The organism is Methylobacterium nonmethylotrophicum (assembly GCF_004745635.1).
Taxonomy (GTDB): domain Bacteria; phylum Pseudomonadota; class Alphaproteobacteria; order Rhizobiales; family Beijerinckiaceae; genus Methylobacterium; species Methylobacterium nonmethylotrophicum.
Genome location: NZ_SRLB01000032.1, coordinates 1 through 56,921, shown reverse-complemented (window position 1 = coordinate 56,921; position 56,921 = coordinate 1). Strand labels below are relative to the sequence as shown.

Annotated in this window: 52 protein-coding genes and 4 pseudogenes (1 of these 56 running past the window's edge); 26 read left to right on the top strand and 30 right to left on the bottom strand. The window is 66.7% G+C overall.

Annotated features, from left to right (window positions below):
* Nucleotides 1–1,811, top strand: partial view of a TonB-dependent siderophore receptor gene (locus EU555_RS29300; protein WP_135418880.1) — the 3' portion only. The gene continues 463 nt to the left of window position 1, outside the view; 1,811 of the gene's 2,274 nt are visible here — the last part of the coding sequence; its start codon lies off the left edge, out of view; its stop codon occupies nucleotides 1,809–1,811.
* Between the two features lie 114 nt (nucleotides 1,812–1,925).
* Here EU555_RS29300 and EU555_RS37755 read toward each other — a convergent pair whose 3' ends face one another.
* From EU555_RS37755 to EU555_RS29265, 4 genes are all read right to left on the bottom strand, one after another.
* Nucleotides 1,926–2,327: a transposase gene (locus EU555_RS37755; RefSeq protein WP_135418885.1), complete on the bottom strand. Its 402-nt coding sequence runs from the start codon at nucleotides 2,325–2,327 to the stop codon at nucleotides 1,926–1,928.
* Nucleotides 2,328–2,535: 208 nt separating this feature from the next.
* A complete protein-coding gene (locus tag EU555_RS29290) occupies nucleotides 2,536–3,018 on the bottom strand; it encodes a hypothetical protein (protein ID WP_091890543.1) in 483 nt (160 codons plus the stop codon).
* A gap of 277 nt (nucleotides 3,019–3,295) precedes the next feature.
* A complete protein-coding gene (locus tag EU555_RS29285) occupies nucleotides 3,296–4,516 on the bottom strand; it encodes an IS256 family transposase (protein WP_091890541.1) in 1,221 nt (406 codons plus the stop codon).
* A gap of 1,037 nt (nucleotides 4,517–5,553) precedes the next feature.
* On the bottom strand, nucleotides 5,554–8,736 hold the full coding sequence (locus EU555_RS29265; RefSeq protein ID WP_167858698.1) for an acetoacetate--CoA ligase: 3,183 nt from the start codon (nucleotides 8,734–8,736) through the stop codon (nucleotides 5,554–5,556).
* A 560-nt stretch (nucleotides 8,737–9,296) separates the two neighbouring features.
* Here EU555_RS29265 and EU555_RS29260 point away from each other — a divergent pair.
* Together EU555_RS29260 and EU555_RS29255 are read left to right on the top strand one after the other, a co-directional pair.
* The gene (locus EU555_RS29260; RefSeq protein ID WP_091890535.1) at nucleotides 9,297–9,830 is read left to right on the top strand and encodes a threonyl-trna synthetase; all 534 of its coding nucleotides are present in this window, start codon (nucleotides 9,297–9,299) and stop codon (nucleotides 9,828–9,830) included.
* 869 nt (nucleotides 9,831–10,699) lie between these two features.
* Nucleotides 10,700–12,838 carry a carbohydrate porin gene (locus tag EU555_RS29255; protein ID WP_135418878.1) on the top strand — a complete coding sequence of 713 codons (2,139 nt, stop codon included), beginning with the start codon at nucleotides 10,700–10,702 and terminating at the stop codon, nucleotides 12,836–12,838.
* Nucleotides 12,839–13,108: 270 nt separating this feature from the next.
* On the opposite strand, the gene tnpC is transcribed toward EU555_RS29255, so the two are convergent.
* Together tnpC and EU555_RS29245 are read right to left on the bottom strand one after the other, a co-directional pair.
* Nucleotides 13,109–14,389, bottom strand: a complete 1,281-nt coding sequence (gene tnpC, locus EU555_RS29250) for an IS66 family transposase (protein ID WP_135418877.1) — start codon at nucleotides 14,387–14,389, stop codon at nucleotides 13,109–13,111.
* Between the two features lie 202 nt (nucleotides 14,390–14,591).
* Complete coding sequence (locus EU555_RS29245; protein WP_244537693.1) at nucleotides 14,592–14,894, bottom strand: metal-sensitive transcriptional regulator; 303 nt, start codon at nucleotides 14,892–14,894, stop codon at nucleotides 14,592–14,594.
* Nucleotides 14,895–15,082: 188 nt separating this feature from the next.
* Here EU555_RS29245 and EU555_RS37300 point away from each other — a divergent pair, with 188 nt between their 5' ends.
* From EU555_RS37300 to EU555_RS37290, 10 genes are all read left to right on the top strand, one after another.
* Nucleotides 15,083–15,370 (top strand): four-helix bundle copper-binding protein, encoded by a 288-nt coding sequence (locus tag EU555_RS37300; protein ID WP_476703421.1) that lies wholly within the window; start codon nucleotides 15,083–15,085, stop codon nucleotides 15,368–15,370.
* Nucleotides 15,371–15,626: 256 nt separating this feature from the next.
* Nucleotides 15,627–15,962 carry an NADH-quinone oxidoreductase subunit A gene (locus EU555_RS29235; protein ID WP_244537695.1) on the top strand — a complete coding sequence of 112 codons (336 nt, stop codon included), beginning with the start codon at nucleotides 15,627–15,629 and terminating at the stop codon, nucleotides 15,960–15,962.
* On the top strand, nucleotides 15,953–16,858 hold the full coding sequence (locus EU555_RS29230; protein ID WP_091891757.1) for an NADH-quinone oxidoreductase subunit H: 906 nt from the start codon (nucleotides 15,953–15,955) through the stop codon (nucleotides 16,856–16,858). Before EU555_RS29235 ends, EU555_RS29230 begins: the two co-directional genes overlap by 10 nt.
* Nucleotides 16,855–17,850: an NADH-quinone oxidoreductase subunit J family protein gene (locus EU555_RS29225; protein ID WP_135418876.1), complete on the top strand. Its 996-nt coding sequence runs from the start codon at nucleotides 16,855–16,857 to the stop codon at nucleotides 17,848–17,850. The genes EU555_RS29230 and EU555_RS29225 overlap by 4 nt, the downstream gene beginning before the upstream one ends.
* The gene (nuoK, locus tag EU555_RS29220; protein WP_091891762.1) at nucleotides 17,847–18,158 is read left to right on the top strand and encodes an NADH-quinone oxidoreductase subunit NuoK; all 312 of its coding nucleotides are present in this window, start codon (nucleotides 17,847–17,849) and stop codon (nucleotides 18,156–18,158) included. Before EU555_RS29225 ends, nuoK begins: the two co-directional genes overlap by 4 nt.
* Complete coding sequence (locus EU555_RS29215; RefSeq protein WP_091891765.1) at nucleotides 18,155–20,011, top strand: NADH-quinone oxidoreductase subunit 5 family protein; 1,857 nt, start codon at nucleotides 18,155–18,157, stop codon at nucleotides 20,009–20,011. Before nuoK ends, EU555_RS29215 begins: the two co-directional genes overlap by 4 nt.
* A 13-nt stretch (nucleotides 20,012–20,024) precedes the next feature.
* Nucleotides 20,025–21,503 (top strand): complex I subunit 4 family protein, encoded by a 1,479-nt coding sequence (locus EU555_RS29210; RefSeq protein ID WP_091891768.1) that lies wholly within the window; start codon nucleotides 20,025–20,027, stop codon nucleotides 21,501–21,503.
* Nucleotides 21,500–22,954, top strand: a complete 1,455-nt coding sequence (locus EU555_RS29205) for an NADH-quinone oxidoreductase subunit N (protein WP_135418875.1) — start codon at nucleotides 21,500–21,502, stop codon at nucleotides 22,952–22,954. Before EU555_RS29210 ends, EU555_RS29205 begins: the two co-directional genes overlap by 4 nt.
* Nucleotides 22,955–23,218: 264 nt before the next feature.
* Entirely contained in the window at nucleotides 23,219–23,671 is a 453-nt protein-coding gene (locus EU555_RS37295; RefSeq protein WP_244537696.1) for a recombinase family protein, read from the top strand.
* A 39-nt stretch (nucleotides 23,672–23,710) separates the two neighbouring features.
* Entirely contained in the window at nucleotides 23,711–24,724 is a 1,014-nt protein-coding gene (locus tag EU555_RS37290; RefSeq protein WP_244936680.1) for a hypothetical protein, read from the top strand.
* Between the two features lie 23 nt (nucleotides 24,725–24,747).
* Here EU555_RS37290 and EU555_RS29195 read toward each other — a convergent pair.
* The 12 genes and pseudogenes from EU555_RS29195 to EU555_RS29135 all read right to left on the bottom strand — a co-directional run.
* Nucleotides 24,748–24,870, bottom strand: a pseudogene (locus EU555_RS29195) (integrase core domain-containing protein); the annotation flags it as partial.
* A gap of 103 nt (nucleotides 24,871–24,973) precedes the next feature.
* Entirely contained in the window at nucleotides 24,974–25,237 is a 264-nt protein-coding gene (locus EU555_RS29190) for a hypothetical protein (protein ID WP_091891500.1), read from the bottom strand.
* Between the two features lie 47 nt (nucleotides 25,238–25,284).
* Complete coding sequence (locus EU555_RS29185; RefSeq protein ID WP_091891497.1) at nucleotides 25,285–25,722, bottom strand: DUF411 domain-containing protein; 438 nt, start codon at nucleotides 25,720–25,722, stop codon at nucleotides 25,285–25,287.
* 25 nt (nucleotides 25,723–25,747) lie between these two features.
* Complete coding sequence (locus tag EU555_RS29180; protein ID WP_091891494.1) at nucleotides 25,748–26,125, bottom strand: copper-binding protein; 378 nt, start codon at nucleotides 26,123–26,125, stop codon at nucleotides 25,748–25,750.
* A gap of 756 nt (nucleotides 26,126–26,881) precedes the next feature.
* Nucleotides 26,882–27,877 carry an NAD(P)/FAD-dependent oxidoreductase gene (locus EU555_RS29175; RefSeq protein WP_091891490.1) on the bottom strand — a complete coding sequence of 332 codons (996 nt, stop codon included), beginning with the start codon at nucleotides 27,875–27,877 and terminating at the stop codon, nucleotides 26,882–26,884.
* 69 nt (nucleotides 27,878–27,946) lie between these two features.
* On the bottom strand, nucleotides 27,947–31,141 hold the full coding sequence (locus EU555_RS29170) for an efflux RND transporter permease subunit (RefSeq protein WP_091891487.1): 3,195 nt from the start codon (nucleotides 31,139–31,141) through the stop codon (nucleotides 27,947–27,949).
* Complete coding sequence (locus EU555_RS29165) at nucleotides 31,138–32,658, bottom strand: efflux RND transporter periplasmic adaptor subunit (protein ID WP_091891484.1); 1,521 nt, start codon at nucleotides 32,656–32,658, stop codon at nucleotides 31,138–31,140. The genes EU555_RS29170 and EU555_RS29165 overlap by 4 nt, the downstream gene beginning before the upstream one ends.
* A complete protein-coding gene (locus EU555_RS29160) occupies nucleotides 32,658–33,221 on the bottom strand; it encodes a FixH family protein (protein WP_091891481.1) in 564 nt (187 codons plus the stop codon). The genes EU555_RS29165 and EU555_RS29160 overlap by 1 nt, the downstream gene beginning before the upstream one ends.
* Nucleotides 33,221–33,604, bottom strand: coding sequence for a FixH family protein (locus EU555_RS29155; RefSeq protein ID WP_244537685.1), 384 nt, complete (start codon nucleotides 33,602–33,604; stop codon nucleotides 33,221–33,223). Before EU555_RS29155 ends, EU555_RS29160 begins: the two co-directional genes overlap by 1 nt.
* Before the next feature lie 86 nt (nucleotides 33,605–33,690).
* Entirely contained in the window at nucleotides 33,691–33,990 is a 300-nt protein-coding gene (locus tag EU555_RS29150; protein WP_091891478.1) for a hypothetical protein, read from the bottom strand.
* A 709-nt stretch (nucleotides 33,991–34,699) separates the two neighbouring features.
* Nucleotides 34,700–35,047 (bottom strand): annotated as a pseudogene (locus EU555_RS29140) (sigma factor-like helix-turn-helix DNA-binding protein); the annotation flags it as partial.
* A 434-nt stretch (nucleotides 35,048–35,481) separates the two neighbouring features.
* On the bottom strand, nucleotides 35,482–35,820 hold the full coding sequence (locus EU555_RS29135; protein ID WP_123834580.1) for a hypothetical protein: 339 nt from the start codon (nucleotides 35,818–35,820) through the stop codon (nucleotides 35,482–35,484).
* Nucleotides 35,821–36,765: 945 nt separating this feature from the next.
* On the opposite strand from EU555_RS29135, the gene EU555_RS29130 reads away from it, so the two are divergent.
* From EU555_RS29130 to EU555_RS37285, 3 genes and pseudogenes are all read left to right on the top strand, one after another.
* On the top strand, nucleotides 36,766–37,323 hold the full coding sequence (locus EU555_RS29130; RefSeq protein ID WP_091891468.1) for a sigma-70 family RNA polymerase sigma factor: 558 nt from the start codon (nucleotides 36,766–36,768) through the stop codon (nucleotides 37,321–37,323).
* Complete coding sequence (locus tag EU555_RS29125; RefSeq protein ID WP_091891465.1) at nucleotides 37,320–37,964, top strand: NrsF family protein; 645 nt, start codon at nucleotides 37,320–37,322, stop codon at nucleotides 37,962–37,964. The genes EU555_RS29130 and EU555_RS29125 overlap by 4 nt, the downstream gene beginning before the upstream one ends.
* Nucleotides 37,965–38,201: 237 nt before the next feature.
* Nucleotides 38,202–38,306, top strand: a pseudogene (locus EU555_RS37285) (ATP-binding protein); the annotation flags it as partial.
* Nucleotides 38,307–38,887: 581 nt separating this feature from the next.
* Here the strand turns inward: EU555_RS37285 and flgB are convergent.
* Nucleotides 38,888–39,274 carry a flagellar basal body rod protein FlgB gene (gene flgB / locus EU555_RS29115; RefSeq protein WP_135418874.1) on the bottom strand — a complete coding sequence of 129 codons (387 nt, stop codon included), beginning with the start codon at nucleotides 39,272–39,274 and terminating at the stop codon, nucleotides 38,888–38,890.
* A gap of 206 nt (nucleotides 39,275–39,480) precedes the next feature.
* Between flgB and EU555_RS29110 the strand changes: the two are divergent.
* Nucleotides 39,481–40,749: pseudogene (locus EU555_RS29110) on the top strand (IS256 family transposase).
* Nucleotides 40,750–40,954: 205 nt separating this feature from the next.
* On the opposite strand, the gene EU555_RS36690 reads toward EU555_RS29110, so the two are convergent.
* Entirely contained in the window at nucleotides 40,955–41,224 is a 270-nt protein-coding gene (locus EU555_RS36690) for a hypothetical protein (protein ID WP_091890636.1), read from the bottom strand.
* A gap of 97 nt (nucleotides 41,225–41,321) precedes the next feature.
* Between EU555_RS36690 and EU555_RS29100 the strand changes: the two genes are divergently transcribed.
* Entirely contained in the window at nucleotides 41,322–41,579 is a 258-nt protein-coding gene (locus tag EU555_RS29100; RefSeq protein WP_123834576.1) for a hypothetical protein, read from the top strand.
* A 117-nt stretch (nucleotides 41,580–41,696) separates the two neighbouring features.
* On the opposite strand, the gene EU555_RS29095 is transcribed toward EU555_RS29100, so the two are convergent.
* The 6 genes from EU555_RS29095 to EU555_RS29070 form a co-directional block, all read right to left on the bottom strand.
* Nucleotides 41,697–41,909 carry a hypothetical protein gene (locus tag EU555_RS29095; protein WP_205821019.1) on the bottom strand — a complete coding sequence of 71 codons (213 nt, stop codon included), beginning with the start codon at nucleotides 41,907–41,909 and terminating at the stop codon, nucleotides 41,697–41,699.
* 56 nt (nucleotides 41,910–41,965) lie between these two features.
* On the bottom strand, nucleotides 41,966–42,430 hold the full coding sequence (locus EU555_RS29090; protein WP_091890654.1) for a Ros/MucR family transcriptional regulator: 465 nt from the start codon (nucleotides 42,428–42,430) through the stop codon (nucleotides 41,966–41,968).
* Between the two features lie 193 nt (nucleotides 42,431–42,623).
* Complete coding sequence (locus EU555_RS29085) at nucleotides 42,624–43,160, bottom strand: Ros/MucR family transcriptional regulator (RefSeq protein WP_135418873.1); 537 nt, start codon at nucleotides 43,158–43,160, stop codon at nucleotides 42,624–42,626.
* A gap of 217 nt (nucleotides 43,161–43,377) precedes the next feature.
* Entirely contained in the window at nucleotides 43,378–43,707 is a 330-nt protein-coding gene (locus EU555_RS29080; RefSeq protein WP_135418872.1) for a helix-turn-helix domain-containing protein, read from the bottom strand.
* Between the two features lie 33 nt (nucleotides 43,708–43,740).
* Nucleotides 43,741–45,009: an IS256 family transposase gene (locus EU555_RS29075; RefSeq protein ID WP_135418871.1), complete on the bottom strand. Its 1,269-nt coding sequence runs from the start codon at nucleotides 45,007–45,009 to the stop codon at nucleotides 43,741–43,743.
* 60 nt (nucleotides 45,010–45,069) lie between these two features.
* The gene (locus tag EU555_RS29070; protein WP_135418870.1) at nucleotides 45,070–45,885 is read right to left on the bottom strand and encodes an RHE_PE00001 family protein; all 816 of its coding nucleotides are present in this window, start codon (nucleotides 45,883–45,885) and stop codon (nucleotides 45,070–45,072) included.
* Between the two features lie 409 nt (nucleotides 45,886–46,294).
* Between EU555_RS29070 and EU555_RS29060 the strand changes: the two genes are divergently transcribed.
* Entirely contained in the window at nucleotides 46,295–47,047 is a 753-nt protein-coding gene (locus EU555_RS29060; RefSeq protein WP_091890552.1) for an IS6 family transposase, read from the top strand.
* Nucleotides 47,048–47,250: 203 nt separating this feature from the next.
* Nucleotides 47,251–47,670 carry a hypothetical protein gene (locus EU555_RS29055; protein ID WP_135418869.1) on the top strand — a complete coding sequence of 140 codons (420 nt, stop codon included), beginning with the start codon at nucleotides 47,251–47,253 and terminating at the stop codon, nucleotides 47,668–47,670.
* Nucleotides 47,671–47,729: 59 nt separating this feature from the next.
* Here EU555_RS29055 and mobF read toward each other — a convergent pair whose 3' ends face one another.
* Nucleotides 47,730–50,627 (bottom strand): MobF family relaxase, encoded by a 2,898-nt coding sequence (gene mobF / locus EU555_RS29050; protein WP_135418868.1) that lies wholly within the window; start codon nucleotides 50,625–50,627, stop codon nucleotides 47,730–47,732.
* Nucleotides 50,624–50,917: a hypothetical protein gene (locus tag EU555_RS36405; RefSeq protein WP_167858697.1), complete on the bottom strand. Its 294-nt coding sequence runs from the start codon at nucleotides 50,915–50,917 to the stop codon at nucleotides 50,624–50,626. Before EU555_RS36405 ends, mobF begins: the two co-directional genes overlap by 4 nt.
* Nucleotides 50,918–51,178: 261 nt before the next feature.
* On the opposite strand from EU555_RS36405, the gene EU555_RS29045 reads away from it, so the two are divergent.
* Genes EU555_RS29045 through EU555_RS29035 form a run of 3 tightly spaced genes read left to right on the top strand, consistent with a single transcriptional unit; the run spans nucleotide 51,179 to nucleotide 53,038 of the window.
* The gene (locus tag EU555_RS29045) at nucleotides 51,179–51,691 is read left to right on the top strand and encodes a hypothetical protein (protein ID WP_135418867.1); all 513 of its coding nucleotides are present in this window, start codon (nucleotides 51,179–51,181) and stop codon (nucleotides 51,689–51,691) included.
* Nucleotides 51,688–52,479: a chromosome partitioning protein gene (locus tag EU555_RS29040; RefSeq protein ID WP_135418866.1), complete on the top strand. Its 792-nt coding sequence runs from the start codon at nucleotides 51,688–51,690 to the stop codon at nucleotides 52,477–52,479. The genes EU555_RS29045 and EU555_RS29040 overlap by 4 nt, the downstream gene beginning before the upstream one ends.
* Nucleotides 52,480–52,495: 16 nt before the next feature.
* Entirely contained in the window at nucleotides 52,496–53,038 is a 543-nt protein-coding gene (locus tag EU555_RS29035; protein ID WP_135418865.1) for a hypothetical protein, read from the top strand.
* Nucleotides 53,039–53,071: 33 nt separating this feature from the next.
* Here EU555_RS29035 and EU555_RS29030 read toward each other — a convergent pair whose 3' ends face one another.
* A complete protein-coding gene (locus EU555_RS29030; RefSeq protein WP_135418864.1) occupies nucleotides 53,072–54,763 on the bottom strand; it encodes a type IV secretory system conjugative DNA transfer family protein in 1,692 nt (563 codons plus the stop codon).
* Nucleotides 54,760–54,987, bottom strand: coding sequence for a hypothetical protein (locus EU555_RS29025; protein WP_135418863.1), 228 nt, complete (start codon nucleotides 54,985–54,987; stop codon nucleotides 54,760–54,762). Before EU555_RS29025 ends, EU555_RS29030 begins: the two co-directional genes overlap by 4 nt.
* Before the next feature lie 281 nt (nucleotides 54,988–55,268).
* On the opposite strand from EU555_RS29025, the gene EU555_RS29020 reads away from it, so the two are divergent.
* The 3 genes from EU555_RS29020 (at nucleotide 55,269) to EU555_RS29010 (ending at nucleotide 56,583) form a co-directional block, all read left to right on the top strand.
* A complete protein-coding gene (locus EU555_RS29020; protein WP_135418862.1) occupies nucleotides 55,269–55,733 on the top strand; it encodes a hypothetical protein in 465 nt (154 codons plus the stop codon).
* Nucleotides 55,734–55,879: 146 nt separating this feature from the next.
* Complete coding sequence (locus EU555_RS29015; protein ID WP_135418861.1) at nucleotides 55,880–56,305, top strand: putative toxin-antitoxin system toxin component, PIN family; 426 nt, start codon at nucleotides 55,880–55,882, stop codon at nucleotides 56,303–56,305.
* Nucleotides 56,302–56,583, top strand: a complete 282-nt coding sequence (locus EU555_RS29010; protein WP_135418860.1) for a toxin-antitoxin system HicB family antitoxin — start codon at nucleotides 56,302–56,304, stop codon at nucleotides 56,581–56,583. Before EU555_RS29015 ends, EU555_RS29010 begins: the two co-directional genes overlap by 4 nt.
* Nucleotides 56,584–56,921 lie beyond the last annotated feature (338 nt).

The window sequence follows — 56,921 nt, the reverse complement described above, 5'->3', positions numbered from 1 at the left end:
TGCGTGGCTTCGTGGCGAGCGACTATGGTCTCTACCGTGACGGCCTGCAGCTCCTGAACTACGGTTTTGCCTATTTCCGTACCGACACCTTTGGCCTGGAGCGTATTGAGGTGCTGCGCGGCCCGGCTGCGGTGCTGTTCGGCGCTGGCACCCCCGGTGGCTTGATCAACCAGGTCACCAAGCGTCCTCCGCTCGACCCGCTGCGCTACATCGAGGTTGGCGGTGGCGCTTTCGGGCAGGGCGGCTTCGGCTACACCGCGTTCGACCTCGGCGGTCCGGCGGGTCCTGACGGGCATTGGTTCTATCGCCTGACCGGCAGCGGGCGCGTCGGTGGCAACCAAGTCGAGGGCGCGCCGGAGGACCGCGGCTATATCGCGCCAGCCTTCACCTACAAGCCGGATGGGGCGACGAAGTTCACCTTTCTGTCGAGCGTTCAGTACGACAACGCTGCGGTGACGGCGAACTTCCTGCCGTATTCGGGAACCGTGCGGCCGAACCTCTCAGGTCTGCGCATCCCGCGCTCGCTCAACGTCGGCGACGTCGGCCTCAACACCTTCCGGCGCGAGCAAGCCTATATCGGCTACGAGTTCGAGCACGCCTTCAACGAGACCTGGACCTTCCGACAGAACCTGCGCTACTCTTACGTCGATAGCTTCCAGAACTCTTATATCGGTCAGCTCGGATACAGCGACGCCGCCGAGACGCGACTGGGCCGCTATCAGTTCCGGGACAGCTCGCGGGCTGCCCTGTTCCAGGTCGACAATCAGGCCGAGGCACGCTTCTCCGACGGCTTTTTCCGCCACAACCTGCTGCTCGGTCTCGATTACAAGAACTACAATCTGCACGACAATCAAGCATCGACATTCCCGGGCCCAGATCTCAGCATTCTGTTCCCGGTCTACGGTCAACGCGTCGCCTCGCCGACGCCCTACCTCATCAACGCGAACAGCTTCAACCAACTCGGCCTGTACGCGCAGGACCAAATCAAACTCACTGACCAGCTGAGCTTAGTGCTCGGCCTGCGTCAGGACTTCGCCGACAACCGCATCCGCAACTTGCTCACGCCATCATCGCCCACCGGCGGGCGCAGTGACAATGCACTGACCTACCGGACGGCCCTGATCTACAACTTTGACTTTGGGCTTGCGCCCTATGTCAGCTACTCGACTTCGTTCCAGCCGCAGATCGGCACCGCCTTCAGTGGCGCGGGCTTCCGCCCCGAAACCGGCAACCAGATCGAGGGCGGCGTGAAGTTCGAGCCGCCGGGCCAGGGCTATTTCCTGACGCTCGCCGGCTTCGAGATTAATCGCCAGGGCGTGCTGGTGCCGGATCCGGCCAACGCCTTCTTCAGCATCCAGTCCGGCTCACAGCGCTCCACCGGCTTCGAAGCTCAGCTCAACGTCACCCTGGCTGAAGGGCTCAACGCGGTAGCGGCTTTCACGACCTACGATCTCGTCACCACGAAGGACGCGGATCCGGCCCGGATTGGGCGTACCCCAGTCAACATTCCCGAGACCTTCGCTTCGGCCTTCTTCGACTACACGATCCCCGTGGGCGAGTTGCGCGGCTTCGGTTTTGGTGGCGGCGTGCGTTATGTTGGGCGTTCCTTTGCTGACGTGCCCAATACGCTAAAAGTCTCCGACTACGTTCTGTTTGACGCGCAGGTGCACTACAACATTGACAATTGGCGCCTTGCATTGAACGCTACAAACATCGCCGATCGGCGCTTCGTTTCGTCCTGCCAGTCAGCCGTATCCTGCTTCTATGGCGATGCTCGCCGTGTCGTCGCAAGTGTCAGCTATAAGTGGTGATATAATGATAGATATATAGTTTTTACAGGGCGGCGCAAAGCCGCCCTGTATTTTTGATAAACACGAATTTATGATATTTTATATTATAGATACATTTTTAAATATATAAAAAATCTAGGTAGTCTTTGTTGAGTTGACTTGTTGCATTTGGGTCATTCGCTCCGCCAGCCATCGATCGCGATCCGGACGCCAAGCCCTATCAATCCGCTGTCCCTTCTGCACTGGACGAGATTGCGAAAGTGCAAGAGGATCAAGTGCGCTTGCTTCCTGAGTCCATCCTGCTTGGGATAAAGCTTGCAGCATTCGCGTCCAGAACGATCGGTGTCGCCAACGTCGAAAGCGTTGATAGACTGTGCTTGGAGACCCATATTCCTTTGGAAAGTCTGGCCATCGACAACTACTCAGTGAAACCTGGATTATTCCTGATAAAGCTCGGCGATCGTCGCTTCTGTTGGCGCCACTTGCAGGTAAAAATGGGGAAATTACGTCCCATTGTGTATCACTAGGCCAAAATATTTCTGCGTTTTTTTAATTTTATTGGTATTTGTGTTCTGATGCATGGATTGCCTCTTAATTAATATCGAGAAATTCCTGCCAAGATACCTCTTCTGTCACATCATAATACATTTATCACTCGATGTATGCAAATTCCCAGAACAGAATGTAGATGATCGGGAGATCATGCTTAGAGCACGAGATGCCGCTGGTTGGGCCAGCAGTACCATTAGTTATACAGTCCTTCTGCCCGTAGGCAGGCCAGCAGCTGTCGGGCCTGTTCCTGAGCCGCTGCATCCCGCTTCTGCTCGTCGAAGCCGTGGGCGAACATCGGTAGGAGCCGGCTCGTCGCCCGCTCCATCGCAGAGCCCTCCCACAGGATCAGTACCTCGCGGTCGGTCAGGTCCTTCAGGAAGTACCAGAGCGTCAGCATCACGCTCAGCGCGGGCCGGTTGCCCCATCCGGTGATCACACCCTTCCCGATGCGCTCGACCCGGCGCAGGAGGGCGTGCTGCTTCTTCGGGACGAGGTCGCTGAAGGGTTCGAGGAGAGCGGCCTGCAGGTCGGCGCGGAGTGCGGTGATGTCCGCCTCCGCTCGCGCTGCCAGGTCCGGGTCGGCCGGGACGAACACGCCAGGTGCGGCGGTGAGCGCATAGAGGAGGTAGGCTGGGATCGCGAGTTCGACGCGCTGGCGATCGGATAAGGTGGGCATTACGCGATCATGAGCTGAAGGAGATGTGTAGGTGGTGCCGATCGGGCGGCGCTTGTGTAGCCGTTCGGTGCGACTGCATCGAGACCCGTCGCGACGCTGCGCTGCCCGAATTGACACAGCGGCACGCCCTGGCTCGACTGGGGTCCGATGCGACGAGTCGGATGCTGGCTGACCTGGTCCCCTCGCAATGGAGCCCCGATGCAGACTGGACGTGAGCCAAGCCGAGGATCTACCCTGGGACTGTCAGGAATTCCGTGTAGGGGCGGCGGGTTGAACATCAGGCCGCCATGGCCCGGGTGAAGCGCTCGCCGAAGATGACGGCGAACTGCGCCTTGGCCATGACCCACTCACGCGGACCCATCGTCCACGCCTTCTCGGAGCGGTTCAAGACCAGGTAGAGCAGCTTCAGCGAGGCCTCGTCGGTCGGGAAGTGGCCGCGGGCGCGCACAGCCCGGCGCAGCGTAGCGTTCAGAGCCTCGATGGCGTTCGTGGTGTAGAGGATCCGGCGCACCTCGCCGGGGAACGCGTAGAACGGGACGACCTCGCTCCAGGCTCGTCGCCAGCTCTGGGCGATGGCCGGGTACTTCCGGCCCCACTCGCCCGCTTCGAAGGCGGACAGCGCCGCCTCGCCAGCGGCGGCATCGAGCGCGCGGTAGATGTCCTTCAGCGCGGCCGCCACGAGCTTGCGGTCCTTGTAGGAGACGAAGTCGAGGCTGTGGCGAAGCAGGTGGACGATGCAGGTCTGGACCAGCGCCTCGGGAAACACCGCCCGGATCGCGTCGGGGAAGCCCTTCAAGCCGTCGACCACCGCCAGGAGTACATCCTCGACGCCGCGGTTCCTGAGCTCGTTCATGACCCGCAACCAGAACTTGGCGCCCTCGTTCTGCTCGAGCCACAAGCCGAGGATCTCCTTGGATCCGTCGGCGCGCACGCCGAGCGCGATGTGGACGGCCTTGTTGCGGACCACCCCCTCGTCACGCACCTTGATCCGCAGGGCGTCGAAGAACACGATCGGGTAGACCGGTTCTAGCGGCCGGGCCTGCCAGGCGGCGACCTCGTCGAGCACCGCGTCGGTCACCGCGCTGATCAGGTCGGGCGAGACCTCGATCCCGTAGAGCTCGCGCAGGTGGGAGACGATCTCCCGGGTGCTCATGCCGCGGGCGTACATCGACACGATCTTGTCGTCGAAGCCGAGAAAGCGGCGCTGGTAGCGGGCGATCAGCTGCGGGTCGAACGTCGCCTGCCGGTCGCGCGGGATCGACAGTTCGATCCGGCCGGTCTCGGTCGTGACTGTCTTACGACCGTAGCCATTGCGCTTGTTGCCGGCCTCCTCGCTCGCCAGATGATGGTCCATCTCGGCGTTGAGGGCGCGCTCGGCCAAGGCCTTCTTCAGCTCGTCCAGCAGGCCGTCAGCCTCGAACGCCGACTTCGGATCAGCGCCGGCCAGCAGCTGGTCTAGGATCGCGTCAGGGATGCTGGGTGCTTTGCGTCTTGCCATCGGGAACCTCCGTGGGGTCCACTATGGCCGCCCCTACACGAAATTTCCGACAGTCCCGACGGGATCGAGCATCCGGACCTGGATCTCCTGCAAGCGCGCCATGGGCGCATCCGCCAGCGTGCAGCGCGCTGCCGTCCCGGTTGCCCGCTCGATCACGTCATGGACACGGACCGCGCGCCCGGCCCACGGATGCCATCCATAGACGACGACGCCATCGTCGCCTGCGCCGGTACTATGGGTCTTGTGGTGAGAGGTTGTACAACCCGGTGCGGCGGCACTCCGCTATGGAGTGGCGGACGCCCCAGGAGTTTGCCTTGGCGGCGGCCCGAGAGGCCGCCGAATGAGATCCGGGGGCTCACCCTTCGGCCAGACCAAGATCCGGGGAACCATCAACGCCGTTACCCAACCCTCACATTGCCCCTTGACAACAACATGTTGGCATTTGATTGTATGGTCGTGGAGGATCTGCGATGCGATGGGCATGTTTGATCTGCACGGCGGTGATTATGCTCGCACCGGCTGCCGGCTATGCATCGGACGCGAGATCAAGGCCAAACACTATTGATAAATTTCGAGCGATACAACATTCAGGTTTGAGTGTTGGAAGTGTGTTCAAATTTGTGCACTATAGGCCAAAATTTATAGGCTGTGTCTACTCATATCATCAGTGCGAGCACCGCGCCCATGCGCGTGGCTTCTATAATCACTTCACCGAGCACGACCATAGCACATGCCATCACGGCCCATCATACGCTTGCTACGCTCGATGAGGCTTGCCCGTCAGTTTTTCGCCGTCATCCCCCCAGGATCTTTTAGGCTGGCTTTCTCGTGTGGAGGGAGCCTGATGGTGGGACCGGAGGCGACGTTGGAGATCCAGGTCTTTCATCGACATGAAAAAGGGCGTGCGTGAGATCGCCCGCGAGCTCGGGCTGTCGCGCAACACGGTGCGGTGCTACCTGCGCGAGGAGCAAGCCGTGCGCTATGCCCCTCCAACAGGAAGATCGCCGACGAGGCACTCTACGATGGTTCGTCGCGCGTCAGATTGGCAGAAGGACGAGCTCCGAATAGAGGAGGTCCAGCTCGGGCGCCGTGCCGGCCAATGAGTTCCGATAGCGGTTGCCGCGCGCCTTCCGAGCGGCTCGGATCGTCGCGGGAACGAAACCCTCATCCGCCGCGAAGACCACCGCTCGCTGGCGCATGAGGATGGCCAGCTTGATACGCTCGAAGTGACGGACGAGGAGGCCGGGATTGCTGCAGTAGAGCAACTCGGAACCTGGTACAAGAACCGACCACACAGCCCGAACCCGCCGTCGTTTCAAGATCAAGTAGGTCTGTTCGCCATTCTCCCGTACGACAAGGTGCAGCAGGTCGTAAGCAGCATGATCGTCGAAGATGCGCTGGTCAACCTCGCTGAGGAGACTCCGGATGGTCCGGGGGTCGTCGTCGAAGCGGAGCGAACCGGCCCGGAGCGTCCCCAGGTTGAGCCCGGGAAGGAAGAACCGCCGCATCTTCAGAGGTAGGAAGTTTAAGGCTTCCACCATGGCCGTGGTCTCGGGACCGGGCGTCAGGGTCGTGTAAGTGACGGATTTGTCCCTCGTCGCGGCCGCGAGCAGGAGCGAGCCCTGGCCTCGGTAACCCGGTCGCACGTACCACGAGGTGAGATTGCAGACGCAGGCTCCCTCCTCGTCGAGGGGACGCTGTGAGTAGAGCGTTCCCAGGAACCCCACGATCTCTGATCCCATGGTAAGAACAAACCCCGTCGTCGGAACGGAGCTAGCCCAAGGACGCTCGAACAGCCGCCGCCAATCCCCGGGGCCGACATTCCCGCTCCCGAAGCCTTCCTGCAGCAGGCGGCAGATGGCCTCAACATCCTCATCCCGCACGGGTCGGACCTCCGGCCGCTCTTCCGGATGCGTTGAGCTGTGCCCCCTCTCGCCCCTTATCAATCGGCTGAGGCCTCTCACACTTGGGTCAGAGAGGAACGCGTCGAAGGCAACCTCGCAGCCGGCCATCTCCTCGATCTCCATCAGCAGCTTGAGGAGCGTGAGGGAGTCGGCCCCGATCTCCAACAGGCTCTCGTCGGGGCTGACCGGGACGCCGACCCGACGGGACGTGATGTCCTTGAGGAGCCTCTCCAGGTCGCCCTCTACCTGGATGTTGGCGCGCGACTCGACCACGTCGGTCGGGCGCTCGTGCTCCACCGCGCCATTCCGTCTGATGGCGTCGCGGATGGCGTCAGTCGATGCAGGATTGGCCAGCGCATCAAGGTTGCGTATCGCGTGGCCATTCACGGCGTCCCGGGCCGCCGCTTCGGAGCGCTTGCCGTTGAACGTCGTCGGCAACTCGCTGACCTGTACACATCGCGCCGGAATCATTGCCGTCGACCCATCTGCAGCCAGGCGCGAACGGATGCGCTTGGTCAGTCCGGGGGTCAGCGTCGCGCCCTCCCGCAGCACGACGAGGAGGACCAGTTGCGTGCCGCCCGGAGCGGCCTCCGCCCGCTGCTCGACCGCCATCGCCTCCACGATCTCGTCCATCGCGCGCAAGATATCGTGGATCTCGGCGGGTCCGACCCGGACGCCGCGGATGTTGAGCACGCCGTCCGAGCGCCCGTGCAGCCGGGCTCCGCCGGCCGGGGTGAAGGCAATCAAGTCGCCGTGCGTCCAGAGTGGTGGATTTTGGCTGAAGTAGCTGGCGTGGAAGCGGCTCCCGTCCGTGTCCCCAAGGAACCCCAAGGGCCGGGATGGGAACGGGCTAGCGCAGACGAGCTCGCCGATGCCGGCGCTGTCCTCCGCGAGGGCCCGCACGTCGAGACCGAGGCTCCGACACTGCGCCTCGCCGCGTTGGACCGGAAGTAGCGGGTTGCCGAGAACGAAGCAGCCGATGATGTCGGTTCCGCCGGAGATAGACTGAAGCGGGACGGCTTTCACGTGCTCACAGACCCAATCGAACTGGCGATCGTGCAGGATTGATCCCGTGGACAAGATGGCGCGCAGCGCCGTGAAGTCGAACGCGGCACGCGGCGAGAACGACGCGCCCTCGCAAAGCTCAAGATAGGCCGGGCTGGTGCCGAACACGGCGACAGCCCGCCGCTCGACCAGCGCCCAAAGGGTGTCCGGGCCCTGGACTGGGCCATCGAAGAGAACGAGTTCCGCGCCGCTCGCGAGGGCGGAGAGTTGCCAGTTCCACATCATCCACGCGCAGCTGGTGTGGAAGTAGATCGTCTCCGCGGGCCGGATGTCGCAGTGGAGCCGATGCTCCTTGATGTGCTCGATCAGGGTGCCGCCGGCCCCGTGCACGATGCACTTGGGCGCTCCGGTCGTGCCCGATGAGAACATGATGAACAGGGGGTGGTTGAAGGGGAACCGCTCCCAGGTGAACTCGGCCTCGTCCCCCTGCGAGATCAGGTCGGCATAGCGCAGGACCGGCACCCCGATCCCGGACGCGGGTTCGCCCGCATCCAGCGCGATCAGGTGGGTCAGGGAGCTGAGCCCTCCGGCCACCTCTGCCACCCGGGCGGCGATCGGGACGCCCGTATCCCAGGGCTCCGGCCGCAGATGGGCGAGGAGCAGCCTGGGCGCGACGGGGCCGAGCCGGGACAGCATGGCGTGCGCGCCCATGTCGGGAGCACAGCTCGAGAACACGGCCCCGATCGCCGCCGCGGCCAGGGCAGCCACCACCGCCTCGACGTTATTGCGCGCGACCGCCGCAACCCTGTCGCCCGGCCGGATGCCGAGCCGACGCAGCGCGCCCGCAAGAGCGGTGACGCGACGGCACAGCTCGGACCGGTTTAGCTCCTCGTCCGGCCGGTGCGGATGGCAGGCCGTGAGCGCGGGCCCATGGCCGTCCCGGCCAGTGAGCAAGGCCTCGGCGTAATTCAGCCGGAGGTCGGGGAAGAAGCGGGCTCGCTCGCATAGCTCGCCGTCACAGACGGGGCTGGTGCTGCCTGAGACCGGCAGCCGGCTCCAGCGGAGGAACAGGGACCAGAACGCGCGAAACTCCTCGACCGCATAGGCTTCGAAGTCCCGATACTCCGGGAACGTTCGGCCCGTCCGGTGCTCACAGAAGTGTATGAACTCCGCCAGCTGGGGCGGCGCAGGGCAGGCTCCATCCCAGCCTGGGACCGTGCTGGCGCCCGTTCTGTTGCGCCAGGGGAAAGAAGTGTCTCGATCCGTCACAGCGGCGCCCTCGATAGCCCTCAACTTGGCTTGGTAGGGCAAGATCCGCTCCATTCGGGGTGTGATGGTGTGGACGGCCCCTAGGAGCTATGCGGGAGATTGGGTGATGCGAGCGGCGTGAAGGCGGCGTATCGAGGCGGGGGTGTAAAATCCTGAACTTGATTAGACAGACAGTGTCAGCTTCCCTTCCCTTCAGCCCGACCGAGAATGGCTTGGCGTGCGGTCACGCCGTCAAGCCCTGCGCCTGCGGCGCACCGCTTCGCGGCTTCGGGGCCTGACCGCCTGACCGAACCAAGCCAGAGGTTTTCAGGCCGAAAATGGCTTGCTGCAGGGGCACTACTCTCCCCTTGATCGCGCCTCAACCTGACATTGTCCGACAGATCAAATCCTGACTTCTACAGGGGATAGCGACGAGAGAACCAGCGCTGCAAGGAATGGTTGCGCGCGGTCGTGCGCGAGTCCAACATCGATGATCTCTGGGTATTCCCGCGGGGGTCTCGTGCTCGGTCCGGAAGCGGCGCTCGAGATCGCAATCCATAGTTCAGTCGCGCGCCAGCGACGACGTGCAGGGACGTCGCGTATCAACGTAGGGAGAGACGACGATGAGACGCCGCGCCCTGTCAGCACTGCTTTGGCTCGGCTGCCTGCACGGAGCCCATGCTCAGGAAGCCCCGTTTGGCCTGTCCTGGGGACCGGTCGAGACCGTCCCCCGGCCTTCGATGGTCGACCGCGAGGCGAATATCACCGCCCTGACCTACTTCCACGACCGCCCGCTGGCCGCGGGCATTGATACGGACGAGGTCATCCTCGAAGTCTGCCGGGATGAGGGCCTGCAGCAGGTCATCTGGCTCAGCCGTCCACTTTCGGAAGCCGAACTGCCGTCGCGCTACGAGGCCATATACCGGGAGGGCGTGCGGCGGTATGGTCAGCCGCAAACCGAGCCGGGTGCCGAGACCGTGTCGTGGCTGTCCGGACGCGCACTTCTGGCCATCAGGAAGGCCGTTCCTGGTGAGCGGCGCTTGACTATGCTCGCTAGGGGCGACCACTACGAGGCGTGCTCGATCGCCCACCAAGCGGCCACAGGCCACCCGGCCTCTCGACACGCGTCGGACCTGATCCTTGGGCAGACCCCGTGAAGCAGGTCGCAGTCATCTGCACCGGGCCTACGATGGCGGCCGATCCTTAAACCGCCGAGATTATCAAGGCTCGGCGCAACGCCATATGCGGCCCTGATCGAACATCGCCACCTTGGCCGCCGGGCATGACGATGCGGCCCGAGCCCGGAGCTTCATGAGCGGTGCATCGCAGCGGGCTTCGTCAGCGGACGACCTGCGGGCACCTCCTCGTCTCGCGAGCAAGCCGCTTCCCCGCAAACCTGTCCCGCCTGGATCATCTCGAACGGGACGACATGGACGCCACGCATGCCCTCCACCGCAGGCTTCGAGGCCGGGGGTTGGAGCCCGTACCGTTCACACCGCGCCAGCCGTGCTGCGCAGCCGAGAAGCTCGCGCGTGGCATCAAACCGTCATCGGCCGTCGATAAACAGGCGCGCTCGGAGATCGCCGCCTGTTTCGGCGGTGATGCCCCCAATCGAACCCGCCGCATTCGGGGAACGATCGCGCGCACGACCCCACGATGTGTTCCGAATGCCGCCCCATCTCGCCCGCACGCGGGTTTGCAGTCGTGATCACGGCCGATAGGAAGAGCGGCATGCCTGCCATCGCTGCGAGCAACCCACACGCTGTGCCGCCTGAATTCTGCAAGTTCGGCCTCTCTCCTACCCGCTCCATAAGCGTGGCAAGGGACGTGAGGGCGGTGCCTACCTTGGTGGTATGCGTGGCTATCTCATCGGCCTTTCGTCAGCTCAACACGAACCCAGCGGTGGGCTTGCACGAAGCCGCTCGTCTATGGTTAGCGGAACGGCCAAGTTTGGGCGGATGCCGCATCGTGTCATGGTCACCGCAACGCTGGTGCAGCTTCAGTTCATGCATGTGGAGATGGCACGATGAGTCGGTGGAGACGGGCCACAGGACGCCTCGGCCCGGGTGCAGGGGTTGCGACGTTGCTCGCCGGCCTGTCCACCGGCGCCCACGGGGCCGATTTCGCCCCGCCGACGCCACACGACGCGACGCACCTGCCCTCCTTCGGTACGTGGGCAGGCGGTTATGCCGGATGGCAGGGCAGTGCCGGTGACGCCTTCGGCGGCTTCGGCTTCGGTTCCGGTATGATCAGCCGCCGTTCGGTGCCGGAATTCCGCACCGGGGATGCCACGGGCCGCAACGATGCCGGGCGCAATGCGATCACCGCGCTCGGCGGCCTGTTCGGCGGGTATGCCTGGCAGACCGGTCCGTTCGTATATGGCCTTGAAGCCGACGTTGACGCCTCGAACCTGAAGCGGCCCGTGTCCTCGACCACGCCTGGGTTCGGCTTCGAGGGGCTGGATCCCGCCTTTCCTCTGATCCGGGCCAAGGCCGACGTTTTCGGGACAGCCCGGGCCCGCATTGGCTACGCGTTCGAGCACTATCTCGTCTATGCCACCTTCGGCCTTGCGGGCGCGCAGGTCCGGTTCCACACCAACTCCCCCGATCCAGAGACTGAGTCAGCCCCGGCCCTTCGGCGGGGCCGCGCCTTCCTCGGGCTCTCGCTCGGTGCCGGCATCGAGTATGCCATTACCGAGAAGTTCGCGCTGGGACTGGAATACCGCTACCTCGACCTCGGCCGGAGCGGACGGCTCGATCTCGGGACCATTCCAGGCGTCACCGGTGGCCCCTTCTCCGCGCGGGCCTCCTTTACCTCTAACCAAGTCCTCGCGCGCCTGTCCTGGTATCCGGGTGGTCTCGTCTTGCCGCCCGAGCCCGGCGAGGTAGCCCCCCACGATCCCGACACGGCAATTAGCGACCGTGTCTCGCTGCACGGCCAAACGACCTTCGTGGACCAAGGCGTATCCGGCTTCCGCTCGCCCTATCTCGGACCGCAGAGCCTCGTGCCGCGCCAAGCACGCGCGACGCTGACGGCGACCGCCTTCCTCGGCCTTAAGCTAACGGACAACACGGAACTCTACTACAACCCCGAATTCGACCAGGGTTTCGGTCTGAGCCGGACGCTCGGCGTCGCTGGCTTCGTCAACGGTGAGGCACAGAAGGCCGGCGCGCCCTTCCCGAAGCTGCGCTCGCAACGTTACTTCGTCCGCCAAACCTTCGGCCTGGGCGGCGAGACCGAGGATGTGCCGGACGGCCCAAACCAGGTCGCGACGCGCCGCGACATCGAGCGGGTCACCGTGGTGGCCGGCAAGTTCGCGCTCGGCGACTTCTTCGACGGCAACGCCTACGCGCACGACCCCCGCGTCGATTTCCTGAACTGGTCCCTCTGGGCATCCGGGGCCTATGATTTCCCCGCGAACCTGCCCGGTTTCACGCAAGGTGTGATGGTCGAGTACACCCGCAAGGAGTTCGCGATCCGGGCAGCCTACACGCAGGTGCCGAAGGAACCGAGCAGCAACGTTCTCGATCCTCGCATTGCCCAGAAGGGGGGCGCCACGGTCGAGTTCGAGGAGCGCCACGTTCTGCCGGGGCTTGATCAGCCCGGAAAGATCCGCCTCGGCCTGTTCACGAACGTCGCACGCACGGCGAATTATCGCGAGGTGGTCGATCTCGCACAGGCCGGACTCTTCGCCGACATCAACGATGCGGCCACAGCCAGCCGGCGAGACCGACGCAAGAGCGGTCTCTACCTCAACCTCGAACAGGCAGTGGCGTCGCAGGTCGGCGTGTTCGCGCGTGCCAGTCTGAATGACGGACGCAACGAGAGCCTCTCCTTCGCGGACATCGACCGCAGTGTCTCGGGCGGTGTCTCACTGAAGGGCGGCGCCTGGGGTCGGCCCGACGACACGGTCGGCATTGGCGCTGCCATCAACACGCTATCCCGCTCCCACCGGGATTTCTTCGCCAACGGCGGCCTCGGCCTTGTAATCGGCGACGGTCGTCTGAGCTATCGCGCGGAGCGGGCGACTGAAGCCTATTATGCGCTCAGCCTCACGAAGGCCGTGACGGTCTCCGCCGATTACCAGTTCGTGGCGAACCCGGCCTACAACCGCGACCGTGGCCCAGCACACTTTTTCGCAGTCCGCCTCCATACGGACTTCTGACGGTCGGCCGGAGTCTCACCGTCGATCATGTTGGAGTTGCCCCCGTCAGACCGGACACGGGGCAAGCTGCGGTTTGTGGTCGAGTAGCTCGGCCATTCGGCTTTGCCCTCACAGATCCGAGCGTGCAGCTTTCCCGCACCGGGCTCTTCGCGGAAGTCACCCGCATCAGGCCCTCTTTTGATCCTCCCCCGCTTTCGGGTAATTACCCACGGGGTTCGGTGCGGTGCACGAGCCGCCTGACCTTGTCGATGAGGTGAATGCTGGAAGCGATCAGGCGCGGATGGTCTTGAGGATGATGTCGAAGGTGTCGGCGCCCGAGAGGCGAGCGGTGTCGACGACCGTGCGCACATCCGCCTCGCCTGCGGCCGCCCACATGGCCCGGTAGCCGTTCGTCACCTTCCGCTGCATCACCGCCGGGCGAAGCGCGCGCTCACACCCGTTGTTCGTGACCGCCACGCGGCCGGGATGGTCGAGGAAGACCAGGAGCTGATCGCGGGCCCGCCCGATCTTGGCTTGCAGCGCGCGGGTCAGATCGCACCGGCTCGGGGCGGACAGGATGTCGGACAGCTGCCGCTCCAGCGCCCGGCGCTTGGCCGAGAGCGTCGAGGCGGCCAAGTTGCTGACGCGCTCGGCCAGGCTGAACACGGACCCGAGCCACAGCTGCAGGCGCAGCGGCACGGGATCGTCGCTGACCTCCACCGCATAGGCGACGTCGCGCGCCAGATGCGCCAGGCAGGTCTGGTGACGTTCGCCGTGGCCCTGTTGGGCGGTGTAGCGGTCCGACAGCCATACCGCGGGCCGGTGCCCGTCCATCATCGCGTGCACCACCGCGGCGGCCCGCGTCGGGGCGGCGTGATGCACCACCGCCTCGTCCGAGCAGAACACCCAATGGTACGAATTGCTGCCCTCGATCCGGACGCCGGTCTCATCCGAGGCGACCACTGCGGCCCGGCGCAGCGCCGACACCGGGGCTTCGCGACCGGCACGGAACTGCTTCTGGGCTCGACGAAGCAGGTTCATCAGCCCGCCCTGGCTGAGGGTGAGCCCGAACAGGTCCGCCAGCGCAGCTTGCAGCCGCTCGTAGGAGAGGGCCTGGAAGGTCTTCAGGTAGGTCGCCACCGCGTGCAGCCGCGGTCCGAACGGCGTGCCGCACGCCTCCCGCGGCACCGGGGCAACGACGCGGGTGCCACACGACGGGCAACGCACCGCGAGCCGCTGATGCTGGGTGATGAGCGGCGTCACCGCGGGCAGCTCGATCTGCTCGCACACGCTGACGATCTCGGCCGGCAGATCCGCCGCCAGGGCGCCGCCGCAGCAGGGGCACTGACCCGGGCGGTGGGCGACGATCTCGTCAGGATCGGAGCTGAGCGTGCGGCTGTGCCCCTCGTGGCCCGGCTTGGCGCCGCCGGGCTTGGCCTGCTCGCGTCGCTCCTTGCGATCGGTCGAGGGCGGTTTGGACGAGGTGCGCGAGGTCTTGTCTGGCCGCTGCAGCCGCAGCACCAGCTCGATCAGCTCCTGCTTGCTCAAACGCTCAAGATCGCTGCGGCTCATCTCACGAGGGAATCAGCGAAATCAGCTCCAGGCAAGAGGCCCCGCGAGCACCCCGCATCGGCGCCTCGACAGCCTCGCGCAGTGACCGAGCTCACCCCCTGGGTAATTACTGTGGCGGGTCAGTCACATCAAATTTCCATTGTGGAGAGCATCAGAATTTTGACCTCGCGAAACGGGTGCATCGTACAATCGAAGAATAAATTCAAACAACCCGTATCATCAGAGTTGCGATTTCATCGACGCAGGCCAAGCGCTCGGTCTCAGTAATTTCTTGCGCCGTAATTCTCTGGGTCAATGCCTCCAAATGGACCCGAATTATATCTGATTGGACTCTGCGGAGCGCCCCTATCGCCGCGTCGATCTGATAGACAACATCGATGCAATTATTCTCTGTCTCGATCATTTTCTGCAACCCGCGGATCTGCCCCTCGATACGGCGCAGCCGCGGAATTTGATGCCGGTGATCCTCGCCAATAGAGACCGGCGACGCGTTTTTGATTGTCACCGGCTCAAACGACTCCGTCCATGGCCGAGCCGTTAGGCTCCTAGGCCTCGGAACCATACGCCCACCCCGTACTTAGGGAAAGGGATAGCCTTGGCCGACCACGGGTCAGGCCCCGGCGATTTCACAGGAACAAGGATTCTCCCATGCAAAACATCCCTTCCGAGATGCAGACCTGCATCGACGCGTGACTGCGCTGTTACCAGACCTGCCTTGGTATGGCGATGAACCACTGCCTCGAAGCAGGCGGCGAACATGTGGAGCCGAAGCACTTCAAAATCATGCTGTCGTGCGCTGAGATTTGCCGAACCAGCGCGCATTTTATGCTTATCGACTCGGAGCATCACAAGCACGTCTGCCGTGAATGCGCCGAGATCTGTGAAGATTGTTCCAGAAGCTGCGAACACGTCAGCGGTATGCAGGATTGTGTGGATGCGTGCCGCCAATGTGCCGAGAGTTGCCTAAAGATGACTGCCTGATCAATCAGGATAGATCCACAGCCTCAGGCAAAGACCCTTTTCGGTGGCGGCAGCAATGCTCTCGGATCCGGCGAAGCCGGTCAAGGATCGCGTGAGGGGTGCTCAAGAAGGATTGACGCAAGAGGTTCGTTCGCCAACGGCACGAGTTGGACGGTGACACCGGCGTTTCGTCATTCACACTCGGCGTGCTGCTACATGGGCGATCGAGGTCACATCATGCCGGGCGAGCGAACAAGGAAACCGAGTGAGGTGTGGCGTGCAGGCACCGTCACCAATTGCAGGCGATTACGGGTTCGTGGCGCTCGTGCTGCTCATGGCAGCCGGTCTCGCCTTGCTGGCCCTCGCAGCCTTCGCGCGGACACCCAGACGAGCCATCGGCGCTCCCCCGGCCTGGGCGCAGCTCCGCTTCGGCTACGCGGTCTACGCTCTGATCTTCCTCGCCTTCGATATGGAGATGATCTTCATGTACCCGTGGGCGGTCGTCTTCGCCGATGTCGGCGTGAGCGCCTTCCTCGACATGCTGGTCTTCATCGCGCTCCTCTCGGCGGGCATAGCCTATGCCTGGGGCATGGGTGGCCTGCGGTGGGAGTGATCGCCAGCGCCGCTGCCGTCGTGACCGCCCTGCTCCTCGGCGCCGGCCTGACCTGGGCCGTCGAGCGCCTCTTCGCCCGTTCGGGCTGGGACGCCGGCCCGACGCGCGGCGCCGAGCTCCGCGGCGGCCTCGACCTGCCCAACGCCGACCGGTGGCTGCTGCCGGCCGGCCCGGTTGTGGCGCTCGCCGGGGTCGCGCTCGCCACGGTGGTCGTGCCGTTCGGGCCCGGGCTGATCGGCCGGGATCTCGGCATCGGCCTGTTCTACGTCATCGTGGTCGTCGATTTCGTCGTGCTCGGCCTGGCGCTCGCCGGCTGGGGCGCGAACACGCCTGACAGCGTGGAGGCCTTCTATCGCATCGTCGCCCAACTCGTCGCCTACGTCGTTCCGCTCGGGCTGGCCTATGTCGGCGTGGTCATGATGGCCCGTTCGCTATCGACCGTCACGGTTGTCGAGGCGCAGCGGGACCTGTGGTTCGTCGTCCTGCAACCCCTAGGCTTCCTGCTCTACCTCGTCACAGGGCTGATGCAGTCCTACCGCGCCCCGTTCCTGGAGCCGTTCGCGGACTCCATCGGCGGTGGCGTGCTCGGCGTGACCGGCGGTTGGTCCGCCCTCCTGTGGCGGGTCGCGCTCGCCGGGGTGCTCTTCGTCGTCGCGGCGATCGGAGCGGTGCTCTACCTCGGCGGCCCCTCGGGGTCATGGCTGCCGGGCTGGGCCTGGATGCTGGCGAAGACCTACGCCCTGATGGCGCTGATGCTGGGGCTCGGGCGCTGTGTCCGGCCGCTCTCGACGGCCGGGATGCTGGCGCTGTCCTGGAAGGTCCTGATCCCGGCGGGTCTCGTCAACGTGCTCCTCGTCGGCGGGCTGATCCTCCTCGGCGTGGGACCGCGGGCATGACCGCGGCCTTCGAGCTGACCGCCTTCGGGGTGTGCGCCTCTATCGCCGTCGCGGGCGCGCTCGGCATGACCACGACCATGAGCATGTTCCGCTCGGGCATCTTCCTGATGGCCTCGTTCATCGGCGTCGCCGGTCTGTTCATCCTCTTGTCCGCCGACCTGATCGGGCTGCTTCAGGTCATGATGTACATCGGCGGATTTCTGGTCATGATCCTGTTCATGGTGCTGGTCATGCACGACCCCGGCGGGGCGATGATGGCCGGCATGGACATGGCCCCGCTGGAACGCTGGTCCAGCTTGGGGCTCGTCCCGCGCCAGCCCTCGGAGGCCGGACAGGACGGCCACCGACAGGGCGAAGCCGGCGACCAGGCCACCGCCACGGGTCACGGGGGCCACGCCGAGCCGGACGAGCCCCGGCAGGGCAGCGAGGCGCACGGCGAGCAGGCCCCCGCGCACGACGGCGCGGCGAACGCCATGCCGCACGAGGCCCATGGCGGACATGGCGAGCACGCGGCCCGTCAGCACGGGCACGCCTCTCACGAGCACGAGCATGGAGGCGGCCACGGCGGCATGGACATGGGTGAGATGGACATGTCGATGGTGACGCCCGTGCGCCCGCTCGCGGCCTGGCTCGCCCTCGGGGTCGGGATCGTGCTCGTGGGCATGCTAGTCCTGCGTCCGGCCTGGTCGGTGTCCGACGCCCTACCGGACCCGGACTCGGCGCGCCGGGTCGGACATCTCCTCATGGACAAGTACATGGTCGCCTTCGAGGGCGCCGGGTTCCTGATCCTGATCGGCGTCTTCGGCGCGGTGCTGCTCGCCCGGCCCTCGGCCTACCCGGACGACGCCTCGCGCGGCGCCCGGGTCGCGGTCGACGCCAAGCCGGAACCGATCCGGGGCGACCGTCTCGCGCCGCAGGCAGGAGCGGACCGGACAGCCGGCCACGCGAGCGGGCACGACACCCACCACCAGCACGGGGGAGATGCGGGATGACCGTACCGCTGACCGCCTACCTCGTCGTCGGCGCGCTCCTGTTCGCCATCGGCCTCTACACCGTGGTCGCCCAGCGTTCGGCGGTCATGATCCTGATGGGTGTCGAGGTGCTCCTCAACGCCATCGGCCTGAACGTCGTCGCGTTCTGGCGCTTCACCGCACCGGGCGACTACGCCGCGCAGATCTTCGCCATCTTGGTCGTCACGGTCGGCGCCGTCGAGATGGCCATCGGGCTCGCCCTCGTCCTACTGCTCTATCGGCAGCGGCGGACGGCCGAGGTCGACGCCTACGCCGACCTCAAGCGATGATCCCGCTTCTCGCCGTCCCCGTCCTGCCGCTGCTCGCGGCCCTCGCCGCCCTCGGGCTCGGCCGGCGCCTGCCCTGGGGCGGGGGCGAACTCGTGGTCGGCGCCGTCACCCTGTCCATGGCTGGCCTCGCGTTGATGCCGCCCGGTGCCGCCTTGTCGGCGACCTGGTTCGAGAGCGGCAGCTATCGGCTCACCGTCGGTCTCGCGGCGACGCCGCTCACGTGGTTCGTCGCGATGACCGTCGCCGGTGTCGCGCTGTGCGTCGGCCTCTACAGCCTCGGGTACATGGCCGGGAGGGATGATCGGCCACGCTTCTTCGCCGAGATGGGCCTGTTCGTCGGCGCCATGCTGACCCTCGTGCTGTCGAGCTCCCTCGCGCTCCTGTTCGCGGCCTGGGAGCTGGTCGGGTTGGCTTCGTTCCTCCTGATCGGCTTCGACCATGCCGCGCCCGGTGCAGCGGGTGCCGCCGCCAAGGCGTTCCTGATGACCCGGACCGGCGACGTCGGCCTCCTGCTCGGCTGGCTCCTGGCGCTCGGCCTCGTCGGGAGCAGCGACATCGAGGCCCTCGTCGGCACCATCGAGGGCGGTGGGATCGCCCCCGGCGCGTCCACCCTGATCGCGCTCCTCATGCTCGCTGGGGCCATCGGCAAGAGCGCTCAGTTGCCGCTCTCCGCCTGGTTGCCCGACGCGATGGTCGGGCCGACCCCTGTCTCGGCCCTGCTGCACTCCGCCACGATGGTCGCCGCCGGCGTGTTCCTCGTGCTGCGCCTGTACCCGGTCTTCGCGGCGGCGCCCTTCGCGCTCGACGCGCTGTTCTGGATCGGGGCCGTCACGGCCCTGGCCGCCGGCCTCATCGCCACCGCCGAGACGGACCTGAAGCGGGTGCTCGCCTGGTCCACCTGCTCACAGCTCGGCGAGATGATGGTGGCGCTCGGCCTGGGCGGGCCGCGCGCGGCTACGCTCCACCTCGCGGCGCACGCGGCCTTCAAGTCGACCCTGTTCCTCGCCGCCGGCGTCGTGCAGGAGCGGATGGGCTCGCGAGCCCTCGACCGGCTCGGCGGCCTCGTCCGCCCTTTGCCCCTGACCGGGGCCGCTTTCCTCGTCGCGGCTCTGGCGCTGGCCGGTGTGCCGCCCCTGTCAGGGTACTGGAGCGAGGACGCGGTCCTCGCCGTCGCGTCGCGGCACGGGCCGGGGACGGGGACCCTGGTCGTGTTGCTCGTCTTCCTCGGGGGCGCCTACATCGGCCGCGCGGGGGCCGCGACCTTCCTCGGCCAGGGCAGGGGCCGCGCCCCTGCCGCCGCCGGCACAAGCGGCTGGGCGATGGGCGCTGGCATGGGCGGGCTGGCGCTGGCCGCCGCGGGTCTCGGCTGGCTGCTGGCCGGCCAGCTCGGTGCCGTTCTGCCCTTCGCCGCCGGGCCTGAAGCGGAGGCGGGATGGCGAAATCTCGGCATCGCCGCCGGGATCCTCGGCCTCGGCATCGGTGCGGCCCGGGGATGGGGCGGAGCGCCCGCGCTCGGCACATTCCCGACACGGCTGGCTGCCGGGCTGGCAGCGGCCACCGAGGCCCCGGCACGCTGGACCATGCGACTCGCCCGGACGATCCCGACGGTCGAAGGCGCGCTCGACGCGGGCGCTCGCGGCATCGCCGAGGGGGCTCGGCGCGCCGCCCGGACGACGGGGCGCGTCGAGTCGCGAGGCTTCGGGCGCGGCGGCGACCGTCTCGCCGCCGGGCTCGCCAGCGGCGGCGAGCGGCTCCGCGCCCTGCAGGCCGGCCGCCTCTATCTCTACACGCTCGGCCTGTTCGCCTGGACCGCGGCGGCGCTCGCCACCGGCGCGCTCATGCTCTGGCCCTGAGGGAACCGACCCGATGCTGACGGTGACCATCTTCCTGCCGCTCCTTACCGGACTCGCCGTGCTGGCGCTGCCGCGCGGCCGGCCGGACCTCGTCCGCCGGGCCGCGCTGGCGGGGGCTGCGCTGACGCTGGCCGCCGCCGTCATCCTCTGGGCCGGCTTCGACCCGGCCGTCGGCGGCCTGCAGTGGCGGCTGACGCTCCCGTGGATCCCCTCGGTCGGGGCGAGCTACGACGTCGGCGTCGGCGGCCTCTCCCTGGCGCTGATCCTGCTCACCGCGGTCCTGCTCACCGTGGTGATGGCTTACGTGTTCCCAGAGCACGACCGGGCGCACGCCCACGCCTTCCTCTTCCTCCTGCTCGCGACCGGGTTGATCGGCCTGTTCGCGGCCCAGGACCTGCTGCTGTTCTACCTGTTCTTCGAGGTCGGCCTGGTGCCGATGTACTTCATCGTCGGCATCTGGGGCGGGGAGCGGCGGCGTTACGCGGCGCTCAAGTTCTTCCTCTACACCCGCGCCGGCAGCCTCGCCATGCTGCTCGGCTTCCTCGCCCTCTACCTCGCCATGGAGCCACACAGCTTCTCGCTGCCGGCCATCGTCCAGGCGCGGCCGCTGGACGGAGCGCCGCTCACGGGCGGCCTCGTCTTCCTGGCGCTCCTCCTCGGGTTCGGGGTCAAGCTCCCGGTCGTGCCGCTGCACAACTGGCTGCCCGACGCCCACGTCGAGGCCCCGACCGAGGGCAGCGTCGTGCTCGCCGGCCTTCAGCTCAAGATGGGCGGCTACGGCATGCTCGCCGTCCTGCTGCCCGCCCTGCCGGAGACCGTCGCCCGGTTCGGGTGGGTCTTGGTCGCCGTGGCCCTGGTGTCGCTCCTCTACGGGGCCCTGGCGGCGCTGGCGCAGTCCGACATGAAGCGGCTCGTCGCCTACACCTCGGTCAACCACATGGGCTTCGTCACGCTCGGCGTCGCGGTGGCGGCGCTGTCCGGGGACGAGGGAGTGCGCCGTCTCGCGCTCAACGGCGCCGCCGTCCAGATGGTCAGCCACGGCTTCCTGACCGGAGGCATGTTCCTGCTGGTGGGCATGCTTCAGCACCGCGCGGGCACGCGGGATCTCGACCGCTTCGGCGGCCTGATCGGCTCGATGCCGGTCTTCAGCGGCCTGTTCGGCCTGCTCGCCTTCGGCTCCCTCGGGCTCCCGGGCCTGTCCGGCTTTATCGCCGAGTTCCAGGCCGTCGGCGCCGCCCTGCAGCTCTCCGCCTGGGTCGCCGGGTTGGCCGTCCTCGCGCTCGTCGTCACGACCGCGGTCTACCTCCGGCTGGTGACCGGCCTGCTGATGGGGCGGGCGCCGGCGGATGCACCGGCCCTGCCACCCCTGACTGCGGGCGAGGTCTGGTCGGCGGCCGCGCTCGCGGCCCTGTCGGTCGCGGTCGGGATCCTGCCCGCTACCCTGGTCGCGTTGCTCGACGGCACGACCGCCGCCCTGGCGCACCTCCCGTGACCGGCGGGGTGGCGATGGGCGGCTGCATGGATCTCGGGGCGGTCGCGCCCGAGATGGTCCTGGCCGGAACCGCCCTGGCCCTGGTCCCGGCCGCCGGCTGGGCCCGCGGCCGGTGGCGCCGCCTACCCGCCGCGCTCGCGCTCCTCGCCCTCCTCGCCGCGATGGGCCTGACCGTGCCGATGCTGACGGCCACGCCGCGGGAGGCCTTCTGCGGCACCTACGCCGTCGACCCGTTCCGGGCCTTCTACCAACTCGTCATCGAGGCCGGCGCCGTGGTGAGCTTGCTGTCGCTCGCCTCCCACTTCCGGGCGAGCGAGCAGGAGCCGCACCATCCGGTCGCACTGCTCATGGCGACCGTCGGGGGCATGGGGCTCGCGGCGGCCACCGACCTTGGCCTGATCGTCCTGTTCTTGCAGATGGTGAGCTTCCCCTCCTACCTGCTCGTGCTGCTCGTCCGGAGCGACGGGCCCGCCCAGGAGGCGACGCTCAAATATTTCCTCTACGGTGCCGCCGCGCTGGCGGTGATGGCCTACGGGCTCACGTTCCTGTTCGGCCTCACCGGCAGCCTGAACCTGCGGGCCATTGGTGCCGGCCTCGCCGGCGCCGACCGGGCCTGGGTCGCGCTGGCCTTTGGCCTGGTCGTCGTCGGCTACGGCTTCGAGATGACGCTGGTGCCGTTCCACGTCTGGGCCCCCGACGTGTTCCAGGGCGGCACGGCCCCGATCTCCGGTTTCGTCTCGGTCGTGCCGAAGGCGGCCGCCTTCGCCGGTCTCCTCCGCCTTCTGCTGGAGGCGATGCCGGGGGCTCTAGCTGCTTGGCCCTCCGTGCTCGCCCTCATGGCGGCCGCGACGATGACCTTCGGCAATCTGGTGGCGCTCCGCCAAGCAAGCCTGAAGCGGCTGCTGGCCTATTCCAGCATCGCCCAGGCCGGCTATATGCTGATGGCGGTCGCGGTCGCCGGTCGCGTCCCCCAGGCGCTGCCGGCCATCGGGTACTATGTCGTGGCCTATCTCCTGATGAACCTCGCGGCGTTCACGGTGGTCGCGCAAGTCGAGCGCATGTCCGGCAGCGACGGCCTCGCGACGGTGCGCGGCCTCGGTCGGCGCGCGCCGTGGTCGGCGGCGGCGCTGACCCTCGCCCTCCTGTCGCTGGCCGGCGTCCCGCCGCTGGCGGGCTTCGCCGGCAAGGTGTTCCTGCTGTTGGCCGCCATCGACGGCGACCTCGCCTGGCTCGCCGTGCTCGCGGCCGCCAACATGGCGGTGGCGCTCTCCTACTATGTCGCCGTCATCGCCGAGATGTACTTCCGGGAGCCCGAGCGCCCCGAGGGGATGGCGCCCGGCGTCGGGTACGCCTTCGCGCTCGGCCTGTGCTCGGCGGCGACGCTGGCCTTCGGCATCGCACCGAGCGTGCTGCGCGGCGTGGCGCAGCTCGGCGCGACGCTGCTGCGATAGCCGAACGCGATGCGGGCCGGTACGCTCTAGCGGCATGGTCGTGAATCCACCGGCCCAGGATCTCCGATCCGGCCCGGTCTCGGTCGGCCTTCGATCCGCGCTCACCCGGCAGCCCCAGGGCCATGCACCGACGCGCGGCCGCCCTGCCGGGTGTCGCGGGCGCGCGGACGGCTCGGATTGATCGAGGTCCGAAAGATGCCGTTCAGGCAAGGGGAGGTAGCGCGATGTGCATCGGATCGGCTCGAGATCGATCCCGATCGACGCGTGCAGGCCGCGATCCGCCTCGGCATCGACAAGGTGGCCGAGCTGGGCAGCGTGCGCCAGGCCCTGCTCTGGTTCCTGGAGCACGGGCTCGATCTGCCGACACGTGTCAACGCCGGCCCGGTCGTCTGGCGCCGCCCCCGCTACTCGACGCTTCGCGAGTTCATCGCCAACCCGGCCTATGGCGGCGCCTACGCCTACGGCCGCAGCCGCGTCACGGCCAGCTACGACGCGGCCGGCGCCAAGGCGCGGGCCAGGCGCACGCCGCGCTCGGAGTGGCTGGCGCTGAAGCCGGGCTCGCATGAAGGTTACGTGGAGTGGGAACGGGCGGAGGCGATCCGGGCGATGGTGAGCGAGAACGTTCCGACCAGTTCCCGCGGCGCGCCCAAGCTCGGTGCGGCGCTGCTCGCAGGGTTGCTGCGGTGCTGGCGCTGCGGGCGCAAGCTCAGCGTGTAGTACACTGGAGCCAAGGGACAGATCCCGCGCTACGCCTGCGTGCGCGGGCGGATCGACTATGGAGAGCCGAACTGCATCGCCTTCGGCGGTCTGCGCGTCGACGATGTGGTCGAGGCCGCGCTCCTAGCGGTCATGCAGCCGGGCGCGATCGAGGCGGCGCGGGCAGCCGAGGCGCAGGCGAGCACGCGACGCGACGAAGCGCGCGAGGCGATGGTGCGAGACCTGGAGGCGGCGCGCTACGCGGCCGACCGGGCCTTCTGGCAGTACGATGCGGCCGACCCCGAGAACCGTTTGGTGACCGGCGAACTCGAAGCGCGCTGGAACCGAGCTCTGTCCCGGGTCGGCGCCTGCGAGACGCGCATCGGCGCGCACGACGCGCTCGCCCCTCGGCCCGCCCTTCCTCCGGTCGCGCTGGAGACGCTCGCCGCGGACCTGCAAGGCGTCTGGGCAGCGCCGACGACGGATGCACGGCTCAAGAAGCGGATCGTGCGCACCCTGATCCACGAAGCGGTCGCGGACCTCGACGAGGCGCGGGCCGAGATCGTGCTCACCCTGCACTGGATCGGCGGTGCTCACACCGAGCATCGCCTCCCGCGTCGGCGACGCGGCCAGCGGACCAGTACGCCTGCCGATGTGGTGGAGGCCGTGCGCGCGCTGGCGCTGATCGCGCGTGACGACGTGATTGCGGGCGTGCTCAACCGCAACGGCGTCAGGACGGGGCACGGCAACCGCTTCACGCGCGAGCGCGTCACGGCGTTGCGCTCGCAATACCGCATCCCGGTGTTCCGCGAGGCCGCGGCGGGCGACGAGCCCTGGCTGACCCTGACCCAAGCCGCCGCTCGTGTCGGCGTCGCCGCGCGCACGCTTCGTCTGGCGGCGGAACGGGGCGAGGTCGATGCCATGCATCCGCTCGCCGACGGACCTTGGGTGTTCAGCCGCGCCGCTCTCGACGGCCCGGGCGCCAAAGCCCTCGCGCAGGAGGCATCGAACCGCGGCAAACACCGCGCGGTACCGCATCCGGCGCAACAATCCCTCTTCGCCTCAATAACATAGCGAGATGTGCGTTCTGATGAGCAGTTGTAATCGTCCCGCCACGCGCTCAGCACGGCCCGTGCGTGGCCGAGGCTGCGGAACAGGGTCTCGTTCAAGCACTCGTCCCGGAGCCTGCCGTTGAACGACTCCACGAAGGCGTTGGGAAGCTTAGCTACAATTGGAGCTCGCCCACCGACGGCCCGGCCACCACCGCGGGAGGTCCGACTGCGCGCGGCCCTCGCGGTCAGCGGGTCAGCGCGCGTCTCCGGCTCAGCCGCGCTTGTCTGGGTTCTGCTGGCCGGACCCGCCCTGGTTCTGCCGGTCCATCATGGTCTGCATCATCTTGTTGCAGTTACCCATCATCTTCGACATCTCCTGCATCATCGGCATTATGCCGTCACCCTGCATCATGCCGCCCATCACCCCCTTGTCCGAGGGTGCGGGGTTCGTGGCAGTTTCGGCCGAGGCAGCGGCGATGCCGGCGAACAGAGCAAAGCCGAGAGCGGCGGGTGCGAGCTGCGAGATCTTGGACATAAATTTCTCCTGTCGTCCGTGCGTTTCGAAGTAGTCCTGCCTTCGCGCTACTCGCGTGCGAAGACCTTCGGGGCGCCGTCGCTGATCTCGTAGACCGTGAACGGCGCCGTCTTCTCCCCGTCCATGCCCGGCGAGCCCGCCGGCATGCCCGGCAGCGATATGCCCCTGATGGCGGGCCGCTCAGCCAGCAGCCTCTTGACCGCGGCGACCGGCACGTGTGCCTCGACGACGTAGCCGTCGATGAGCAGCGTATGGCAGCCCTGGAGCGGCTCGGGCACGCCGTGCTCGCGCTTGAGTGCCGCGAGCGCGGGAGTCTCCTCGACGGTAACCGCAATCCCGTTGCGCTGGAGCACCTTCGCGTAGGCGTCGCAGCACTGGCATTGCGGGTTCTTGTAGAGAATGGCGGTTTGGGCGCCCTGCGCCGCGGCCATGGACGGCACGGTCACCGCAAGAAGAACGCCGACGAGTGCACGGCGGTGGATCATGGCATGCCCTTCCGGCCCGTCTGCCCTACTGGGCCGGGGTGATCGACTGAACGGTGTAGGAGCCCTTGCTCCCACTCAGAGTAAACTTGACCTTCTCGCCCGGCTTGACCTTCGAGAGATCGACCGAGGAGGCCGCCGGGAACTCCATGTGCATGGCGGGCCAGTTGATCGCCGGGATCGGCTCGTGGTCGAAGGTCACCTTGTGCTGGCCCGTGTTCACGGCCGCGACGGTCCCAGTGGTGCTGGCCGTCTGCTGCTTTCCGCTCTCCGCGCCAGCCTTGCCGCTCATACCAGTCATGTCGCCCATCGGCGCGGCCTGCGCCTGCACGCCACCCGCGAGCAACAGCGCGGCGACAGCCGCAGTGAGCGCGCTCTTTCGGCTCGATTGGCCAAGATCAGACATCGGTGGTCCTTCTTTCTGATCCGGCTGGCCGGGACGGCTTAGGCGCCGCCCTGGCGAGAGCCCGGACGCTCCTTCGAGGCGGAGGGCGCGCGCGTTGCGGCCCCTTCACATCGAACATTCGGACCCGGCGCAGGAAAGGTTACAATTCGCCGCCGGCTGCCACAGAATACAAGCCGCGGCACCGACGTCGTCCTACGGCTTCCCGGCCCGACCCGACCGGGGGGGACGCCTGGAGCGGGCAGGTGTCTTGTCGACCGAGCCGATCACCAGGACGCCATCGGTCGGTTCCGATGTCCGGGGCGGGTTCCGGTTCGCGCCCAGACGGAAACAGTCCGGGACGTTATCCATTCAACCCGCAGAGGCGTAGCGCGCCGTAGTCGAATTCACAAAAACTCCGGGGAGCAGCACAGAAAAGCTGCGTCACATGACAAGATATTCTCCGGATTTGACTGGATCTTGGTGCGTCTTGTATAAACTCGGAATGGCAGGCGAACGATTATAGTGGGAATGTCTTTCGAGTGAGCGGCAGGGCGGCCAAGCGGATCAGACCGAGCTGACGCGGGTGGCCGACGCGGAGGGCCTCTTGACGAGAGCGTGCGCGGTCGCAAGGGCCCACTCGGAAAGCGTTCAGCATGCGAGGACAAGTCCCGAGGTCAAGAGCGGACGCCCAGCCGAGTGTGCCGCCGCCGCGGGATCGCGGACGCTGCGGGATTTCGCGTCCGGCCGGTCGCATCGCAACGTCGCCGGTGCCGGGGCTCAGTGCCGTCTTGCGTCAGGCGGCGAACAGCAGGTGCACAGGTCCTGGGGTGAGAACGACAGCGTGTCGTCCGGAGCTCCCCTCGGCGACGGCACCCCGCGCAGGCGGTTGTGGATCGCCGTCGCGGCGATGGCGGCCTGGCCCATCGCGACGCTGATCTGGTCGAGGCTGCGCACCACGTCGCCGGCGGCGAACAGGCCGTCGGTCGAACTGCGCTGGTGCTCGTCTGTCACCACGCAGCCCTTGTCATCCAGACGGGTGCCCAGACCGTGCACAAGGTCGGACCGGGCGTCGCTGCCCAGCGCCGCGTAGAGCACATCGAACGACCGGCACGCCCCGCCGAGCATGTCGAGCGCACGGACCTGATCCCCCTCGACGACCACGCGCCTGACCGGCTCCTCGACGATCACGATCTCGGCCTGTGCCGCTTGCCGACGCTCCTCCTTCGTCAGCACCAGGGACCGACCCAGCGACAGCAGAGTGATGTCGGCGGTGTAGGTCCGCAGAAACAGCGCTTCGTGCAGCCCGCTGCTGCCGTGCCCGATCACCGCGACCCGCTTGCCCATAGCCTCGTAGCCGTCGCAGATCCCGCAATGGCGCACCAGCCCGCGCCGGATCGCGTCCGGCACGTCGGGCAGGTCCGGCTCGCGGTCGACAACCCCGGTCGCCAGCAGGATGGTATGGGCCGGGATCGGCTCCCCGTCCAGCGTGGCCAGGAAGACGCCGTCCGGCCGGCGCTCCAGGCGCGTGACGGACCCCGGGACGATATGGGCACCGTACTTGCGCGCCTGTTCCGTCATCCGGCCCAGAAGCGCCCGGCCGTGAATGCCTTCGGGAAAGCCCGCGTGATTGTGCGAGGTCGGGATCAGGGCCGCACGGCTTGCACCGGCATCGAAGACCTGGAAGCGCCGGCGGAAGCGGGCCAGGTAGATCGCGGCCGTAAGGCCTGCCGGTCCACCGCCGATCACGAGGCAATCCAATACACTCTGCGGCATGGTTCCGGCTTCCTCTCGTGGCGTGTGATGAAAACTTTTCCCGATGGTCGGGGCGACGCCGCCCCGCACTCACTCGGCGGGATTGACCAGGCGCGGCTGCACGCGGACCAGAGCCTTACCAGGCTTCGGAGTGCCGGTGCGAGGAGGGCTTCGGTGCGGAAGCCCACGCGCCTTCACTAGGCCATAGATGGCCGGGATCACGACGAGCGTCAGCACGGTCGAGGACACCATGCCGCCGATCATCGGCACCGCGATGCGCTGCATGACCTCGGACCCGGCACCCGTGCTCCACAGGATCGGCACGAGCCCGGCCATGATGGCGACCACCGTCATCATCTTCGGGCGCACGCGCTCGACCGCCCCCACCATGATGGCTTGGTACAGGTCCGCACGTGTCGCCTCGCGGCCCGCGGCGGCAACCGCGGCCCGCTGCTCGTCCCAGGCATGGTCGAGGTAGATCAGCATGATCACCCCGGTCTCGGCCGCCACGCCCGCCAGGGCAATGAAGCCGACGGCCACCGCGACCGATATGTTGAAGCCCATCCACCAGAGCAGCCAGACCCCGCCCACCAGCGAGAACGGGAGTGACAGCATGACGATGAGCGTCTCGGTCAGGCGCCGGAAGTTCAGGTAGAGCAGCAGGAAGATGACGAGCAGCGTCACGGGCACCACGATCTTCAGCCTGGCCTCCGCCCGCTCCAGGTACTCGAACTGGCCGCTCCACTGGACGCTCATGCCCTGCGGAAGCTGGACCTCCCTGTTGACCGCGTCCCGGGCCTCGGCGACGTAGCCGCCGAGATCGCGCCCGGCCAGGTCGACGAAGATGTAGACGGCGAGCTGCCCGTTCTCGGTGCGGATCGAGGTCGGCCCCCGGGTCAGCTGGACCTTGGCCACCTCGCCCAGCGGCACCGTGCCGCCGGCCGGCAACGGCACCTGCACCTCGGTGGCGATGGATTGCGGATCCGAACGGAAGGCGCGGGGGTAGCGCACGTTGACGGTGTAGCGCTCGCGCCCTTCGACCGTGTTCGTGACGCTCTCGCCTCCCAGCGCCGTCGCGATGACGTCCTGCACGTCCCCGACCATCAGGCCGTAGCGCCCGAGCGCCTCCCGGTCCGGCGTGATGTCGAGGAAGTAGCCGCCGATGACCCGCTCGGCGTAGGCGCTGGACGTACCCGGCACGTTCCGCACCACGGCCTCGACCTCGCGAGAGACCTTCTCCATCTCAGTGAGGTCGGTGCCGTAGACCTTGATGCCCACCGGCGTGCGGATGCCGGTCGAGAGCATGTCGATGCGGGCGCGGATCGGCTGCGTCCAGGCGTTCGACACGCCGGGGAACTGCAGGGCCTTGTCCATCTCGGCCTTGAGGCTCGCCAGCGTCACGCCGGGACGCCAATCCGCCTTCGGCTTCAGGGCGATGATGGTCTCGAACATCTCGGTTGGGGCCGGGTCCGTCGCCGTCGAGGCACGCCCCGCCTTGCCGTAGACCGAGGCGACCTCGGGAAAGGACTTGATGATGCGGTCCTGCGTCGCCAGCAGCTCCCCGGCCTGGGTCACAGAGATGCCCGGCAAGGTCGTGGGCATGTACATCAGGGTGCCCTCGTTCAGGTCCGGCATGAACTCGGAGCCGAGCTGGCGGGCCGGCCAGATGGTCAGGCCGAGCGCCGCCACCGCCAGCAGGATGGTCAGCACCTTGGCCCTGAGCACAACCCTGATGACCGGGCGGTAGACCCAGATCAGCAGCCGGTTCAGCGGGTTGCGATGCTCGGGGATGATGCGCCCGCGCACGAACAGCACCATCAGGGCCGGCACCAGGGTCACCGACAGGAGCGCCGCCGCCGCCATGGCGAAGGTCTTGGTAAAGGCGAGCGGCCCGAACAGGCGCCCTTCCTGGCTCTCCAGGGTGAAGATCGGCAGGAAGCTGACCGTGATCACGAGGAGGGAGAAGAACAGCGACGGACCCACCTCCGCGGCCGCCTCGACCAGGATCTCGACCCGCGGCTTGCCCGAGGGCGCCCGCTCCAAGTGCTTGTGGGCGTTCTCGATCATGACGATGGCCGCGTCGATCATGGCGCCGACCGCGATGGCGATGCCGCCCAGCGACATGATGTTAGCGCCGATCCCGAGGAGATGCATGGCGCCGAGCGCCATCAGGATGCCGACCGGCAGCATCAGGATGGCTACGAGCGCACTGCGCAGGTGCAGCAGGAACACGATGCAGACGAGCGCCACGATGACGCTCTCCTCGACGAGCGTGCCCTTGAGCGTCTCGATGGCGGCGTCGATGAGCTGCGAGCGGTCGTAGACCGGCAGGATCTCGGTGCCCTTCGGCAGGCTCGCGGCGACCTCGGCGAGGTGCGCCTTGGCGCCCTCGATGACGTTGAGGGCGTTGGCGCCGAAGCGCTGCAGGATGATGCCGCCCGCGACCTCGCCCTCGCCGTTCATCTCGGTGATGCCGCGCCGCTCGTCCGGCCCGAGTTCGACCCGGGCGATGTCGCGCACCCGCAGCGGGGTGCCGGCCTCGGTCTTCAGCACGATGTTTTCGATGTCGGCGATGCTCTTCAGGTAGCCGCGCCCGCGCACCATGAACTCGAACTCGGAGAGCTCGACCGTGCGGCCGCCGACATCCGCGTTGCTCGACCGGATTGCGTCGCGGAGCGCCTTCAGCGAAATCCCTTGCGCACGCAGCCGGTTCGGGTCGACGACGACGTTGTACTGCTTCACGAAACCACCGACGCCGGCGACCTCGGCCACCCCCTCGGCGCGCGAGGCCCCGAAGCGCACGACCCAGTCCTGCAGCGAGCGCAGCTCGGCAAGCGTCTGCTGCTTGGCCACGATGGCGTACTGGTAGACCCAGCCCACGCCCGTCGCGTCGGGCCCGAGCGTCGGCGTCACGCCGGCCGGCAGGCGTTTGCCGGCCGCGCTCAGGTATTCGAGCACGCGCGAGCGGGCCCAGTACGGGTCGGTGCCGTCCTCGAAGATGACGTAAACGAACGAGACCCCGAAGAAGGAGAAGCCGCGTACCACCTTCGACTTCGGCACCGTCAGCATGGCGGTGGTGAGCGGATAGGTGACCTGGTCCTCGACCACCTGCGGGGCCTGCCCCGGGTACTCGGTGTAGACGATGGTCTGCACGTCCGAGAGGTCCGGGATGGCGTCGAGCGGCAGGGTGCGCACGCTGTAGAGACCAGCCGCCACCACGAAGACGGTGCCGATCAGCACCAGGACGAGGTTGCGGGCCGACCAGGCGATCAGGCGTGCGATCATCGGGTGGCCTCCGTGGCCTGCGCCTGCGACTCGGCGGCGGACTTGGGCGCCGCCATGCTCTGCAGCGCCGCCTTCAGGTTGCTCTCGGCGTCGATCAGGAAGTTGGCCGCGGTCACGACCTGCTCGCCGGCCTGCACACCCTCGCGGATCTCGGTGTAGCCCTCGCCGCGGGCGCCGACCTTGACCTCGCGCGGCTCGAAGCGGCCCTCGCCCTTATCGACGAGCACGATCTGGCGCGCGCCCGTGTCGATGACGGCATCGTTCGGGACCGCCACCACGGGCTTGGCCGCGCCAGTCCCGATCTCGACGTCGGCGTACATGTCGGGCAGGAGCACCCCGTCGGGGTTCGGCAACTCGATGCGCACGCGGGTGGTGCGGGTTTGCGTGTTCACCTGCGGGTAGATCAGCCCGACCTTGCCGCTGAAGCTGCGCCCGGGCAGCGAGCGCACGCGCACAATGACGGGCTGGCCGACCTTGACGCTGCCGAGGTCGTACTCGGGTACCTCGGCCAGCACCCACATCGTCGAGATGTCGCCGATCCGGAACAGGGTGTCTCCGGCCGACGCCTTCATGCCCTCGATGGCGTTGCGTTCCAGGACGACCCCGTCGCGCGGGGACGACCAGGTGATGGCCATCGGCACCTTCCGGGTGCGCTCCATCTCGTCGATGACGGCTTCCGAGACGTTCAGGTTCTGCAGGCGCCGCCGGGAGCCGTCGAAGCCCGGGTTGGCGATGAGCTGGGCCGCCGCCGCGTTGATCTCGGGCGAGTAGACGTGGACCAGTGCCTGACCCTTGCGGACGCGGTCGCCGGTCGTGACGTTCTCGACGTGGTCGACATAGGCGTCCGAGCGTGTCGCCACGACGGTGACGCGGCGCTCGTCGAGCGTCACGGTGCCGGGCACCCGCACGGCTCGGCTGACGACGCGACGTTCGGCCCGCTCGGAGCGGACGCCGGTGCGCTGGACCTTACCGGGCGAGATCTTGACGATGTTGCCGTCCTCGGCCTCGCCTTCGTAGACGGGGAGGTAGTCCATCCCCATCGAGTCCTTCTTCGGCACCGGCGAGGTGTCCGGCAGGCCCATCGGGTTGCGGTAGTAGAGGATTTTTCGGGCCCCGCCCGGGGGCGCAGCGTAGGTGGCGTTCGCCTCGGCCTCCTTCGCGGCGGGCCGGGGCTCGAAGTCGACATCCTCGCCGACGCGTACGGGCCGGTAGTCGCGGCCATCGGGCGTCCTCGTCGGCGTGAGCGCATAGGCTGCCCTTCCATCGGGATCACGGTAGTACAGGATTGGGGCATCCGCTGCCGGACCCGCCTCGTCCCTGACGAGGAGCGTGGAGACCGGGCCCGGCAGCCAGGCCGGCAGGGGCCAGTGGACCTCGCCGGCCTTCAGGCCAAGCACGAGTGCGCCCACGAGAGCGGCTGGCGCGAGTGTGAAGCCAGCGATCCTGGCGGCAAGGCGCACGGGACCGTAACCGCGTCCCTGAATTTCGGAGATGTGGAAAGGCGTCCTCTGGTCCATCACGGTACCACCTTGAGCGCGAGCTGGTTCTGCACTGTGCCGATCTCGCCCTGCACCTTGGCGGCAAGCGAGAGCTGCCAATCGCCCGCCATCGTGAGATTGGTCTTGAACCGGTAGAGGCCGGGCTCGGTCGCGGGCTGCGACTCCAGCTCCGTCGTCATGGTCGGCATGCCGGCGGGTGCCATGTCGAGGCGGTGCGCGAAGATGATCGCGTCCGGGACTGGCTTGCCCGTTGGCTTATGCACCAAGCGCAGCGCCAGCGTCGCCTCGCCCTGCTTGGCTTGGCTCCCGACGAGATTGAAGGCGTAGTCCTTGAGCGCGGCAGGTGCACCCGCCTCGGAGTTCGTGCCTCGGCGCGGCAGCCAACCGGCAAGAGCGGCCGGAACGTGGTCTGAAATCGCGCTCGGGACCGCCCAGGTCCCACGCCCCAAGCCGTAGCCGAGGCCGATGGCAGCCAGGAGCATCGTGGCAAACAGAGCGATGCCCACGATCCGTCTTGCTCGACCGCCGCCAGGGGCGGTCTCGAACTCCTCGAAGTCGCGAAAGGGCGTGTTCTGATGCATTATGGCACTGCCTGCAGGACGAGCCTGCCTTGGACCGGGTCTGGAAGTCCGGGGATCTTGGCCGCGAGCGTGAGCGCCCAGCCGCCCTCCATCGAGAGGTCGGTCTCGAAACGGTAGTAGCCGGGCAGCGCGTCGGCCTGGAGCTCCAACGGAGCGGTCATCGTGTTCATGCCGTCAGGCGACATGTCGATGCGGCTGATGAACAGGATCGCATCCGGAACCACTTTTCCGGTCCGCTCGTCGACGAGCCGGACCAGAATGGTTGTGCCGTAACCCTGCTTCACCTCGCGCTCGACAAGCTCAAAGGCGTAATGGCCCGAAGAGGCGCGGCTGAAGGAAGATGCGAGGGTCGCGCCGGCACCCATGAGAAGCAGCACCAGCACGAGTGCACGCCACAATGAGAGCCGCCGCTGCGCGGGGGGGGCCGCAGCACGTGCTGCGGCCAGCGGAGGCGTGCAAGGTGGGGCGCTCAAAACTCAGGCCCGCCCGACGTGTTGCCGAGGTTCTGCTGAACAGGCGAACGCTCCGGGAACTGCGCGTTTCCGCGGGTGCTGCTTCGGAAATCCCGCCTCTGCAGGTCGCGAGGGACCCGAACGTGGCCCGTGCTGCCAGCGAGGCTTCCGGTCGTCACCGGCTCGCGCAGCGCGTAAGCCGAAGATCGATCATGGTGGTGTCGCTGCGGGCCGGTTCGTGCCTGTAATCCCGGCGCGGCGATTGCCGGATCGGCCAATATCAGTGAGGCAAGGATGATGCCAACCGTGAGCTTCATGACGCCTCTCCGTTGACTGGAAAGCGCTATCCGTTCAGCGCCATTACTGACGAGTTCGGGGGGCAGGATTTTTTCGTTACACTCGACGGGTTGCCTTCAGACTGCGACCGCTGCTGGCGCGAGGGTGCCTCTCAGCGTCCCGTTAGTATTGCGGGCCGCCGGCGGTACCGCCGAGGTTCTGTGCCTCCGGCGCTCGTTCGGGAAACTGCGCATTGTCACGCGTGCTGCTCCGCATATCTCGGCCGAGCCCGCCGCGAGCGTCTAGCTCCGAGCGAGAGCCGTTGGGTAAGCTCCCGGTCGCCTGGGGGCCGATGCCGGGGGCGGATCGAGCCTGAAGGATCGATGCCGCGGCAGGATCCCGGGTGCCGGAGTGAGGATTGGCCGATGCAGGCGCCACGAAGGCCGCGAGAGCCAAGACGACAGCGAAAAAATTATTCACGATTGCACCCCGAAGATGATGTGCAGAGGCATGATCATCAAATTTACTGCCGTTACTTTGAGTTTGGCAGATCGATGGTTACACGCCGTCTTGCTTTGGCGGAGCGCGTTGAATGTCGTCGGTCTGCTTGGCGGGTCGGCCCGAGGCATCTTCCGTCGAGATGTCAGGTCGTACGTGGGATGCGGGAAATCCGGGTCAGGGACCGTGACGAGCGCCCAGGTGGCAGGCCGCTCGGGTTGAGGCTTGTCCGTGCTCGCCAGGGGCCAGCGGTCAGGCGGCTTGCGCGCGGACTTGCGGTAGCTCGCGCACGGTGAGACTGCGCTTGACCGCGTCCTGCACCTTCTCGAAGGCGCGGACCTCGATCTGCCGCACGCGCTCGCGGGACACGCCGAACTCGCCCGAGAGATCCTCAAGGGTGATCGGATCGTCGGCGAGGCGCCGCGCCTCGAATATGCGCCGCTCGCGCGGGTTCAGCACGGAGAGCGCGTCGCGCAGGGCCGCTAGCCGGTTCTGGCCCTCTTCCGCGGCGGCGAGCACCGTCTCCTGGCTCGGCCCGTCGTCGGCGAGCCAGTCCTGCCACTCGCCCTCGCCCTTCTCCTGCAAGGGCGGGTTGAAAGCGCCGCGAGTCATGTCAGAAGTTTGGCCGACGGGAGTCCGGCCGACGGGTCGCCGGGCGGCGGGGGACGACGTTGACCGACCCAGTTGTCCGGACGGCATCCGGCGCTCCGAGATTGCGGGGCGCCGCTTGGTGCACGCCAGGCCGGAAGCGAAGCGGCACATTGTCGATCCACCCGGCCAGGGCGTATCCCGGCAGCCCGGCCATCATAGCAATGCCGGCGAGGACAGTGATCATCTTGCTACTCATGGTGGAACTCTTTGCTGGCTCTAAAGCTTGCTACTTCTGTTCTTGATTTCGGATGTCCCGCCAAGTCCGTTACAGCGCCTCGAACTTTTCCCAGTGGTTCCGCCGGCGTCGCAAGGAGCCGACGCGAACGCCCATCGGCGGGGACCGCTCCTCCGCCCGAGGAGAGGTTTCGCACGGTCGGGCAGCCTCAATCCTCGGAATGGGGCGGAGAGAACAGGTAGAACCCGTCACGGCTGGCCGCCTTCCGGGCCGCGGCCGCCCTGAAGCCCGGCGGCCTGAAGCCTCGCTTGCCCAGGGTACCCCGGAACTGCCAGCCCGCATCGGTGAGAAAGACCGGGATCGGGAGGCTTGTCGGAACTGCGCAGAACAGGTCCTGGGCGAAGCGCGACTCGAAGACGACGTAGGAGCGCGTCGGGGTCTTCGCCGGGGCGGCGGCGAGCTTGGCGCTCTGGTCCCAAGGTCCGGTGCGGCCTTCCCGCGAAGCCGGAATTCCGCGGTCCGCCCGCCTCCCCCTCGGCGGCCTCATACGCCTCGAAGCCACTCTGACCATGTCCGGCCAGGTGTCTCCGATCCTCGATGACGGCGTGTTGGCGCCGTGTATCCCGCGCCGCTGCGGAGCGCGACCGGCGCGATCCGCGCCCGCCGCAAAGGCCCGCGGTGCAAGCCGCCGCGAAACCCCGCACGATCCACCTGCGACATCCAATCCATGGTGCTAAGTTCGGAGGCAGCAAACGCTTCGTTACAAGGTGGGCTGCCCGAACCACGCCTGTTTGACGCCGGTACACCCGCTCAACTCATGCGCGGCAAACCGGTCGCCCAGCCGATGCGCGCCCTTTCGGGGCGTGCGGCGGCCTGGTATGCTGGGCTTGATATCCTAGCTCCGGTCCCGCCCCGTCTGCGCGTAGTTCCTGACCCTCGCCCTCGTGGCAAGGTTCGCGCTGCATGGCGTGCAGGCCGCGCACATGAAGGCGGCCATGCCCGTGGCGGCGCTGCAGGGGCCGATGCCGGACGGCTGCGACGGCTGCGACGAGGCAGGGAAAGCCTCCGGGGCCAACTCGCTGCTGTGCGCCGGTTTCATCGCCGTCGCCCTGCGGCGGCCGGCCCCCGGATCACCGGGCCCTCGGTCGCGTTTGCGCTAGCGGATGTCGACGGCCGGAGCCTGCACGGACCGCCCGATAGCGCCTCTGGCGACGGCCCCTGGCCGGCCCGGGATCGGGCGGCCCCTACAGCATTCCAGAACGAAACCGATGTCGTTTCACCCTGACCCGGCCGATGGCCGGCTGTCCTCGGCGCGCACCCACGCACGCGACCATTCCCTCCCCGGTCCGACGCCTGACCCAAGCCATCGGGCGAGGGGCCGAGCGAAGCCCCATCACGACCTACCCCTTCCTGACCGGTCCCCGTTGCCATCGCACATGCGGGCAGCTGTAACCATCGGGCCCTGCCTCGCGAACTCAGTTACGAGCGCGTGATGATTGCGAGTGAGACTGAGCTCAGGAGCCTGATGAGGGCCAGCCTGGACGGCGACGCGGCCGCGTACCGGGCGGTTCTCGACCGGCTGAGCCTGTATCTGCGCGCCTATTATCGCGGAAAGCTCCACCGCGCTGGACGAAGTCCGTCCGAGGCCGAAGACCTCGTGCAGGACACGCTGATAGCGATCCATACGCGGCGACATACCTACGACGTAGATCAGCCGTTCACCCCTTGGGCGCAGGCCATCGCCCGCTACAAGCTGATCGACCACCTGCGCCGTACGCGCACTGCGATGTCCAATGTGCCCATCGAGGATGCGGGCGACCTTGAGGCACAGGACGACCATGCCGGCGTGGAGAGCACGTATGACCTGGATCGACTCCTGGCCAAGCTGCCCGAGAAGATGCGGCGCGCGATTCGCTTCGTGAAGCTCGATGGCTTGAGCGTCGCTGAGGCCGCCAGCCGGACCGGCATGTCGGAATCCGCCATCAAGGTCAGCGTCCACCGGGGTCTCAAGGCCCTGGCGTCCGCGATCAGCCAAGGAAGGGGACGATGAGAACGAACGAGCTGATCGAGATGCTCAGCACGAACATCGAGCCGACCGACCACGGCCGGCTCAAGCGCGGCCTCGGCCTCGCCGCGGCGCTCGGCACGGGGGCGGCGCTCTGCGTCGCGCTCCTGTCGCTCGGGGTCAGGCCGGACCTCCACAATCACGGGGTGCTCGGCTTCCTGTTCCTGAAGGTCGCCTTCGGTGCCGGTATCGTCGTCTTAGCCGGGTGGCTGCTGACGAAGGTCGCACGCCCGGGCGGCGAGACCAGAGCTCGACCCTGGGTCGCCGCGACGCCGTTCCTCGGGGTCATGCTGCTGGCCGCGTTCAGCCTGGCTTCGGCGCCGAGCTCGCACTGGGACAGGATGCTTGTCGGCCACATGTGGCTGGAGTGCCTCGTGTCGATCCCGATCATCGGCGTGCTACCCTTCGCCGTCCTGGTCTGGGCCGTCCGCCGATTTGCCGCGCCGACCGACCTTGTCCGGACGGGCGCGCTCGTCGGGATGGCCGCTGGCGGGATCAGCGCGATCGGGTATGCCCTGAATTGCATGGACGACTCGGTCCCGTTTGTGGCGCTCTGGTACGGCGGCACCATTGCGTTCTGCACCCTCGCCGGCGCCCTGCTCGGGCCCCGTCTCCTGCGGTGGTGACCTAGGGGAATATCAAGGTTTGTGCGCTAAACCGCGTTTTACGGGATGGAAGAAAAGCCATGACCTGAAGGATCCCCTTACTCTAGCGCCAGCCAAACCGCTCTCCACTAATTTGATGTAAGTCCAGTCGCCCGGGTCGCAGGGCGACCGGGCCTTCGCTTGCGATCGAGGGCGACGCGATGGCGATGACTCTCGACGTTCATCTCAAAGATCGTGGCGTGATGCACCAGGCGATCGACGCTGGCTGATGCCGTTCTCGACCGGCTGGTCCACGACGCTCATCGCATCGAGCCGGCCGGCGAGAGCCTGCGCAAGTGCAAGGCTGCCGAGCCCGCCGCTTGACCCGTTGACTCAACCTCGTGATCTTCCCCTCTGATCCTTGGGAGCACGCCGTCACCGGACGCCTTCAGATCGGACCACCCGGCCGGCTTCGTCGGAATATGCAGACTGCGCGAGTGGGCCCATATCGTTTACAAATGAAGGCCGTTGGTATTATTCCAAGCATAATCACATTTAGGAGAACTATACACTCAAATCCGTAAGCCCGATCTTGCGAACTACACAGATGCTCTATGGCATGGAGGCAATCAAATCCCATCCGTCAGGGACATGGCCGAAGCTCCTGTCGGAAGCGGGCTTTATGGGCGTGCGCCGCTATTGGAACATCCCAGCTGGATCGGCCGAATGGCTCTGGTCCACGGTCGGAAGCAGTGAGATCATGCAGTTGAGCGGGTGAATATTTTAAAAACTACATCGTGCGCGCTCAATGATCTTGGAAGATAGACTCTATTTTCCATCTGGTTTTCTCTTGATGACAAGCTGACTCATATCACGCACTAGACTGCTGCATTCGTCGCGCCAGTTCATCCGTTCGCCATTCCAGAAAGACTCGTCCAGATTTGTGAAAAAATAACAAGCGATCATCAGGAGTTTTTTATACTCAACGTCAACATACGATCAAATGCTTTCGTGATTGCCACATTCAGAGAATGGGCTCGGCTGATCTCAGCGGCCTTGAGCATTTCCTGCTCAAGACTGACGGAGCTCGAGGTCGAAAGTCTGTCCCAGGCATCGGAAGCCTTGATCTTCGTTGTACTAAATGATGGGTCTGCTGCGTTTAAGTGGCCGCTTGCTGTCGTCGACAGGCTAGCCGTCGCCGTACGGGCCATGATTTCGGCGAAAGGGATAATGTCACGCGCTTTGTAATCCTGTGTGTTTGCGTTCGCGACATTGCCGGCGATCATGGACTGACGGACCGCAAGGTAGTGAGCCTGCTGCGACACAAGATCAAAGAGATAGACGCCTGTCACTTCAAACTCCAATCCGCATTTGAGGCAATTCAAGGTCTATCAGTGCAGCCTTGTCCGAAGCTGACGAAGCTTGTTATGTATCAGCCCCGAAGTAGGGTAATTACACAATGAGCTATGCGGGAGAATGGGTGACGCGGTTTGGGTGAAGGCGGCCTATCGAGGCGGGTGTCGAGCCCGCCAGACCCTCTCGTTGAGAGCGATACGCCATGGACAGCCCTACCAACATCGTCCGGCTTCGTCAGCCTGAAGAGATCGACGACCCCCTGACCGAAGTGCTGCGGTCGGGTGCCCGCCGCCTGCTCGCCCAGGCGGTCAAGCTCGAGGCCGAGGCCTTCCTCACCGCCCTGCAGCATCTGCGGCTGCCGGACGGGTGTGCCCGTCTGGTGCGTCACGGGCACGGCCCCGAGCGCGCGATCCAGACCGGCATCGGTCTGGTGCCGGTGGCGCGGGTGCGCATCCGTGACCGCGGCGCGACCAGCCCCGGGGAGCGGATCCGCTTCTCCTCGAGCCTCCTGCCGAAGTGGGCTCGGCGCAGCCGCAGCCTGGATGCCTTGCTGCCAGTCCTCTACCTGCGCGGGATCTCGACCGGCGACTTCCAGGAGGCGCTCGCCGCCCTCCTGGGCAAGGACACCCCGAACCTGTCGCCGGCGGTCGTGACGCGGCTGACCGCGACGTGGGCCGACGAGTACGCCCGCTGGCAGTCCCGCGATCTCTCGGCGCGCCGCTACGTCTACGTCTGGGCCGACGGGGTCTACCTGCAGGCCCGGATGGAGGAGCAGGCCGAATGCATGCTGGTCCTGATCGGCGCCACGCCGGAAGGTAGGAAGGAACTGGTCGGCTTCCAGGTTGGGGTGCGCGAGAGTGCGCAGAGTTGGCGGGAACTGCTGGTCGATGTGAAGCGGCGCGGGTTGTCGGTGGCGCCAACGCTGGCTGTGGGAGACGGGGCTCTGGGCTTCTGGAAGGCGCTGGACGAGGTCTTTCCCGGCACACGTCACCAGCGCTGCTGGCAGCACAAGACGGCCAACGTCCTCAACAAGGTCCCGAAGTCTGTGCAATCGGCGATGAAGGCGGATCTGCGTGAGATCACCGGCGCGTCGACGCGGGCGGAAGCCGAGGTGGCGATGGACGTGTTCGTGGAGAAGTACGGAGTGAAGTATGCCCGTGCGAGCGAATGCCTGACGAAGGACAAAGAAGCGCTGCTGGCGTTCTACGACATGCCGGCGGAGCATTAGGACCATCTGCGAGCGACGAACCCAATCGAGAGTGTGTTCGCGACGGTCCGGCACCGCACGGTGCGCACGAAGGGGGCACTCTCGCCGACGACTGCCAAGCTGATGGTGTTCAAGCTGGTGATGGCCGCCGCCAAGACTTGGCGGCGGCTGACGGGCGAGAACCAGTTGCCGAAAGTGGTGGCCGGCGTCATCTTCCGGGACGGGACCGAGGTCACCGCGAGCCCAGATCACCGCGCCGCCTGACCAGCCTCGTCACACAAATCCCCGCATAGCTCATGCACGATCAAGGGACACCAGTTCAGGATGATCTCGATCATGCCTGTTCGTCGCAGGGCCAAGCTGACCCTGGATTCTGTCGGGATCTGGTCATGCGAAAGGGACGAACCAGGCCCGTCCCTCGCACGTCCGCAACTTATACCTGAATGGGGTTCAGGCGGAGCGCAGGAGCTTACATACCGCCGTGGTTCATGCCGCGCATGTTGCCCATCCGTCCTCCATGGCGCATGCCGCGCATCGAGCCGTGCTTCATGCCGCGCATGTTGCTCATTCGACCGCCATGGCGCATGCCGCTCATCCGGCCGTGACCCATCTCGTCACGAACCTGGATCAGCGGACCATCCGGGACTGCTGCAGCGGTCGAGACTGGCAGGGGTGCGGCCTGGGCCGGTCCGAAGGTCAGGAGGACCGCGAAAACGGCGGCCGGGGTGAAGCGGTGCATGGGGTTGCTCCTGAAAAGGCAGAGTGATTGGCCGGTCCGCGATCAGCGTGGCCGGACTGAGGTCGGAGGGCTGCGCGGGTTAGTGGCGCTCCCCGTCATGGCCGCCCTCGTGGGTGGTGTGGGTCGTCTCATGGTGCGCCTCGCCGTGGTCGCCCTCGTGCGTGGTATGGGTTGTCTCGTGGTGCGCCTCGCCGTGCTGCTCGTCTGCAACGAGATGGCGCTCGATTGGCGTGGAATGCGCGCCGGGTTCGGCATGCAGTCCGATCCCGCCCGGGCCGACCTCGACATGCTGGGCATACGCACCGGCGGGACTGAGGGCGAGAGCGGCGCCCATGAGCATGGTCGCGAGCAGTGATCTAGGCATACATAAACTCCTTAGGCATATCGGTGCTCTGGAACGTGCGAGCCTAAGAAAAAGATCCTTCAGGTAGCTTGAGAAGCCCATAGGCCGCCAGCGGGAGGCCCGGACGGCTCAGAAGCCATCATCGTAGCCGTAGCCGTAGGGATAGGTGGCCGCAGAGAGAGTTCCGAGAGCCAAGCCGCCGATGAGGCCTGCTGCGAGGCCGCCGCCGTAGTGGCCGTGGTGACCTCGATAACCGCCGTAGTAGCCGGCGTGGCCACCATGGAATCCATAGCTGCCGTAGTACCCGCCATGAATGCCGTAAACCGGCGCACCTTGATCCATGACTCTATCAACCGGCTATATATCATGCTGGTCGACAGAGTTTGCTGGAAAGGGCCTTAGGCTGCCTTGCGGGGCCGGCCTAATCCGCTGCTCTTAGCCAGTTCCGAGCGCTGAGCAGCGTAGTTCGCCGCCACCATGGGGTAGTCGTGCGACAGACCCCACTTGCGCCGGTACTCCCCGGGGGTGAGCCCGCGGGTCGAGAGGTGGCGCTTCAGCGACTTATACGGCTTCCCATCCTCCAGGCTGATCAGGTAGTCCGGGGTCACCGTCTTCTTGATCGGCACTGGCGGGGTCAGCTTCTCCGCCTCGGCTGAAGCCGGCTGCCCCAAGTTCGTCAGCGAGGTGTGGACTGACGCGATCAGGTTGGGCAGCTCCGCGACCGGAACAGAGTTCTTGGACACGTAGGCCGACACGATGTCGGCGGCGAGCCCCACGAGAGTGCCCAAGGGACCTTGCTCTTGTTGCGACACGGAAAGCTTCCCTACTTCATGACTCGGACCAGGACCGAGCAACGTCAGCATATCGAGCATCGCGCCAAGCCGCACAACCCTAGACCAGGGCACGCCTACCTGATCCAGAGGATCACGACGTCCTCAAGGGCGAAATACACGCCGACCACGGCGATCAGGAAACCCGCCATGATCGGGAGCACACCCGAAAGCGACAGCGTGCGTCGGGCACGCTGTCGCGGCCATGGGTTCGTTGGATCCGACTTCACTTAGCCGAGCTGGCCTCGGCCTTTTTCGGTCGGCCGCGGCGTGCCGACTTCGCGTCCGCGGGTGCGGCGACGACTGGATCGGGGACGGCCCGCTTCTCAGCCGCCTTCTTGGCCGCGGCCCGATCACGCCGGAGCTGGCCGAGGCCGAGGCTCTTGGCGAGTTCGGAGCGCTGGGCGGCGTAGGTGGCCGCCACCATCGGGTAGTCGCGCGGCAGACCGTATTTCTGGCGGTACTCGTTGGGGGTCAGGCCGTTCGAGGTCAGGTGCCGCTTGAGTGACTTGTACGGCTTGCCGTCGATGAAGCTGATGATCGCGTCCGGGGTGACGGACTTACGGATCTGAGCCGGCGTGAGCTTGTGACCCTCGACCGGCGTTGCGGCGGGTTGGCCGAGGCTGCTCAGCGAGGCGTACACCGAGGCGATCAGGTTCGGGAGTTCGGCGACCGGAACGTTGTTCTTGCTCACATAGGTCGACACGATATCAGCCGCGAGGTCGATGAACTCAGGCTGTTGGGCTTGGGTCTCGTCCGACACGTCAATTCTTTCTGCTACGAGGATCCATCCAGATCCGCACGTGGAGAATTTTATGGAGGATCACCAGCGTCGAGCAAATCCCTGCCGCTGACTGATCCCAAGCTATTTGAGGAGCAACCAGGTTCATCAGCAATTTGTCGCACCAAGTCACCGACCTGCAGAGCAGTATTTTCGGCCGTGACCCGCGTGGATCTCACATTCACGCATCGCCGACGGCCTACAAGATCCCCCAAGCTCGATAGCGACCCCGCCCGGTGAGCTCGCGCAGGCCGAGTTCGGCCACGAGGGTCTGGGCGGCGCGCGGCGTCACGCCGAGCTCGTCGGCGATGGTGGTGGTGGAGACCAGCGGGCGGGCGAGCACGAGATCGATGAGCCTTGGCAGGCTGGAGTTCGCCCGCCTCCCCCTCACCTTCGCCTGGAGGACCTGGCGCGCGAGCATCCAGCGGTCGTGATCCCTCATGCCCTGTTCGGCACCCGCGGTGACGGCACCCAGGAACGTCAACCACCGGGAGGACGGATCGCGCGTGAGCCAGCGATCGCGCGGCACGGAGCTATGCGGGGATTTGGGTGACGAGGTCGGTCAGGCGGCGCGGTGATCTGGGCTCGCGGTGACCTCGGTCCCGTCCCGGAAGATGACGCCGGCCACCACTTTCGGCAACTGGTTCTCGCCCGTCAGCCGCCGCCAGGTCTTCGCCGCGGCCATCACGAGCTTGAATACCATCAGCTTGGCGGTCGTCGGCGAGAGTGCCCCCTTCGTGCGCACCGTTCGATGCCGGACCGTCGCAAACACGCTCTCGATCGGGTTCGTCGTTCGCAGGTGGTCCCAGTGCTCCGCCGGCAGGTCGTAGAACGACAGCAGAGCTTCCTTGTCCTTCGTCAGGCATTCGGTTGCACGGGCATACTTCACCCCGTACTTCTCCACAAACACATCCATCGCCACCTCGGCTTCCGCTCGCGTGGACGCACCGGAGATCTCGCGTAGATCAGCCTTCATTGCCGATTGCAGCGACTTCGGGACCTTGTTGAGGACGTTGGCCGTCTTGTGTTGCCAGCAGCGCTGGTGACGCGTGCCGGGAAAGATCTCGTCCAGCGCCTTCCAGAAGCCCAGAGCCCCGTCACCCACAGCCAGCGTCGGTGCCACCGACAACCCGCGCCGCTTCACGTCGACCAGCAGTTCCCGCCAGCTCTGCGCGCTCTCGCGCACCCCAACCTGGAAGCCGACCAGTTCCTTCCTGCCCTCGGGCGTGGCGCCAATCAGGACCAGCATGCACTCGGCCTGCTCCTCCATCCGGGCTTGCAGGTAGACCCCGTCAGCCCAGACGTAGACGTACCGGCGCGCCGAGAGATCGCGTGCCTGCCAGCGCGTGTACTCGTCGGCCCACGTCGCGGTCAGCCGCGTCACGACCGCCGGCGACAGGTTCGGGGCGTTCTTGCCCAGGAGGGCGGCGAGCGCCTCCTGAAAGTCGCCGGTCGAGATCCCGCGCAGGTACAGGACTGGCAGCAATGCATCCAGGCTGCGGCTGCGCCGCGCCCACCGCGGCAGGAGGGCCGAGGAGAACCGGATCCGCTCCTCGGGGCTGGTCGCGCCGCGATCACGGATGCGGACCCGCGCCACCGGCACCGGGCCGATGCCGGTCTGGATCGCGCGCTCGGGGCCGTGCCCATGACGGACCAGACGGGCGCGCCCATCCGGCAGCCGCAGATCCTGCATGGCGCTCAGGAAGGCCTCGGCCTCGAGCTCAACCGCTTGGGCGAGCAGGCGGCGGGCACCCGACCGCAGCACTTCGGTCAGGGGATCGTCGATCTCTCCAGGCTGACGAAGCCGCACGATGTTGGTAGGGCTGTCCATGGCGTATCGCTCTCAACGAGAGGTTCTGGCAGGCTCGACACCCGCCTCGATACGCCGCCTTCACCCAAACCGCGTCACCCATTCTCCCGCATAGCTCCGCGGCACGCGGCGCAGGGCGCTGGCGAGAACGGGTAGGTGGTGTCGGGCCTTGTCGCGGGCGCGCAAGAGGTCGGCGGCGAGCAGCGACCCGAGCCAGGCGCGATGCTGGAGCGGCTCGAGGTCCGCCCAGGCGTCATAGGCGATGGTGGCGGCGAGGACCGGCGGCAGGATGCGGGTGTCGGCGACGGCGTGGCGCCAGGCGGCGAGGCGGTCGGTCGCGCCCCAGGCCGGATCGTAGACGAGGGGCGATTTCTCCCTCACCGGGCCAGCGTCGGCGAGGAGGCGGCGGGAGCGGGCGATCAGGGCGTCGATGTCGGCGAGCGCGGCGGAAAACGCATCATCGACGTCCGCGAGATCCCCCTCCCCGTCTGCGCCGTCGATCGGCGGCGTGGCTGGCACCGGGACCGCGTCCTGATCACCTGTCCCATCTGGATCCTCGGACAGGGCGGCAAGGCCGGTGGGGCTGATGGCCCATCCGGGCTCGGCAGCGGCAATACGGCGACGGGTACGCAGGACGGCGTGGGCGCGGGTGAGCTCTTGCGAGGGGGCGTGTCGGTCGCGGCCGGCGTCGTGGAGGACGAGGTCTTCGAGGAGCACGAGGTCACCCTGGAGGGCGAGGCTGGCGCAGCCGTCGGCGAAGTCTGTGCGGGTGCACCAGCCGTGGCGGATGGGGCTGGTGGCGAGGAGTTGGTCGAGGCGGGCGAGGGCATCCTCGGCAGCGGCGAGCGGCGCGGCGAGGGCGTCCCAGGGGAGCGGCTCGGGCAGGCGGTAAACCATTGTCGCCGTTGTATCGATTGACCATCACGGAAGCGAGCGGATATTTCGCTTCGCGCACCTGTATGAGGATACAGCTGGCATTCTGACCATTGATAATGTCCCCTTATCGATGGCTATGGACGCGTGGCCGGAAATCGGCTTGAATGCGCTCTCGCCGCTCTTCTCACGCCCGTTCGCCATGTCTGATCCCACCCCTGCCCTCCTCCCGGATCCGACTCTCGCCCGGGAGCGCGACCTTGATGCCCTCGCCGGCCTCCTGCCGTTCGACGCCCGGGAGCGCCTGGCCGTCCTCCTCACCGACGAGGATGCCGCCACCCTCAAGGGGCCTGTCGCAAACGCGAACCGACCCTCGTTTACGGGTCGGTAACCATACCTGCCCAGCCTGCCGCCTCCGCCTCGGAGCCGGCCCATGATCCTGAACGCTCTCGCCCTTAAGCTGAAGCGGCAAGCCCGTGGCGACTTCCGGGGCCGGCACTTCGAGGCCACCCTGATCGTCCAGGCCGTCTCCTGGTACCTGCGCTATGCCCTGAGCTACCGTGACATCGAGGAGATGCTCCTGGAGAGGGGCATGGAGGTGGATCACTCCACCATCAATCGCTGGGTGCTATCCTACGCGCCTGCCATCGAGCGGCGCCTGCGGCGGTTCCGCAAGCCGCATTGCGGGTCCGTGCGCGTCGACGAGACCTACATCAAGGTGCGGGGCCAGTGGCGCTACCTCTACCGGGCCATCGACAAGCATGGCGAGGCGATCGACTTCCTGCTCACGGCCAACCGCGACCTCGATGCCGCGAAGCGCTTCTTCCGCAAGATGCTACAGGACCAGCCGCTTCTCGCGCCCGATCGGATCGGCACCGACGGAGCCGGCCCGTACCCACCCGCCATCGCCGAGAGCCGCAAGGCGGGTCTGCTGCCGCGCACACCGACCCACTACGTCACCAAGCACCTGCAACAAGGGATCGAGAGCGACCATTTCCGAGTGAAGCGGGCGATGCCGCGGGTGGGCGGCTTCCGCTCGTTCGCCACGGCCCGGCGCACGATCCGGGGTTTCGAGGCCATGCTGTGGCTGCGCAAGGGCTTTGGGTTCGCGGGCGCGTGGAGCGTGCGGGAGCAGAACCAGCTGCTTGCCACCTGCTTCGGACTTCCCGTCGCGAACAAAGCGTGAAAGCGGGGGCGGTCAATCCCTTCTGCGGCCTGAAACCGAGTTTGCGACACGCCCCAGCGTTCTACACCGATACGCATGAGATCACTTCAGAGTGTACCCGTAGCCTTGAGAAAAAACATATCATTTTATACAATCTTCGCAACATATATTATATAATATCGCTCATTATCGTATTGATCAGGTGTTCTTTTGTGAGATCTGTCATGTCAAATCAGATTAATTCAAAACAAGATGAACTCAAGCGTCTCAAAGAATTTGCCACTGCGGGCGTATCACATTTTATACGCACACAATTTGATAAACTTAATAACAATCCTCCAGAATATCAAGTTGCCGCAAACCATGATTCTGACCAAAGTCAAGCGGACAGCAATATGTACAATGCATTTAGGCAACGAACCGTTCAACTAAATATCGACCGCATTGACCGCATTGACGTAGAAGAGAGAAATGTCCGCTTTCGCCTCGCAGTGGAACAGAGCACTTTTGGGCGCAATCATGCTGCCGAATTTGCTCGACTTTTACAGAATCACAATAGCGTATTCAACGAAATGCTCAATTCTGAATGGCGGTCTCAATATCAAAAGCAGCGCACAACCATAAATAATGTCAACATAGTATAGATGAACCCCCAATCAATCTATAAGTATTATATAACCCGATCAAAAATGGATCGCTCGGGCTAACGCTCGGGCGAGACATCCCTAGCTCGGGCCTCACGGGCGAATGCAGGATTTGTGGGTGCCCGCTCCAATTCCGGCTGTACTCTCTGAGGATGGTGCCGCCAAGCCAGAAGCCGGGGGAACAGCTCTCCGCGCCACGGCATCAGGTCGATCCGGCGCAAGGCGTGCGCCAGCGCTTTCGCCGCCGCGATGGCCCGCCCGACCCTGAGCCCGATCTCCGGCTCTCGCAGGTCGATCACCCCGGTGCGCACGAACGCGAGGCGGTCGGCCACGTAGTCGGACACATTCGCCTTCTCCCGGTAGCGTCCAGCCTCCGCGAACAGCCGCTCAAGCAGCATCGACTCCGTTGGGGCGAGCCGCGCATCCGCCTGTCGCTGTCGGCACAGCGCGTCGAGGCGATCCCGCTCCACCACCACCTGGGCCTCTTGCCGATGGCGTGTCAGACCTACGTACGTCTCACGGGCGTCGGCGGAGCTGCCCACGTACAGGACCGCCGCGGCGCTGGTCCGACCTTGGGCCGCGTGCGCCGTGCCGGCCAGCGCGGGCGTGATCCGCGGGGGCCGACGCGAACCGAACCGTGGCGCGCGGGCCAGCTGTTCCCAAACCTCCTCCAGGATCCGCCCGTCCTCGAGTTTCAGGCGCAGTCGCACCTGACCGTCGGCCGCCACCATCACTCCCCGCACCTCTGCCCGGTTGCCATTGCGCACCCCAAGCTCAGGCAGCGTCTCGCCGAACCGCAACCGGTCGCCCACTGCCAGCGGCAGCACCACCCGCCGGTCCTCACGGTCGAGCGCGCTCACCTCGACCAGATCGGGCCCGAGCCGCCCCTCGGCCCGCAGCACCTCCCGCGCAAGTCGGTTCAGTGCCGCGGCATCACGGTTGCGCCGGGTCACGATCAGCACGTCCTCGCCGTGCCGCGCGCGCATCTCGCGCCACAGCGCGATCACCCGCACTTGCGCCGCCTCAGCTCCAGAGACCAGCTCGACGCAGCCTCGTCCCGCGTAGGCGCGTAGTCCCGCTTCGGTCTCACCTTGCGCCATCAGCTCCGAGGCGGCCCGCTGCCAGGGCACCTGCTGGCGGCGCACTTGACCCAGCACGGCCTGACGACCGCATACCTCCGCCACAGCCCGCAGCGCGCTCGCCCCCGCCACCGATGCGAGCTGGCGGCGATCGCCCAACAACACCACCTTCGCGCCCGCAGCGTGCGCCGCACTCAGCACGGCCTCGAGGTCGCGCGTCCCGACCATCCCGGCTTCGTCAATCAGAACCAGGGTGTCGGCTCCGAGGGCGGCGCCACGGCTCGCCGCGGCTGCCGGGCCGCCGCTCTGATCGTAGCGCCAACGGGCGATGGCTTTTGCTGGAATACCGGTGCTGCGCGCGAGTTCATCGGCCGCGACCCAGGACGGCGCCAGCCCGACCACACGCAGTCCAGCGATCCTGGCCGCCTCCACCAGAACGCGAGCCGTGGTAGTCTTACCCGTACCCGCACCCGCTTCGATCAGCGACACCCCGTCCATACCAGCCGCCAAGCGCACCGCCTCGGCCTGCTCGGGCGCGAGCTGGGGAGCTTGTTCGAGGGCCGCAGCGATCGTCTCAGGGCTGATCCATCTCCGTTCCCGTGGCCGCTCGGAAGCGCGCAGCAGGGCCGCCTCGCAGGCCGCGATGCCAGGCGTGGTCCAGCACGCCCCCTGGCTGGGCTCGAGCGCGGCCGAGGACAGGTGCACCAGCGTGCCTTCGTGCTCGAGTCGCGCGAGTTCAGCCTCGACGACTCCGATGCCGAGCCCGTGCAGGCTTGCTTCCTCGAGGCTGGCCTGCAGCAATGCCGCCCGGGTGATCACGTTTTCGTGCCACAGCAGTCTCGAGGCGGCTCGAGCGACCGGCGTGGCGCCCGAGATCTCGGGCAGATCAAACGCGAGATCGTGCTCCGGCTCGGTCTGCTGCGCGAGCTCGGGATCCCGGGTTGCCTCACGGGCACTTCGCCAGAGATCCGTTCCGAGCTCCGCCAGCTCGCGTTGCCAACGCGCCTCGAGCTCAGGCCCGCTCGGCAAGAGGTCCTTGGCTCGCCGCGTGGCCAGGGCCGCAACCTCGCGCTGAGCGCTCGTCGCCCCGGAGCCGACACGCTCCCGGATCTGGGCGGAGCGCTTCGAGAACGCCTCCAGCACCCTCTCGTCGACCCCTGCCACCTCCCATTGTCCGTTGCCGGCCGGACGGAAGTGCCAGCCGAATTGGGCATGCAGCTGCTCGGCCAGGGCCGCCCGGTAGGCGGCGCCCACGCCACGCTGCTGCTCGAACAGCCGAGCGGGATCGGTCGTGAGGTGGCGCAACGACTTGTAGCGACCGCTGCTCTCCCCTGGATTGCCAGCGACATTCAACAACACGCAGTGCGTGTGTAGATTAGGATCGCCCTCGCGGGTGGTGTAGTGGTCGAAAGTCGCCGCGATCAGATCGGCGGGACGGCGGTGCTCGCGCCCGCCGGCCCCGGTGCGGACTTCAATCAGGCCCTCGCGCTCGACGAACCCCAGGGCAGCGTCGACCGCCGCCCGGTGCGCCTGCTCGATCAAGGCGCGCTGATCGGCATCTCCCGCCGCCCAGAGCACGCTCACGGACTTTCCAGCCGTCATCGTGCAATCGGTTCCGGCATGGTGACCGGCACCAGCCCCGCGCACCAGAGGACGGCCGGTGCCTGGATCGAGACCGGCACAGAGATCGCGGAATGAGGCGCCGATGATCGCCGCGCCATGGCGCACGACGCTCCCGCCGCTCGACCACCACACCCCGCTGCCCTCGGCCTGGTAGTAGGCCTCGCGTCGGTCAGGCCGGGCCTCGTCCTGAGCCTGGGTCAGATAATAGGCTGCTGCCTCGGGCCCGGGCCGCAGGCGCTGCAGCGAGGCGGTCACGAGATCCCGGCCGCATCACGGTCGGGCCGGTAGCGGCACAGGGCACCGGGTTCGACGGCCTCGGCCGCCGCTTCGATCTCGCCGACGGTCTGGGCGAGCTGCAGCAGAGCGGCGTCGACCTGCTCCATGCGCTCGAGCACCACGCGGTGACGCAGGGCGACCTCGAGATGCTGGGCGATGCAATCGAGGATGATATTCTCGGGCGTCCAGCCGCGCTGAGCGGCTTCCTTCCGGAGCGAGGCGGCGAGAGCGGCTGGGAGGGTGAGCGAGAGGGTGACGTCGGTTGTCATGCGGCGGTGGATCCGGCACGAGGGGCGCGGGTAGTCCTGGCACGGCCACGAGAGCGCCGGCGAGGCGGATCAGGGCCGAGGGTTAACGGATCGACACTTCAGTGCGTGAGGTGTGATCCTCTCTCCTGGTGGTCCTCTCCTGGGCTTCCTCTGGTCCTCATGTAGGCCTCTATGGTCCTTACCGGTCCCTTGTGGCCATACGGCGAATACCGCCCATCCCCTCAAGCCGGCCTTCAATCCTTGCCTGCTAGGACGGCCACCATGCCGCCCTTCGACCTCTCCCGCCTGCGCCGCGACCTCAAGCGCCGCTCCGCCGAGCGGGCCGAGGCGGCAGGCCGGCGCGGCCATGGCAGCATGGCGCTCGTGCGCGAGCACCTCGATACCTTCGAGCAGCTCCATCGCGATGGCGCCAGCTGGGTCGACATCGCCGCCGCGCTGGCCGCCCAAGGTGTGATGCAAGGTTTCGGCGCCTCCTTGCGGCCGATCACCGGCAAGCGTCTCACCGCTCTCGTCGCCAGCGTGCGCCGTGAGCGCGTCCGCCGGGCGGCCGCGGATCGGGTGAGGGCTCAGCGTTCCGACCTCGACCGTGCAAGGCATCCTGCGGGCGAGGCTCCAGATCCTGTGCCCTCTTCTGCCGTGCAGCCGCTCGCTCTCTCCTCAGACCTCGCCGCTCCCCACGATCCCGACGGGCCCGATCCCCTGCCGTCGGCCGAGGACATGCGCCTCAAGGCGCTGGCCGCCGTCCAGAAGCTTCTCAGGAAAGACCCCGCATGAGCCGCATCCTCTTCGTCGCGCAGGATACCAGCGCGATCGGCAAGTCGACCGTCACCCGCGCTCTGGCCGAATGCGTGCCGGACGTGCCCGTCTACGAGATCGAGTCGAGCCGCCACCTCGTCGAGCTCGGTGAGCGGGTGCGCCACTTCCAGATCCGCACCGAGCGCAAGCGCCTCGACGAGACCGGCGGCGAGGCCGCCATCGCCGAGTACGACCCGGCCCTCAACAAGCTGCTCACCGAGCCATTGCCGGCCATTGTCGACATCGGTGCCAACGGCGGTGTCGCCTTCCTGGAGGCGCTCGGCCAGATGGCCGGCGCGTTCACCCGTCGCGGCAAGGCCCTGGGGCTGGTCGTCGTGGTGGCGCACAAGGACGAAGCCTACGCCACCGCCCGGGCGGTGGTCGCGGCGGGAAAAGGCTGGATCAAGGACCGCTTCCTGGTGGTCAACCACGTGCACGGCGAGCCGGAGGCCGGCGAGATCAAGGACCTCACCAAGAGCGCTGGAGCGGTCACGAGCCTGGCGAAGTTCACCTTCGCGACCCGTGCCCTGCCGATCACGCGCCCGCTCGGGCTCGCGCTGATCCCCCAACTCGACGAAGAGGCTCTGGCCAAGCAACTGGCTCTGCCGGGCGCGGAACCGGACGTGGCGATGGCGCTGCGTACCCGGGCGCAGCTCGATGCCTTCCGGCTCGCGGCGATGCGCGCCGTGGAGCCCGCCGCTCGGTGGCTGATCGAGGCCAAGACCGAGGCCAAGACCGAGGCGAAGTCCGATGCCAAGTCGGCGTGACACGCTCGATCGTCGTTTGAGCGAGGCGAAGGCGGCCGCCGATCAGTCCAAAGACCGGGTGCGCCAGGCAAGCGCCGAGCGGCTGACGCGGGCGCTCGCTGCACCGACACCCCACGAGCAGCTGGCGGCCCTTGACGATCCGATCCTATCGCGAGCGGATCGCCGGCGCTTGCGTGAGAAGGTCGGGGTGTCGCTGGCGCCTCCAGCCCGGTCGACGTCCGAACTGAAACGGGACCTGGCCGCGCGGCTTCGCCTTCGCCTGGCACGGTGGCGTCCTAACCCGTTCCACCTCGTCGTCTCGGGTTTGGCCGCCAGCGCGCTCCTCGGGACCATCGGGCTCGCCTGGTCGCATACGGGCCGGGGCGTCGTTGTCACCCGGGCCTGCGGTCCCGTTCAGCTCGTCATGCCCGACGCCAGTAGCCGCTCCCTCGTCCTTCAAGCTGGCACGCAGGCCGTCCTGCGCGGGCGGGAGGGCGCGACGGTTCGGATCGCGCTCTGGGCCCCTCGGGCCGGCTACGCCACGGCCCTCGTCCCGCAGGATTGCCTCGCGCTCCGGTGAGGGGCGCCAGTGCTCTCTCGAGGGCAGCTCCGGTCAGGATTTCCCGACCGGAGCGATGCCGGTCAGCAGGCCGGCAAAGCGCGGGTCATCGAACGCCCGGGTCTTGTACAGCCGCACCGGGTGGCGCGTGTAGCGCCGGCCATTGGCGAACACAACGAGAGCGTCCGCCGCCAGGATGTCTTGCCCAGTCTCGTCCTCGAGTGACACGCCTTGCAGGCCCTGCGAGGTCGAGCCCCGATCCTCGACGCCGTGGGTCTGGCTGGTCGAAGGCAGCCGGGCGGTGTAGCGCCCGAGCATGCGTGAGAACCGCTCGCGCTCCTCCACCGACACCGCCGGCAGGTCCGAGACGGTCACGATCTCGGCGGTGTCGGTCATCGTGTGAGCGCCGGCCTCACCGTAGGTGTCGATGATCTGCTGGCGGCTCTGCCAGAAGGTCCACAGGCTGATGCCGTGCCCGGGCAGCTCGCCGGCCGCCCGCACGATCGCCTCGAAGCGCCCGAGTTGGGCAGCCTCGTCGATGAAGCACAGGATGCGACGGCGCTGCGGGTCCGGGCGGCGGCGGGCGACCGTGAATAGATCGGCTAATAGCCAACGCAAGAAGCCTGCGATCAGGTCGGTGGCTTCCGAGGGCACCACGATGAACAGGTCGGTGTCGCCTCCAAGCAGTTCCTCGAGCGCGAAGGTCGGCTGGCCGGTCAAGCGCTGCATGCGCTCGTCGAGGAGCCAGTCGAAGGCCTGCTCGGCGGTCGAGATCACATCCTCCTTGCTCTTGGCCTCGCTGGCGACGAAAGCCCGCACGGCCCGCGTTGCGAGATCGTTGGCGTTGCCCAGGGCGGCTGCGAGCGCGGGCAGGTCCTTCAGGTACCCGGCGGCGGCGAGCGGGGTGCGCTGATCCGAGCGCAGGGCGGCGAGCACGGCGCCGAGGAAGAGGACGGCGGCGCGGTTGCGGAAGAACTGGCTGCTCTCGCTCGCGCCTGCGGACCCTGGCAGCAGCAGGCGGGCGAGGTGCTGGAGGTAGAGCAGGTCGTTGGCGGGTTGAGTTGCGAGCGGGTTCCACCGGTCGCTACCCCCGACGATGTTGAAGGGATCGAGGCATCGCACGGTACGGCCGAGGCGCCGGCGCCGGTTGGCGACGGCACGGTAGATCTCGCCCTTGGGGTCGATGACGACGGCCGGCCCGTCCCAGACACCGAGGTCCGGGGGCATGGCGAGGTTGGGGATGATGAGGCCCGAGGTCTTGCCGGTGCGCGGCGGGGCGATGGAGAGGAGGTTGCCTTCGACTTGGACCCGAACAGGTTGGTTGGTGATCGGATCGAGGCCGAGCTCGAGGCCGCGAGCCATCGCGGCGCGCTCGGCGGCATTGGCGAAGCGGGCACTGCCCAGGACGGTGCGGGGATCGCGCAATCCTGGTCGCGGGGCACTCAGGATGAAGAAGCCGCCGCCGACGACCACGCCAGCTGCGAGGATCGCCATAGCAGCGACGCCACCATCGGCAAAGGCCCGGTGCTCGCCACGGACCATGTCGACGTAGACGCCGATGCAGGGAAGGATCTCTTTGTGCTGCAGGTTCTCGAACCACCCCTGAGGAAGAAGCAGGGCGTCATGCCAACTGGTCGGGTCGAACCCGTGTTGAACGACGAAGGCGAGCGGGTAGTAGACGGCGAGGCAGGCAATGGTCAGTACGAACACGATGATGCCGCGCCAGAAGCTATCGATCTGGTTCACGGCTGTGCGCCCGTCTTGGTCAAGCGATCCTCTTCCGGAAGCCGGACGATGAGATCATCGGCATCGACATTCCACATGCGTATGAGAAGGGGTACGACAGCGGGAAGTGGAAAGTCGACCACCAGCTGAGCACGCCCTTGCAACGCGTACGTAACGGCATTGTAAATCAAATTGTGCAATCTATTATCGATATTATTTTTTATGATGTGCGGAAGACGATTCATGCGCGTCGCAATCTCCTGATCATACGATCAGTCTCATGGCGGGTACTCAATTTTTGCAAGCTGCTTACGTAAAAATTGATTGAATGCGTGTTTGCGTGGTGATCGACGTGCGAGCATGAAAATCAATCGGTTTTAGCACGATCGATCTCGGGCGCCAGGCGAAGGTAACGGTGAGGTCCCCGGTCGCAGCGAACCGAAGGCGTGATGTGATTAGGCAGAGCTTAACCCTGGAGCGTGATAGGCTTCTGGGCCATGTTGGCCCGGTAGATCGGGGAGCAGAAATGCCGATCCGGCCGGAGCACCGCTTCTTCTACCCAATCGACTGGCCCCAGCTCTCGGACGCAATCCGCTTCCGCCGGGCGCGGGGCTGGTGCGAGGAATGCGCACGCCCGCACCTACAGCGGGTCTTTCACCTCGGCGATGGACGCTGGTGGGATGACGAGATCTCGGGTTGGCGCGACGGTCGGGGTCGTCGGCTCCGGCATCGGCTGCGCGAGGAAAACCTGCTCGCTCGGATCCGGGTCACGAAGGTGGTGCTGGCGGCGGCCCACCGCGACCACGACACCGCCAACAATCAGGACACCAACCTGGCAGCGTTCTGCCAGCGCTGCCATATGCTGCACGACCGCGACGAGCATCAGCGCCGGCGCTGGCGCACCCTGTTCCAGAGAAAGGCTATGGGCGACCTGTTCCAGGGACCGTACCCGGTAACCTTGCGTCATTCCTCCATGCCCCTGGGTCATTGATGAAGGTAGGGTGCAGGCGCCGCGGCCGCGTCAGGGCGCGACCAACCTTCAAGATGGCCTGCCTACCGGTCATGCCATTAGGCACGCGCACGCCTCTGCGACGAGGACCGCTCGCCTAACATCCCATGGGATGTTATTGTTGTGGGATGTTGCGGGTCGTCCTGGATACCTCCGTGATTGCCTCGGCGTTTCGAAGCCAAGCGGGCGCGGGCTTCGTGATCCTCCGAGCGGTTCGCTTTCGGCGCGTCGTCTCACTCGCCACGACGAGTTTGCTCCTCGAGTATGAGGAGGTACTCAAGCGCCCGGGACAGCGCGAGGTGTCAGGACTGAGTTTGGCCGACGTCGACCGGATACTGGGCGCTCTTGCAGGAGTGATCGAGCCGGTGGACGTTCACCTGCGCTGGCGTCCGCAGCTGCGCGACACCGATGACGAACTGGTGCTCGAGGCCGCCATCAACGGCCGGGCTGATGCGCTCGTGACCTACAACGTTCGTGATTTTGTGTCGGCTGCGCCGCGCTTCGGTGTGCGGGTACTGCGGCCGGCAGAGCTGCTGCAGGAGTTAGCATCATGAGCAAGGCTACCTATCCGCTCAAACTTCCCACCTCGATCAAACGGGCCGCGGCACGACTGGCCAAGGAGGACGGCGTGAGTCTGAACCAGTGGATTGCGACGGCGGTGGCCCAGAAAGTCGGAGCCGTCGAGACAGCGGCCGAGTTCTTCAAGCAGCGGGCAGAGGGCCATTCGCTCGACGAACTCGACGCCTTCCTGTCCCGTGTGCCCAACCGCCCGCCGGAGTCGGGCGATGAGTTGCCGGAGGGATGGAAGCCCGGGTCGATCGACGGACACTGAGTAGCCAAGGGATCGACAGGCGCATCGCCGGAGCGGCTTGGCGCGTGACGCTGAGGTGCTTGGCTGGCGTGGATGCTGACATGCCGAGTACCGGAAGCACGTTCTCGCGCCTGATCTCGCTGAGGTGGACGGAAGGACGGTCGGGATCCCGGGACACTCAGAGGCCATGGTCCTCTTCCCGATCGACCTTGGTGCTTCCCTGGCCATCGCATGAGCCATTCAGGGTCGCCCCAACCTTACTCGCGCCGAGCAGGCGATAGATGTAGCGGCGCGCAATCGAACTGTGGCGGAGGCGCAATCGAGGGCGTTTTCCGGCGCACGATCGGTGAGACTGGAGA

Bases quoted from the DNA above. Each gene is read 5' to 3' on its own strand.
- EU555_RS29135 (WP_123834580.1), bottom strand. From the start codon at position 35,820: ATGAGGCCGCCGAGGGGGAGGCGGGCGGACCGCGGAATTCCGGCTTCG.
- EU555_RS29290 (WP_091890543.1), bottom strand. From the start codon at position 3,018: ATGCCCACCTTATCCGATCGCCAGCGCGTCGAACTCGCGATCCCAGCC.
- EU555_RS29170 (WP_091891487.1), bottom strand. From the start codon at position 31,141: ATGATCGCACGCCTGATCGCCTGGTCGGCCCGCAACCTCGTCCTGGTG.
- EU555_RS29180 (WP_091891494.1), bottom strand. From the start codon at position 26,125: ATGTCTGATCTTGGCCAATCGAGCCGAAAGAGCGCGCTCACTGCGGCT.
- EU555_RS29100 (WP_123834576.1), top strand. From the start codon at position 41,322: ATGGCCGCCCTCGTGGGTGGTGTGGGTCGTCTCATGGTGCGCCTCGCC.
- EU555_RS29010 (WP_135418860.1), top strand. From the start codon at position 56,302: ATGAGCAAGGCTACCTATCCGCTCAAACTTCCCACCTCGATCAAACGG.
- EU555_RS29125 (WP_091891465.1), top strand. From the start codon at position 37,320: ATGAGAACGAACGAGCTGATCGAGATGCTCAGCACGAACATCGAGCCG.
- EU555_RS29095 (WP_205821019.1), bottom strand. From the start codon at position 41,909: ATGGATCAAGGTGCGCCGGTTTACGGCATTCATGGCGGGTACTACGGC.
- EU555_RS29130 (WP_091891468.1), top strand. From the start codon at position 36,766: ATGATTGCGAGTGAGACTGAGCTCAGGAGCCTGATGAGGGCCAGCCTG.
- EU555_RS36690 (WP_091890636.1), bottom strand. From the start codon at position 41,224: ATGCACCGCTTCACCCCGGCCGCCGTTTTCGCGGTCCTCCTGACCTTC.
- EU555_RS29190 (WP_091891500.1), bottom strand. From the start codon at position 25,237: ATGTCCAAGATCTCGCAGCTCGCACCCGCCGCTCTCGGCTTTGCTCTG.
- EU555_RS29020 (WP_135418862.1), top strand. From the start codon at position 55,269: ATGCCGATCCGGCCGGAGCACCGCTTCTTCTACCCAATCGACTGGCCC.
- EU555_RS29210 (WP_091891768.1), top strand. From the start codon at position 20,025: ATGCTGACGGTGACCATCTTCCTGCCGCTCCTTACCGGACTCGCCGTG.
- tnpC (WP_135418877.1), bottom strand. From the start codon at position 14,389: ATGAGCCGCAGCGATCTTGAGCGTTTGAGCAAGCAGGAGCTGATCGAG.
- EU555_RS29040 (WP_135418866.1), top strand. From the start codon at position 51,688: ATGAGCCGCATCCTCTTCGTCGCGCAGGATACCAGCGCGATCGGCAAG.
- EU555_RS29060 (WP_091890552.1), top strand. From the start codon at position 46,295: ATGATCCTGAACGCTCTCGCCCTTAAGCTGAAGCGGCAAGCCCGTGGC.
- EU555_RS29150 (WP_091891478.1), bottom strand. From the start codon at position 33,990: ATGAAGCTCACGGTTGGCATCATCCTTGCCTCACTGATATTGGCCGAT.
- EU555_RS36405 (WP_167858697.1), bottom strand. From the start codon at position 50,917: ATGACAACCGACGTCACCCTCTCGCTCACCCTCCCAGCCGCTCTCGCC.
- EU555_RS29070 (WP_135418870.1), bottom strand. From the start codon at position 45,885: ATGGTTTACCGCCTGCCCGAGCCGCTCCCCTGGGACGCCCTCGCCGCG.
- EU555_RS29285 (WP_091890541.1), bottom strand. From the start codon at position 4,516: ATGGCAAGACGCAAAGCACCCAGCATCCCTGACGCGATCCTAGACCAG.
- EU555_RS29165 (WP_091891484.1), bottom strand. From the start codon at position 32,658: ATGGACCAGAGGACGCCTTTCCACATCTCCGAAATTCAGGGACGCGGT.
- nuoK (WP_091891762.1), top strand. From the start codon at position 17,847: ATGACCGTACCGCTGACCGCCTACCTCGTCGTCGGCGCGCTCCTGTTC.
- EU555_RS29185 (WP_091891497.1), bottom strand. From the start codon at position 25,722: ATGATCCACCGCCGTGCACTCGTCGGCGTTCTTCTTGCGGTGACCGTG.
- EU555_RS29055 (WP_135418869.1), top strand. From the start codon at position 47,251: ATGTCAAATCAGATTAATTCAAAACAAGATGAACTCAAGCGTCTCAAA.
- EU555_RS29175 (WP_091891490.1), bottom strand. From the start codon at position 27,877: ATGCCGCAGAGTGTATTGGATTGCCTCGTGATCGGCGGTGGACCGGCA.
- EU555_RS29015 (WP_135418861.1), top strand. From the start codon at position 55,880: ATGTTGCGGGTCGTCCTGGATACCTCCGTGATTGCCTCGGCGTTTCGA.
- EU555_RS29215 (WP_091891765.1), top strand. From the start codon at position 18,155: ATGATCCCGCTTCTCGCCGTCCCCGTCCTGCCGCTGCTCGCGGCCCTC.
- EU555_RS29075 (WP_135418871.1), bottom strand. From the start codon at position 45,009: ATGGACAGCCCTACCAACATCGTGCGGCTTCGTCAGCCTGGAGAGATC.
- EU555_RS29260 (WP_091890535.1), top strand. From the start codon at position 9,297: ATGAGACGCCGCGCCCTGTCAGCACTGCTTTGGCTCGGCTGCCTGCAC.
- EU555_RS29090 (WP_091890654.1), bottom strand. From the start codon at position 42,430: ATGCTGACGTTGCTCGGTCCTGGTCCGAGTCATGAAGTAGGGAAGCTT.
- EU555_RS29025 (WP_135418863.1), bottom strand. From the start codon at position 54,987: ATGAATCGTCTTCCGCACATCATAAAAAATAATATCGATAATAGATTG.
- EU555_RS29255 (WP_135418878.1), top strand. From the start codon at position 10,700: ATGAGTCGGTGGAGACGGGCCACAGGACGCCTCGGCCCGGGTGCAGGG.
- EU555_RS29225 (WP_135418876.1), top strand. From the start codon at position 16,855: ATGACCGCGGCCTTCGAGCTGACCGCCTTCGGGGTGTGCGCCTCTATC.
- EU555_RS29160 (WP_091891481.1), bottom strand. From the start codon at position 33,221: ATGCATCAGAACACGCCCTTTCGCGACTTCGAGGAGTTCGAGACCGCC.
- EU555_RS29045 (WP_135418867.1), top strand. From the start codon at position 51,179: ATGCCGCCCTTCGACCTCTCCCGCCTGCGCCGCGACCTCAAGCGCCGC.